Consider the following 54796-nt stretch of genomic DNA (forward strand, 5'->3'; position numbering starts at 1 on the left):
GGTGGGTTTGCGTCCGTTCGGGGCGCGGGCTGTCAGGATGAACCGTTCAAAAAACGCCCATTCCTCGTCCGACATCAAGTCTCGTGCCAAGCTGGTCTCCATCGCAGATACCAGATTGAATCATGCCTGCAGCCCCATGTGAATCCCTTTTGTCAACACGACCTAGGCTCTCGAATGACAAGCGGCAGCCCGCTTTGGCGGTTGACGAAAGCTATATATGCTAGAAACTTCTGAGCCACGCCACCAAAAATGGAGATATTCCAAGGTTCATCTTCAAGCGAGCTCACCAACGAATATCAGCATCGCTTGTACCATGGTCCGAATGGCGCCTCCTAAAACTAAACACAACAACGCACATGTCACTTGCGGGCAAATAGCGTAACACAACAACGAGGATTCCACCTAAGTCACTGCAAATAAAATGATTTTTTTGATGAAATGGTGCCCCCACACGGACTCGAACCGCGGACCTACTGATTACAAATCAGTTGCTCTACCAGCTGAGCTATAGGGGCACTCACAATCACAGGCTTCCGGATCCGGGGTCGGCGCGCGGCCAGGGAACCTGAGTGTCCGGTGGAAAATGTCTTTCCCGCCGGGCCTGCCGGGCGACTGGTACTAAAGTACAGAATGACCGTCAAGCCGGTTTGAAAAATCAAATTGCGAAACTGCGGAAACCCCTCGCCGGGATGCGCAGAACCATCCTCAGCAGGCCTCCTCGGGAAAGGTTGGAAACAGGGATTTTCCGCTTCGCCAGATGCGACAGCCCCCTCAACGCCCTCCCGGCGCAAAGCCAGCGCAAACCGCAGGTTTGACCTCCTGGCCGCTCCGCATTACTTCTGAAGGCAAGAAACCCGGAAAAACAGGTCGGATAATGCAGGTCATCATTCACTGCGGGGCACATGCCACTGAAGAAGATCTGCTGCTGAAGGCGCTGCTGAAAAATGCCGGCGCTTTGTCGGAACAGGGCACCGCAGTGCCAGGACCCGGCCGCTACCGGTCCTTGCTGAAAGACTGCCTGGCGGCGATGAAGAACGGCAGCGCCGCCAAGGACGCGCCGGAGGTTCTGTGGGACGCAATTCTGGATGACCGTCAGGCGGATCGGGTGATTCTCTCCAATCCGCATTTTTTCGGCTCGCCGCGGCATGCGCTGCAGGGCGGACGCCTGTATCCGGAGGCGGGTGAACGGCTGCAGGCGCTGCAGGCGCTGTTTCCCTATGATCAGCCGGAAATCTTCATGGCGCTGCGCAATCCGGCCACGTTCCTGCCTGCGATGCTTGCAAAATCCAGCCGGGCCATTGTGCGGAACGTTCTGAAGGACTGCGACCCGGTGCAGCTGCGCTGGTCCGGGCTGCTGGCGCAGATGCGGGATATGGTGCCAGGCATGCCGGTCACCGTCTGGTGCTACGAAGACTTGCCGCTGATCTGGAGCCAGGTGCTGCGGGATCTGGGCGGAATGGAGGTCAACGCCCGCCTCACAGGCGGGATGGACCTGCTGGCCACCTTAATGCAGCCTGCGGGCATGGAGCGGTTGCGCGCCTATCTTGCAGAAAACCCGGATCTTACGGAAATCCAGAGACGCCGTGTCTATGCCGCCTTTCTGGACAAGTTCGCGCTGGAGGACGCGCTGGAGGAGGAGCTGGACCTTCCCGGCTGGACCAGCGCGCTGGTGGAGGAGATGAGCGAGCGCTACGAGGAAGACCTCTATGCTGTCCAGCGGATGCCCGGCGTCACCCTGATTGCGCCTTGATTGCAGGCCGGTCCCGCGCCGCGGCTGAGCAGCACCCGCGACGCGGGGCCGGCTTGCAAAGCGACGCGAAAACCCCGCTTATCGCAGCGGCTGGCCGTTGCGTCCGAAGGTCAGATGTTCAGTGCTCAGGTCATCATAGGTAACCTCAACCGCGATTTGCTGGATAGAGCCAAGCGGATAGTTGCGGTAAGGCATCCCGTCTTCGTCCTTGATCATGTTCGGAAAGCCTTCCTCCAGGTGGCAGTCCGGCAGCGGCCAGATTTCCGGCGGGTTGCCGTTCACCCCCAGCTTGACCTGCGCCAGCCCGCAGCGCCAGGACCACAGGTGGGTGACATAAAGCAGATCCTGGCCGTCGAATTCGCGCACATGGATCCAGTTGGCCTGGGTCGCTGCCAGGATCGGCTTCACTTCGAGCGCGGTGGTAAAGCGGCCGGTGGCCTGTTGCGGCTCGGCGGCCAATCCCGGTTGCGCGGATGCAGGTTGCGCCACCGCAGTTTGTGCCGGAACGGCGGCGGCTGCGCTGTCCTGCGCACCGGCTTGCACACCAGGCTGCGCTGATGCCGCAAGAATGGCCAGGATCACGTCAATCATCATTGTCTCTCCCCGGTCTGCGCCCTGAACGGCACACAACCGCTTGTAATCGCCCGCAGGCCGGTTGCACGGCGCCTTGCAGGCTTGTAGCTAAACTATCAGGCAGTCCTATCCGCCCGGAAGAGACGGAAAACGGGGAAAACCATGGCAAATGCCCCCTTCAATGTGATGATCGCCGGCCAAGCCGGCCGGCTGCAGTATGAGGCGCTGCTGTTCGCGGCCTCGCTGCGCCATTGTTCGCCCGGGTTTTCCGGACGGTTGTTTGTGGCGGTGCCGCAACCAGGGCCGCTGTGGGAGAAGGACCCCGCCATCAGCAACCAGGACGTTCTGCAAGCGCTGGCGGATTTGGGCGCCGAGATCCTGCCGTTCGAGAACAAGGTGTTTGGCGCGGCCTACCCTTACGGCAACAAGATCGAAGCATTGCAGGCGATGCCAAAGGGCGAGCCGTTTGTGTTCTTTGACACCGACACGCTGATCACCGGCGAACTGGCGGATGTGCCGTTTGATTTCAGCCGCCCTTCGGCGTCGCTGCGGGTCGAGGGCACCTGGCCCAAGCCGACGCTGTACGGGCCCGGCTACAGCGGCATCTGGCAATCGCTCTACAGCCGCTTCGGCCTCGACTTTTTGTCCAGTCTCGACCTTAGCCAGCCCGATGAATACTGGAAACGCTACCTCTATTTCAACGCTGGCTTCTTTTACGGCGCCTGCCCGCGCGCCTTTGGCAAACGATTCCTGGTCTATGCGCAATCTGTCCGCAACGACCCGCCGCTTGAGCTGACCGGCCAGACGCTGGAGCCCTGGCTGGACCAGATCGTGCTGCCGCTGGTGATCCACTCCTTTGGCGGCGGCCGTGATGCGCTGCCCGGCGGTTATCTGGACGGGCAGACCAGCTGCCATTACCGGCTGTTTCCGCTGCTTTATGCGCGCGAAGGCGACCGGGTGGTGGAGCTGTTGCATCAGATTGCAGCGCCGAACCGGATCAAGAAGGTGCTGAAGGGGTACGAGCCGATCAAGCGGATGGTTTATCAGGGGCGCGGGGAAAAGGTACGGGCGCTGTTTGACCGAGCAAACCTGCCGCGCCGCGAACAGGCGATCCGCAACCGGATAAAATCCGAAGGCTTCTGGATGCGCTGACCCCTGCCTTTAGGTTCTGGAAACGCTGGGCTCCCGCCCGCTCACGGGCCTCCTGCGGAGGCTTTTCGCAGTTGGGTCCGGCGCCGCGCTGCGCGCGGCGCACGCCATGCGCAGCATGGCGCCATGCCCAACGGGAGCAGGCACCGCAAGGTGGCTGGCGACGGACGGGAGCCTTTTGCTGCGGCATTCCCGCAATTGCCTTCCCAGCGCAGCCATGCTGATGTGTGCCCGGAATAACAGAGCTTTCAGGGAGACCCATTCATGACCGACGCTCCGACATACGGTTTTGACACCTTGCAGATCCATGCCGGCGCCAAGCCGGACCCGGCCACCGGCGCGCGGCAGACGCCGATCTACCAGAGCACCGCCTATGTGTTCCGCGATGCCGAACACGCCGCCGCGCTGTTCAATCTGCAGGAAGTCGGTTTCATCTATTCGCGCCTGACCAACCCCACTGTCGCGGTGCTGCAGGAACGTCTGGCAACGCTAGAAGGCGGCGTCGGTGCGGTCTGCTGTTCGTCGGGCCACGCGGCGCAGATCATGGCGCTGTTCCCGCTGATGGCACCGGGCTGCAACGTGGTCGCCTCCACCCGGCTTTATGGCGGCACCATCACCCAGTTCAGCCAGACCATCAAGCGTTTCGGCTGGTCCGCCAAATTTGTCGACACCGACGATCTGGACGCCGTGAACGCGGCGATCGACGAAAACACCCGTGCGGTATTCTGCGAATCCATCGCCAACCCCGGCGGCTATGTGACCGACATCCGCGCCCTGGCGGATATCACCGATGGCGCAGGAATCCCGCTGATTGTCGACAACACCTCTGCCACGCCTTACCTGTGCAAGCCGATTGACCAGGGTGCGACGCTGGTTGTGCATTCCACCACCAAATACCTCACTGGCAACGGCACCGTGACCGGCGGCTGTGTGGTCGACAGCGGCAATTTCGACTGGTCCGCCAACGATAAATTCCCGTCGCTGTCAGCACCGGAAGACGCGTATCACGGCCTCAAATTCCACGAGACTTTCGGCCCGCTTGCCTTCACCTTCCACAGCATTGCCATCGGCCTGCGCGATCTGGGCATGACGATGAACCCGCAAGGGGCGCATTACACGCTGATGGGGGTTGAGACCCTTTCCCTGCGGATGCAGAAACACTGCGAGAACGCCGAGAAAATCGCCGCCTGGCTCGAGAACGACAGCCGCGTTGACTATGTGACCTATGCGGGCCTGCCGTCCTCGCCCTATTATGAGCGCGCCCAGGCTTGCTATCCCAAGGGCACTGGTGGTTTGTTCACCTTTGCCGTCAAAGGCGGTTACGAGGCCTGCATCAAACTGGTGGATTCGCTGGAGATCTTCAGCCATGTGGCCAACCTCGGCGACACCCGTTCGCTGATCATCCACTCGGCCTCCACCACCCACCGGCAGCTGTCGCCGGAGCAGCAGGAAGCGGCGGGCGCTGGTCCGAATGTCGTGCGTGTTTCCATCGGGATCGAGGATGCAGACGACCTGATCCGCGATCTGGATCAGGCACTGGCCAAAGCCTCCGGCTGAGACGTCAGCAGCCAGCAAACAGAAAGGCCGGGCACCCTGCCCGGCCTTTCCTGTGTCCGCGGCTTACTCGCCGCCGGGCACGGCCATGTCGAAGACAACCGAGACGTTATGGCTGAAAGTCAGCTCCCCGGCCTCAATCGGCATCGCGTCGCTGCGGGCCATTTCCATTGCCATCATCGGACGCCCGCCACCGCCGCCGTGTTCATTGATCGAGCGCACCGGCCCCAGTTCCATGCCGGCAGCTTCGGCCAGTTGCTGCGCCTTCCGGATGGCATCCTTGACGGCCTCCCCGCGGATTTGATCGGTGACCGCCGCGGGGTCCTCCACACCAAAGCTCAGCCCCTGAAACTGATTGGCACCTGCCGTCAGCACCGCGTCCAGCACCGGACCCAGCCGGTCCAGATCACGCACCCGCACCATCAGCGTGTTCGACGCCTGAAAGCCGGTGATCTCACGCCGTCCGCCGCTGTCATAAGACCGGTCCTGCGACCAAACCGGGTGCATGGATATCTGACGGGTCTGCATGTCCTCGGCGGCAATGCCGCCATCCTTGAGGCGTCCGATCACTGCGCCCATCGCCTCGGATACGGCCGCCATTGCCATCGCCGCTTCTTCGGCTTCTTCGGTGACCCCAAGCGTGATTGTCGCCAGTTCCGGCGCCACCTGCAGTGTGCTTTCGCCGTTCACGGTGATTTGGCGCAGCGCAGCGGCCTCGCTTGCCGCCAGGGCGCCGGCGCTCATCGACAGCATCAGCGCGGCTGCCAGAATTTTCTTTGCCTTCATACTGAAAAGCTCCTTTTGCAATGCCTTCTAGATGGGGATGGCAAACTGCCGCCTGCAAGTCCTGGCAGACGTCTTTTCCTTTAACTCGGCAGGTTCCTGCTTTAAGGTCCGCGGCAAAACACCGGGCGCGTCAGGCGGCCCCGGGCAGTATGGATTTTGATGGTTTGACCCAAGGCATGAAACCGGCGTTTGCGCTTTCGCTTTCCTCAGATGGCATCGAACTGATCTACCGCGCGGACGATGGCTGGCGCAGTGTGGCCAGCACCCCGTTTGACACCGATGATCTGCCTGCCGCATTGGCCGCAATGCACGCCGATGCGCTGCAGCTGGCGCCCGGCGGCATCTTCTGCAAGCTGATCCTGCCCAATGACCAGATCCGCTATTTGACCGCCGAGACCGGTGATCTGCCCGTTGAGGCGCGGATTGAAGCGGCCCGGCAGGCGCTGGAAGGCGCCACGCCTTATCCTGTGGATGAGCTGGCCTTTGACATCTCCATCGACGGCAGCCGGACCCATGTTGCGGCGGTGGCGCTGGAAACCCTGGACGAAGCCGAGACCTTTGCGGTCGAGCACGGGTTCGGCCCGGTCAGCTTTGTCGCGGCGCCGGAAGACAGCGGTTTTCAGGGTGAACCGTTCTTTGGCACCACACGGGCAATCCGCGGCACCGAGGTTGAGCCGGACGATACGGTTGTCAAGGTGATCGGACCTGCAGATCTGCCGGCCCTCTTGACCGAAGACAGCGCAATACCGGCAGCGATTGCCGCTATCACGGACCCCTTGGCAGAGCCAGCAGAACCGGCGGCTCTTGTTGAAGCGGAAAAGATGGCTGCAGCCGCCAAACAACCACCTGAACGGGACGGCGCGCCGCTGGCGGCCCCCAAGGACACTCCGGTGCCCCCGCCTGCCAAGGCAGCCGGGGCCGAGGAACCTGCAAGCCTGCCACCGCTTGTTTCGCCGCCTTCTGACGCTTCTGTCGCGCCGTTATCAGATGTTTCAGGCCTTCTCAGCCAAGAGGACAAGGCAGCCCCTGTTAAAAGTGCATCCGCGCCGTCCGCACAAGCCTCCGCTGCGCTGGCCGCCGGGCGCCAAGTGCCAAAAGCTCCGGCTGCCGTGAAGCCGGTCGGCGCAGCAATTCCGGTCCAGAAACCTGACACCGCGGACACTCCGGCGGCCCATTTGCCAATACCGCCAGCTCCGTTGCCAACTGGTGCGGCTTCTCCTCTGCCAATTCCGCCGGCACCGGCAGCATTGCGGGACAACGCCCCGGCAGCCGCCGCGCCCGCGGCGTCACAGTCCCCGCCCCCCGAAAAGGCCGCCAAGGGCAAGCCGCGCTACCTTGGGGTGATCCTGACAGCCGTTCTGCTGCTGTTCATGGCAACAGTTGCGGTCTGGGCTGTGTTTGGCGAAGGCAGATTTTTTGCCGCAGCCCCGGATGAGGATCCCGGCCTGGCACCCGCCCCTGCGGTCAGCTCCGAAGACGGGCAGCCGGATGAAGGCGCCCCCCAGCCGGCGGCGCCCGCCGCGGCAGGCAGCCCCGGTTCAGAAACCGCCCCGGCCGCCATCGCACCGCAGGTAAGCGTATTGGCAGACCAGCCCGATCCAGGGCTGCAGGAGGCCGGCGCAGCGCCAGCAGAGAGCGAAGCGCAGGAAAACACCGCACTGGCTGAGGCCGGCGGCACAGGCGCGCTCCCTTCGGTCGAGGATGAAGCCGCCGCCGATGGTGTGAAACTGCCCGAAGAGGGCACGGACACCGCCTTTTTGGACCCTTCCGCCCTGCAGCCCGGCGGTGCAGCGGAACCCAAACCGGCCCCGGCGCCTGCTGAGGCTCTGACTGCAGAGCCGCTGGATGACTTGGCGCAGGCCGCGCGCTATGCCGCAACCGGGGTCTGGCCGGTTGCCCCCAGCCTGGGAGGCATCCCCGCCGCGCCCCGCCTGGACGAGCTTTATACAGCATCCGTTGACCGCACTGAAATTGCCGCCGACGCGGTGGCGCTGCCACAGCCGGACACCTTTGCCGGGGATGATGAATCCGGCGCCGTTGCCTCCCCCGCCGCGGCAGGGTCTGCGTTTGATCTGGACGCGCGCGGGCTGGTCAAGGCCACCCCCGAAGGCACGATTAACCCCGATGGCATCACCGTCTACCTTGGCCGCCCGAAAAAGGTGCCGCCGCCCGCTCCGGATCGCAGCGACCCCGCCGCCGAAGCGCTGGCTGAGGAAGTGGCCCGCAATCAGGTGCTGTCGCGCAAACGCCCCAAGGCACGGCCTGCGGATCTGGAAGAACAGGTGGAACGGGCGCAACTTGGCGGTCTCAGCCGGACAGAACTGGCCAGCAGGCGCCCGCGCCAGCGCCCTGCCAGCCTGAAGCCCGCCGGGGAAGAGCAGCTGCCGGTCACCGCCCAAGCCATCGCTGCCTCGGTGGTTCCGCGCGCCCGGCCCGCCAATTTCGCCAATTTGGTTGACCGCGCCCGGCGCAATCCGCAGAACCAAGTGCAGACCGCCGCTGCCGTGCCTGCCGCTGCAGCCGCGGCGGCACCGCGCATCCCGACAGCCGCATCGGTTGCCCGCCGCGCCACCGTCAGCAACGCCATCAACCTGCGCAAGCTGAATCTGATCGGAGTTTACGGCACCGCCTCGGACCGCCGCGCATTGGTCCGTCTGCCCTCGGGCCGCTACAAGAAGGTGCAGGTCGGCGACCGTATCGACGGCGGCAGGGTAATTGCCATTGGTGAAAGCAAATTGCAGTACCAGAAAGGCGGCCGCAACCGTACCTTGGAAATGCCCAAGGGATAGGATCAGTCCCTTCCCTTCCCGCGCTCAATTCATAAAACTGCAGCTCCGGCGAATGGGCCTGTTGCAGGCCGTCTTGCCCCCGCACGCAAAAAGGCCGGACCTGCATGGCAGGCCCGGCCTTTTCCGTTTCTCAGGTCCTGTTACTCTGCGGCCTGGATCTCGCCGCTTTCGATCTGCTCGCGCTCGATCGATTCAAACAGCGCCTTGAAGTTGCCCTCGCCAAAGCCGTCATCGCCCTTGCGCTGGATGAATTCAAAGAAGATCGGCCCGATCACGGTTTTTGAGAAGATCTGCAGCAGAATCCGGGTCTCGCCGCCGTCCACAACCCCTTCTCCGTCGATCAGGATGCCGTGTTTCTTCATCCGGTCCAGCGGTTCATCATGTCCGTGAACCCGCTCTTTGGACATTTCATAGTAGGCGTCATTCGGGCCAGGCATGAACTTCAGGCCCTTTTCCGCAATTGCATCGGTGCTGGCGTAGATGTCATCCGAGCCGACCGCGATATGCTGGATGCCTTCGCCGTTGTATTTTTTCAGATAAGAAACGATCTGACCTGTTTCACCCCGGTCTTCGTTGATCGGGATCCGGATCCGGCCGCAGGGCGAAGTCAGCGCGCGGCTGAGAAGGCCAGTGAACTTGCCTTGGATGTCAAAGAAACGGATCTCCTTGAAGTTGAACAGCTCCTCGTAGAACTTGAACCACTTGTCCATATTGCCCTTGTAGACGTTGTGGGTCAGGTGATCGAGGTAGAAGAACCCATCGCCGCGCGGCTTGGACTGTTTCAGCCAGGTGAATTCCGCGTTGTAGGGCGAGGTGTCGTGATACTGATCGATGAAGTAAATCAGCGAGCCGCCAATCCCCTTGATTGCAGGCACATCCATCACTTTGCCCGGCCCCTCATAAGCCTCGGCGCCTTTGGACACCGCGTGTTCGAAGGCCTTTTTAGCATCCGCAACCCGCCAGCCCATCGCCGGGGCGCAGGGGCCGTGCTGTTCCACGAATTTCGCAGCAAAGCTTTCGGGGTCGGCGTTCAGGATATAGGTAACGTCGCCCTGCTGCCACAGTTCCACCAGCGGCTGGTCTTTGCGATGGCCGGTCAGCTCATACCCCATGCGGGTGAACAGCGCCCGCAGCTCGTCCGGGTCCGGGCTGGCAAATTCAACAAATTCAAAACCATCGGTGCCAGCCGGGTTTTCCGGGGTGATTTCGGATTTCGGGGCGTTATGCGGGAAAGGACCCATTGCGTGTCTCCTTCGGATCATGCGGAAAGCCAGGTGAATTCTTGCATCAAGAATACCGCATATCCGGCGCAGGTTTTCCGCGTTGTTTCGCATCAGAAACTTGAAATGCGCGCGCTATGTGCGTCATGGTGATCAAAAATGGAAAAAACACGCATGCTGGACCCAACCGACACCAAACTGCTTGCAGCCCTTCAGAAAAATGCGCATCTCACCGCGCAGGAACTGGGCGAGATGCTCAACCTTTCCCCCAGTCAGGCCGGCCGGCGGCGCCAGCGGCTGGAGGCAGAGGGCTACATCCAAGGCTATTCGGCCCGGCTCGACCCCGCCAGGCTGGGTCTGTCGGTGCAGGGGTTCGTGCAGGTGCATCTGGGCAGCCACGGCCCCGAACAATCCAAAGGGTTCGCCCGTCTGGTGGCCAGCCAGCCGGAGATCACCTCCGCCTGGACGATGACCGGAGAGGCCGATTACCTGCTGCGCGTCTATTGCGCCGACCTGGAAGCGCTGAATACCCTCATCCACGGCATCCTGCTGCCCCACCCCGCCGTTTCCAGAGTCCAGAGCCAGATCGTCATGGCACAATTAAAACGCGATGCACCGCTGCCGACTTAACCATCCGGGAAGGAATTGGCGGTAAAGATGCACTAACGATTTCTGTAACCGAAAGTGGAACGTGCCGTGTCTATTGTTGACCGCCGAATTGAAACGCGTCCGACCAGCGGCGAGGCGCCGTTTGGCCTCAATGAGGTGTTCTTTTCCAGAACCAACGACCGCGGCATAATCCAAGCCGGCAACTATGTGTTCCGCCGGGTCGGCGCCTACCCCTGGGAAGAACTGATCGGTGCCCCGCATAAGGTGATCCGCCACCAGGACATGCCCAAGGGGGTGTTTTCGCTGTTCTGGGACACCATCCAGCGCGGCGAATTCATGGGCGCCTACGTCAAGAACAAGTCCAAGGACGGGCTGTACTATTGGGTATTTGCCGTGGTGGTGCCCTGCCAGGACGGTTACCTTTCCGCCCGCATCAAGCCGAGCAGCGCATTGTTTACCGAGGTGCGCAATCTTTATGCGAAGATGCTCAAGCGGGAGACCGAAGAGGGCGTCACCCCTGAGGACAGCGCGCTGTATCTGCTCGATTGGCTGAACAGCCAGGGCTATGAGAACTACCACGAGTTTGCCGCCCACGCGCTGAGCCAGGAGCTGATCTCCCGCGATAAGGGCCTGAACCAGCCTCCCCACGCCCGGATCCAAGAGCTGACGGGCATGCTGCGCCACGCTGAAACCCTGGTGGAAGAGACCGAAGGGCTGATCACCGATTTCGACGCGATGCACACGATCCCGCATAACCTGCGGGTGCTGGCGTCGCGGATTGAACCTTCGGGCGGCCCGGTCACAGTGCTGTCGCAGAACTACGGCTCCATGTCACGCGAGATGTCGGATTGGTTCGGCGCTCATGTGATGGGCGAGAACAGCAATTTCGCCAAAATCAAGGCTTCGGTGAACAGCAGCCTGTTTGTCGAAGGCATGGCGCGCATCTTGATCGAATGCGACAACCAGCTGCAAAAGGAACGCCGCGATCTGGGCGAGGCCGACATGGAAACCGAACGCGGCATCCTGGCCGATCTGGTCAAGGACCAGGTCAAACGGTCGCAAAACGGTATGAAAGAAGTCGACGAAGAAGCCGCGCGCATCACCAGCGCCTGCCAAATCATGCACCGGCACTTCCTTGGTCTCAGTTCCACGCGGGTGCTGCTTAAGATCGAAAGCGCACGACTGACCGATTCCGGCGAAACACTGGCTGATATCATCGATCAGCTGGGCGGTTTCCAGGAACGGATTTCGCGGCGGCTTGACCGGATCGGAAAGCTGAGCGAAGAGATCCGCCTGCTCGAACAATAGCCGGCCCGAAAAGCAACAAGCCCGAACAAAAAACCGTCAATGACTGCTGCCGGCAGGCACCGTATTGCCGTAACAGGCCGCCGCGGCCGGCAAAGCCATTGCCAAGGCCCCGGCAGGCTTGCGATACCTAAGAGATGGAAGAGTTTTTTTACCAAGCAACCATTTATCTGGGCGCCGCAGTCATTGCGGTGCCTCTGGCTGCGCGCCTTGGGCTTGGCTCGGTTCTAGGATACCTGGCGGCGGGCATTGCCATCGGCCCGATCTTTGGCCTGACCGGCACCGAAACCGAGGATTTACGCCACTTCGCCGAGTTCGGCGTGGTGATGATGCTGTTTCTGATCGGGCTGGAGCTGGAACCGCGCGCGCTTTGGGCGATGCGGGATAAGCTGATCGGCTTGGGCGGCATGCAGGTTACGGCCTCGACGGTTGTTCTGATGGGTGCTGCCATGGCCGCGGGTGAACCCTGGCATGTCAGCCTGGCGGTCGGGCTTGCGCTGTCGCTGTCTTCCACCGCGATTGTCCTGCAGACACTGTCGGAAAAGGGGCTGATGCGCACCGGCGGCGGCCGTTCTGCCTTTTCTGTGCTGCTGACCCAGGATATCGCGGTGATCCCGATCCTCGCCTTCCTGCCGCTGCTGGGCAGCTATGCGATCCCCCAGTTTGCCTCCGATGGCTCCATCAGCCGTGACAGCGCAGGCGGCCATGGCGGCGGCCACGGGTCACTGTCGCTGGTGGACGGGCTGCCCGGCTGGGCGGTGGCGCTGGTCACCCTGGCCGCCATCGCCTTCATCATCCTGGCGGGCATTTACCTGACGCGGCCGCTGTTCCGGTTTATCCACGCCTCCAACCTGCGGGAGATGTACACCGCGCTGGCGCTGATGATTGTCGTCGGCATTTCCTTCCTGATGACGCTGGTCGGCCTGTCCCCCGCGCTTGGCGCCTTTCTGGCCGGGGTGGTGCTGGCCAACTCCGAATTCCGGCACGAGATGGAAAGCGACCTTAACCCCTTCAAGGGGCTATTGTTGGGGCTGTTTTTCATCACCGTCGGCGCGGGTATCAACTACCGCCAGTTTCTGGCCGATCCGGGCGATCTGATCGGTTTGGCCCTGCTGGTGATCTTTGCCAAGGGCGTGGTGCTGTTTGCCGTCGGCCGCGCCTTTGGCCTGCGCCGCCGCCGCTTGTGGCTGTTCACCCTCAGCCTGGCTCAGGCCGGGGAGTTCGGCTTTGTCCTGCTGGCTTTCTCCACCCAGCTCAACGTGATTCCAGCCGCGCTTTCAGAAAAGCTGTTGCTGGTGATTGCTTTGTCGATGCTGATCACCCCGCTGCTGTTCATCGCCTATGATCTGTTGTCCAAGCGGATGGGCGAACCCTTGCAGGAACACGTGCCGGATGAGATCGATGAGGAAGGTCCGGTTATCATCGCGGGCATTGGCCGTTTCGGCCAGATCGTCAACCGGCTGGTGCAGGCTAGCGGTTTTAAGACTGTGGTGCTGGACCATGATATGGAAGCGGTGCAGTTGATGCGCCGTTTCGGAGTTAAAAGCTTCCTTGGCGATCCCACCCGGCCGGAACTGCTGAAAGCTGCCGGCATCGCCAAGGCCAAGGTCTTTGTGGTGGCGCTGGACGACCCGGAAGGCGTGGTCAAGATGGTCACCTATGTGCGCCGGGCCTATCCGGATCTGCACATCATCGCCCGTGCCAAGGACCGCAACCATGTCTATGAGCTGTACAAGGCCGGCGCCGATGACATTGTGCGCGAGATGTTCGACAGCTCAGTGCGTGCAGGCCGCTATGTGCTGGAGAACGTCGGCCTCAGCGAATATGAGGCGGCACAGGCGGCGCAGACCTTTTATGCGCATGACCGTGCCAACCTCCGTGACCTTGCCCAGCACTGGATCCCCGGCGTGCCTGCCAGCCAGAACCCGGCCTATATAGACCGCGCGCGGGAGCTGGAGAAAGCCATCGAAAGCGCGATTTTCGAGATGGCCGAACGCAAGCGCAAGAAATCCGCAAAAGCCGCAGAATGACAAAAGCCCCGGCGCAAGCCGGCGCTTTGTTCCTGATCCTTCTTCCTGCCGGCCGCCGGTTCAGCCGTCAGAGACGCCCGCTTCAGCAAAGGTCGCCATGCCGCTGTGGCAGGCGACGGCGCCCTTCAGCACTTGGATCGCCAGCGCCGCACCGGAAGCCTCGCCCAGACGCAGGCCCAGCGACAACAGCGGCTGTTTGCCCAGCTTCGCCAGCAGCGCCGGATGCGCCCCTTCGGCGCTTTGATGGCCTGCCACGGCATGGTCCAGCGCGCCATCTGCAGTTTGCAGCAGGCAGGCCGCCGCAGCGCAGCAGATAAAGCCGTCCAGAATCACCGGGATATGCAGCACACGGGCCGCAGCAATGGCGCCCGCCATGGCAGCAATTTCGCGTCCGCCCAGGCAGGCCAGCGCATCCAGCCCGTCATTGATCCTGCCCCGATGAAGCGCAACGCCTTCGGCCACCACGCGGGTTTTAGTCGCCAGCCCGGCCTCATCCACACCGGTGCCGCGCCCGGTCCAATCCGCCGCCTCGCCGCCGAACAGCACACAGGCCAGGGCAGCGGCGGGGGTGGTATTGCCGATGCCCATTTCGCCGACCACCAGCAGATCAGCGCTTGGGTCCACTGCATCCCAGCCGGTTTTCAGCGCAGCCAGCAGGTCATTCTGGTTCATCGCCGGTCCTTGGGTGAAATCGCCCGTCGGTCGCTCCAGCTCCAGCGCATGCACATCCATGCGGGCGCCTGCCAGCCTGGCCAGCTGGTTGATGGCCGCGCCACCGTGTTCGAAGTTGATCACCATCTGCGCGGTGACTTCCGGCGGAAAGGCCGAGACACCCTGCGCCGTCACGCCATGGTTGCCAGCAAAGACGATCACCTGCGGTGCGGTGATTTCCGGCCTATCGCTGCCGCGCCATCCCCCGTACCAGATGGCCAGATCCTCCAGCCGGCCCAAAGCGCCCGGAGGTTTGGTCAGCTGGGTATTGCGCGCGGCCGCACCATCAAGCGCAGCCTGGTCCTGTGCGGGTGCGCTGGCCAGTGCGGCGCGAAAATCATCAAGGGAGGAAAGCTGTGGCAGCATGTGAAAGCCTCGTTGCATCTGGGCGGGGGACGCGGATAAAGCGGTTGGCAATCTGTTTAACCGCTGACGGCACTGCCGCAAGCCCCGCAATAGGCCCGTAAATGCGAAAAAACGACATCCAGGCAAAAGACATCCTGCTGGCGCTGGTGCTGCTGACCCGGCTGCCTCTGCCGCATCTGCCGTCCGAGACGTTCCAGCGGCAGGCCAAGGCGGCCTGGGCGTTTCCCTTGGCGGGGCTGGCGGTTGCCCTGCCCGCAGCACTGCTGGCGGCTCTGGCGCTGGCCGCGGGGCTGCCTGCCGAGGTAGCCGCGGGGCTGGCACTCGCCGTTCAGGTGCTGCTGACCGGAGCCATGCACGAGGACGGGCTGGCTGATACCGCCGATGGCCTTTGGGGCGGCTTTACCCGGCAACGTCGGCTGGAGATCATGAAGGACAGCCGCATTGGCGCCTACGGCGTGATTGCCCTGATCCTCGGGTTCGGCCTGCGCTGGAGCGCCTTAGCCGCGCTGATTGCCGCCGCAGGTGCCTGGCCCCTGCTGGCTTTGGCAATGCTGAGCCGGGCGGTAATGCCCGCGCTGATGGCGGCGCTGCCCAATGCACGGGCCGCCGGGCTGTCGCAAACCGTGGGCCGCCCCCGCACTCTGCCTTGCCTGCTGGCGGCCCTGCTCGCGGTTATCCTGTCCTTGCCTCTGATTGGAGCGGCATCCATTGGAGCTGCGCTGGCAATGGGCGCTGCCGCTCTGGGCCTGGGGGCGCTGGCCAAGGCCAAGATCGGCGGCCAGACCGGGGATATTCTGGGAGCATCTCAGCAAATTGCCGAGATTTCCGGCCTGCTCACGCTTCTCGCACTCTGCAGCTGAGCCGGACCAGCGCATGAAAAGGGCCGCACCCTAGGGGGCACGGCCTTTCAATTACTGTTTACAGCAGATGCTTACGCGGCAACGCGGGAGGTCAGAACCTCATCTACTTGCTTGGCGGCGGCGATTTCATCGTTGCCGGAGACAGCAGCCACTTCGCGGGTCAGACGCTCCAATGCAGCTTCATAAAGCTGGCGTTCGGAGTAGCTCTGCTCACGCTGGTCATCGGTGCGGTGCAGGTCGCGCACCACTTCGGCAATAGAAATCAGGTCGCCGGAGTTGATCTTCTGCTCATACTCCTGCGCGCGGCGCGACCACATGGCGCGCTTCACCTTCGCCTTGCCCTTCAGCGTTTTCATTGCCTGGGCAATAACGTCCGGCGAGCTCAGCGAGCGCATGCCCACTTCGGTTGCCTTGTTGGTCGGCACCCGCAGGGTCATCTTGTCTTTCTCAAAGGTGATCACGAAAAGCTCCAGCGCAAAGCCGGCCACTTCCTGCTCCTCGATCGAGATGATCTGGCCCACGCCATGCGCCGGGTAGACTACATACTCATTGGGGCGGAATTCGAGCTTCTTCGATTTGGTCATACAGGTTGTTCCTTACTCATTGCCGGGCGGCTCCGGCATTTTAGCGAACAAAATACCCAGCCCCGGTCAGTTCGTTTTGACCAGCCCCCAGGACATTTTATTCGCAGAAATACCGCCCAATCTGCGCACCACTGCTGGCGTGCGCCGGGGGCGGACTCCGATTGTTTATGTCTTTTGTGCTTTAAGCATACCACAAAAAAGGACCGCCCGAAAGGCGGCCTGCTGATCAGGGTCCGTTAAAACCCCACGCAATGCGGCGGTTTCCCGCAAGTTTGCGGCATCACCCCTATCAGGCAGAGAATCAGCCGCCTTCGCCGGGCGCCTCGGAGAAATACTTCTCCATCTTACCCTCTTCGCCGTCCCGCTCCTCATAGCCCGGCATCGGGTCTTTCTTGGAAACGATCACCGGCCACAGTTCAGAATACTTGCGGTTGAACTCAACCCATTTGTCCATGTCCGGTTCGGTATCCGGGCGGATCGCATCGGCCGGGCATTCCGGTTCGCAGACGCCGCAGTCGATGCATTCGTCGGGGTGGATCACCAGGGTGTTCTCGCCCTCGTAAAAGCAATCCACCGGGCATACCTCGACGCAGTCGGTGTATTTGCAGGCGATGCAGTTTTCCGTCACGACATAGGTCATAGTACCGAGTCCCGTTTTGCGTTTGCGCCTAGCTAATCCAGACCGGCGACGGCTTCAAGCCGTCAAAGGGTATCCTGCTTGCGAGTAAGATCAAGCGCTCTGCGGGCTTTTTTGTCCGGGCGGCCTTTTCCTTCGAACCTGGGATTGGCCGGAACTTTTTCCTGCTTTTCCGTCATATCGAAGTACAGCGCCTGCGCCTCAGGCGCCGGGCCGCGGCGTTCACCGATGGCCTCCACCCGCACCACGCGGATCACTTTGGCTTGAGCGAAGGTCAGAACATCACCCGGGGTGACGTTCTGAGCCGGTTTCAGCACTTTCTGACCATTGACGCGCACATGACCCGCACCGACCTGTTTGGCGGCCAGGCTGCGGGTTTTGAAAAACCGCGCATGCCATAGCCACTTGTCGATGCGGATCTTGGGCGCGCCCTCGGTCATGGCAGGATCAGTCGCCCTGTTTCAGCCCCATCAGCGCAGCGGCAAAGGGGTTGTCCGGGTCGATCTGCTTTTCCTTCTTCGCGGGACGCGCGGAATAAGTTTTGGCGCCCTGATCCTGACGCGGTCCGCCCTTGCGGCCCGGCTTGCCGCGCGGGCCGCCGTCACGATCGCCGCCTTTGGCACCGCGCGGTTTGCCCTTGCCGGCAGGTTTGCCGTCGCCTTGCGGACGCCGATTCTGCTGGCGCTGACCGCCTTGGCGTCCGCCCCGGTTGCCGCCCCAGGTGAAAGTGAAGAACACTTCCATTTCCGGTTCGGCAACGGCAGCTGCATCAGCAGCCACTTCGGGCTTGACTTCTGCAGTGTCTTCTGCAGGCGCAGCGTCTTGTGCAGGTGCAGCCTCGGCCTCAGCGGCGGGAGTTTCAGCAACGGCGTCCCCATCAGGGGAGACCGCATCCGCAGCTTCAGCAGATGCTTCAGCAGCCGGCTCTTCCGTTGCAGGCGCGGCTTCAGCAGCGGCCTCAGCAGGCTTGGCGTCAGCTTCAGCAGGCTTGGCTTCGGCTTCCGCCGCAACCGGCTTCACCTTCTGGCGCTCGCTTTTCTCGGCCTTATAGCCCAGTCCCTGCATCAGATCGGCGAACTGCTCCAGCGTCATGCCGGTGATCGACAGCATGTCCGCCTTGGCTTCAAAACCGCCGCGGCTGTCTTCACCGCGCAGCATGTCGGCCAGACGCTCCAGCATGTCGATGCGGATCATCCGCTCGCCCGCCGCGCGGTAGCCGGACATGGTGTCATAACCTTCGGGCGCGTCCTTGGCGGACGGCACCGTGACCAGCCCCGGAGGCGGAGATTCGGGGAAATCCTGCAGACCGTTTGCCAGCGACCACAGCACCAGCCGCAGACGGGTCGGCGCGGGCTTCAGCAAGAGCGGCATAAAGATGGTGAACTGGCCGAAACGGATGCCATGCTTGCGCAGCGCGCCGCGGGCGTCCTGATCCAGGTCCTTCACCTCTTGCGCGATGCTTGCACGCGGCAGCACGCCGAGGTTCTCGACCATGCGGAAGGCAAAGCCGCGGGCCAGGCCGGTCAGCTCTTCGTCCTTTTGCAAGGCCAGCAGCGGCTCAAACAGCGCGTTGATCTTGCGGGTGATGAAATGCAGCAGACGGCGCTCGACCTTCTGGGCCACATCCGGCCCGGCGGACTCGTCCACAAACACCTCGATCTGCGGGGTCAGCGCGTCGGCGCCGGCAACCAGCTTGCCCACCGCATGTTCGCCCCACATCAGGCCGCCCTGTTCGGTATAATCGATCTCGGTATCGGGCGCGTTATAGAACCGGTCCGCACGCAGATGGAATTGCGGCGCCAAAGCCTGCAGCGAGGCCGCCTTCAAGGCCTTGGCCTCGGCACCCTGCGCGCTTTTGTCCGGGCTGAACCGGAACCCCTCGAGACGGCCGACGAATTCGCCTTCAACCGTCACTTCACCCTTGTCATTCACTTCGGCCAAAAGGGCCTCCTTCTGCTTGAGCCGGCGCAGCAGCACAGACGTGCGCCGGTCCACAAATCTTTGCGTCAAGCGCTCGTGCAGAGCATCCGACAACCTGTCTTCTACAGCGCGCGTCTCCCCGCGCCAATGGCTTTCGTCACGCAGCCAGCCATTCCTTTGCGCGACATAAGTCCACGTGCGGATAAATGCCAATCTTTTCGACAATGTGTCGATGTTGCCGTCGGTGCGGTCAATTCGCTTGATCTGGCGCGCCAGCCAATCGTCCGGCACCACGCCGCCGCCGTGCAGATGCTCGAATATCACCCCCAAAAGCGAAGCATGCTCGGCGTGGCTGATACCGCGGAAATCGGGAATCCGGCAGACATCCCACAACAGCCGCACCGATTGCGCGTTGGTGGTGCGCGAGATGACAGCAGATTCGCGCGTCAGCATTTTCAGCGCGCCCAGATCATCCGCCTCGCGCGCCTTGATCAGATTTTCACCCGAAGGGCTGGCCTCAAGCGAATGGATCAGCGCCTCAACCGTGCCGAACTGCAGATCGGCTGACCGCCAGTTAAGCTTTTTCAGCGGCGTGAACTGGTGGTTCATGATGGCCGAGGCGGTGCCCTCATCCAACGGGCGGGCGTCGCCGGTGACGCCGAAAGTGCCATGGCTCATGCCGCGTCCGGCGCGGCCGGCGATCTGCGCCAGTTCATTCGGGGCCAGCTCGCGCATCCGGCGGCCGTCGAATTTGCGGGTCGAGGAAAACGCCACATGATCGATATCAAGGTTCAGCCCCATGCCGATGGCATCGGTGGCCACCAGATAGTCGACCTCGCCGTTCTGATAGAGCGCCACCTGGGCGTTGCGGGTGCGGGGGGACAGCGCCCCCATCACCACCGCTGCACCACCCTTTTGGCGGCGGATCAGCTCGGCAATTGCATAGACATTATCAACCGAAAACCCGACGATTGCGGTCCGCGGCGGCATCCGGCTTATCTTTTTCGAACCTGCATAGACCAGATCGGACATCCGCTCGCGGTGATAAAACTCCACCCCCGGCACTAGCGCCGAAATCGGCCCGCGCATGGTGTCGGCACCCAGGAACAGTGTCTCATGGGTGCCGCGCGCGCGCAGCAGACGGTTGGTGAAGACATGGCCGCGTTCCGGGTCGGCGCAAAGCTGGATTTCGTCGATCGCCAGGAAGTCGCAGCCCATGCCCTCGGGCATCGCCTCCACCGTGCAAATCCAGTATTGCGCGCGCGGCGGCACGATCCGCTCTTCGCCGGTGACCAGCGCCACCACCGATGGCCCGCGGGCCGCTACCACCTTGTCATAGACCTCGCGCGCCAAAAGGCGCAGCGGGAATCCCATCACCCCGGTGCGGTAGCCCAGCATCCGTTCGATGGCATAATGGGTTTTCCCGGTATTGGTCGGGCCCAGAACGGCCACGATCCGCGATGCGCTTGCCATTGCTTCAGCCCCCGCCCCGATGGGGCTTACAGTTCCCGGCCCTTGACCAAGGGCGCCAATCGTTCAAGGGCGCTGCTTACTTCCTCGTGGTGCGGATGTATAGCCTTGGCCCGCTGGTAGGCCTGATAGGCGCGCTCGGGGTTGCGGAATTGTTCGAACAGCGCGCCCAGCGCGTATATAGCATTGTAATCACTGGGGTTGAGCGCCAGCGCCCGCTCCAGATCCGCAACCGACGGCCCGTAGAGCCCCATCGCGAAATAGGCGCGTGCGCGCTCATACCAGCCGCGGGGGAAGTCCGGCGCATGATCGGTCAGCGCGGTCAGATGCTCAGCTGCCTGCTGCAAATCGCCACGCTCCAGCGCATCGGTGCCGCGCCGCAGCAGCAGATCCATCGCAGGCGAGCCGCTCTTGGCCCAAAGCGCCTGCAGCTCGCGGTCGATGGCCGCTGCCTCGGACTGCTCCGACGAGGCCAGGTTCTGCAGCAGCGCGTCGGCGGAAAGCTGCTGTGCCGCGCCGGCACCAGGCAGGGAAAACGTGACCGTGACTGCCGTTGCCGCCACGATAGCTTTGAGCTTTGGGAGATTTGCCAGCATGATGCCCCCAGTGTAATCCAGCGCGCGGCAATTTCCAGTATTGGATGCAAATGCTTCACAGGTTTGTGCTATGAAGCGCGCAAAACAGATTGAGGACTGAAATGAGCGATACTCTTACACAGGCGGCAGAGGCCCTGAACGGCAAACTGGACGCGGGCGAATTTGACGCCTCCGCGAAATTCGAAATCGAAGGGCTGGGCTCCATCGTGCTCGACGGCTCTGGTGCACGCGTCGGCGACGAAGACACCGATGTCACCATGAAAGCGGATGCCGACACGTTCCAGTCGATCCTGGAGGGCGATTTGAACCCGACCGCTGCCTTCATGTCCGGCAAGCTGACCATCGATGGTGACATGGGCACCGCGATGAAGCTGGCCTCGGCCCTGTCCTGATGGACGGCGCCCCGGTGGACCTGCAGCCCGCGCCCCTGTTTGCGGATATCGCGCGGGGGCCTGCGGGCGGATCGGCCCATTGGGTGCAAACCTCAGACGGCCTGCGCATCCGCGCGGGCCACTGGCGCCCCGAGGGCAAGGCAAAAGGCACTGTCCTGCTGTTTCCCGGCCGCACCGAGTACATCGAAAAATATGGTCTGGCCGCGGCGGAATTTGCGGATTGCAGCTTTGCCACCCTCACCGTCGACTGGCGCGGCCAGGGGCTGGCGGACCGGACGCTGGCAGACCGCCGCCTGGGCCATGTCGAAGACTTCAGCGATTTCCAGAAGGACGTGCAGGCGCTGATCCGCCTCGGCGAACAGCTGGAACTGCCGAAACCCTGGTTTCTGGTCGGCCATTCCATGGGCGGCGCCATCGGATTGCGTGCCCTGATGCAGGGGCTGGACGTCAAGGCCTGCTGCTTTACCGGCCCGATGTGGGGCATCCAGATCCCGCCGCTGCTGCGCCCTCTGGCCAACTTTCTAAGCGGTGTTGCGCCGTTCTTGCGTCTGGACAAATTGCTGCTGCCGACCACGGCGCTGGAACAATATGTGCAGATCACGCCGTTTGAGGGCAACACCCTGACCACCGATCCGGATATGTACCGGATGATGCATGCCCAGCTGGCCGCACAGCCTGATCTGGCGCTTGGCGGCCCCACCATCCAATGGCTGCGCGTCAGCCTGCAGGACTGCGCCTGGCTGGCACAGCAGCCGTCGCCCGCCCTGCCCTGCATCACCTTCCTTGGCTCGGACGAGCAGATCGTCAACACCGATGCCATCCACGACCGGATGGCGCGCTGGCCCGGCGGCGAGCTGGACCTGATCAAGGGCGCGCAGCACGAGGTGATGATGGAAACCCCGGAAATCCGCGCGCATGTGTTCTCCAGCATGTGCCGCCTGTTTCAGCAATACGGCGGCTGATCGCCAGGCGGTGCCCCGAGTGAGCGCGGCGCCTTTACCCGCTCCTTGCCAGCTTTTGTTAAACTCCCGGTGATCTGCAGATGATCGGCACCCGCCTGCTTGTGATCCCGGCAGCCGCCTCTTAGATGTTGGGTCAAAGCATTTCTCATAACAGGAGCCCCCATGTTCCAGCTTCCCTTCCCCGTTCGCGACGCAAACGCCTCTGCCGGTTCCGGCAGCCTTGGCAATCTGCCGGAATGGGACCTCAGCGATCTTTACGCGTCTGAGGACGCCCCTGAACTGGCCCGCGATCTGGACTGGCTGGCGCAGGAATGCGCCGCATTTGCCGCCGATTACGAGGGCAAGCTGGCGGATCTGGATGCGGACGGCCTGCTGAAATGCGTCGAGCGCAACGAGAAGATCAACAACATCGCCGGGCGCATCATGTCATTCGCGGGCCTGCGCTATTACCAGCTGACCACCGACGCGGACCGCGCCGCCTTTCTGTCGGATTGCCAGGAGAAGGTGACCGTGGCCACCACCCCGCTGGTGTTCTTCACGCTGGAGCTGAACCGGATTGAAGACAGCGTGATGGACGCGCATCTGGCCGCCAATGCCGATCTTGCCCGCTACGACAGCGTGTTCCGCCGCATCCGCGCCATGAAACCCTACCAGCTGTCGGACGAACTGGAACGGTTCATGCATGACCTTGGCATCGTCGGCGACGCCTGGGAAAAATTGTTTGATGAGACCATCGCCGGTTTGCAATTCACCGTCGATGGCGAAGAGCTGACCATTGAGGGCACCCTGAACCTTCTGACCGATCCCGACCGCAGCAAACGCGAAGCGGCGGCGCGGGAGCTGGCCGCTGTCTTTGCCGAAAACATCAAGACCTTTGCCCGCGTCCACAACACCCAGGCCAAGGAAAAGGAAATCATCGACCGCTGGCGCGGCATGCCCAGCGCCCAGACCGGCCGCCATCTGTCCAATGATGTGGAGCCTGAGGTCGTCGAGGCGCTGCGCGCAGCCGTGGTAGCCGCCTACCCCAAGCTGAGCCACCGCTATTACGAGCTGAAGCGCAAATGGCTGGGCCTGGACGTGATGCAGGTCTGGGACCGTAACGCGCCGCTGCCGCTGGAAGACCCCCGCACCATCAGCTGGGAGCAGGCCGAAAAAACCGTGATGGAGGCCTATAACGCCTTCGACCCCCGCATGGGCGAGATCGCCGCGCCGTTCTTCTCGGATGGCTGGATCGACGCAGGCGTCAAACCCGGCAAGGCGCCGGGCGCCTTTGCCCACCCGACCGTCACCAATGTTCACCCCTATGTGATGCTCAACTATCTGGGCAAACCGCGCGACGTGATGACGCTGGCGCATGAGCTGGGACACGGCGTGCACCAGGTGCTGGCGGCAGAACAGGGCGAGATGCTCTCCTCCACCCCGCTGACGCTGGCCGAAACCGCAAGCGTGTTCGGCGAGATGCTCACCTTCCGCAAGATGCTGGACGGCGCCGAGACCAAAGAGCAGCGCAAGGTGCTGCTGGCCGGCAAGGTCGAAGACATGATCAACACGGTTGTGCGCCAGATCGCCTTTTACGACTTTGAATGCAAACTGCATGCTGCCCGCAGCGAAGGCGAGCTGACCCCGGATGACATCAACGCCATCTGGATGTCGGTGCAGGCCGAAAGCCTGGGCGAAGCGTTCGAGTACATGGAAGGGTATGAGACCTTCTGGGCCTATATCCCCCACTTTGTGCACTCGCCCTTCTACGTCTACGCCTACGCCTTTGGCGACGGGCTGGTGAACGCGCTCTATTCGGTCTACGCCGAGGGAGGCGAGGGTTTCGAGGACAAGTATTTCGAGATGCTGAAAGCAGGCGGTTCCAAGCACCACAAGGAGCTGCTGGCGCCCTTCGGCCTCGACGCCTCCGACCCCAAGTTCTGGGACAAGGGCCTGTCGATGATCTCCGGCTTCATTGATGAACTGGAAGCGATGGAGGGCTGATGCGCCTCTGCTTGCGTCCTGTGGCCCGCAGCGAATTTGATCTGGTCTCCCATATTCAGGTGGAGCCGGATCAGATCCGCTATAGCGGCACTGTGGCGCAAGCGTTTGAAGAAAACGAGGACGGCGTGGATTTTCACGCCATCCTTGACGGCTCCCAAGTGGTCGGGTTCTTCAAGATCGACCGGCTGTATCACGAAACCTACAGCTTTGCCGGGCCGGACGAGCTGGGCCTGCGTGCCTTCATGATCGACCGGGATGAGCAGCGCAAAGGCTATGCCACAGCTGCCGTTGCCGCACTGAAGCCCTATCTGGCCGCGCAGTATCCGGCGCGGCGCGCGCTGATTCTGACCGTCAACATGCAGAATTTCGGCGCCATCCGCTGCTACCGCAAGGGCGGTTTTGAAGACACTGGCGGCATCCACCCCCACGGCATTGCCGGCCCGCAGCACATCCTGCGGATGGGGCTTGGATAGATCCTACGGTAATCCCCCCAATTTTAATGCGGTCCAGCCGCCCTACTTCAACTGGCTGTCTTTCGAGCCGCGCCGGTTGAAGCCCCCGCGCGCCTGCTGGGCGCCGTCGCGCTCCTGCTGGCAGTCGATGCAAAGCTTCACGCCAGGAATGGCCACGCGGCGTTTTTCGGGGATCGGCTCCTCGCATTCGGCGCAATGGGTCAGGCTTTCGCCCACCGGGCGCCTCACCGCTTTCAGCCGCGCCAGTTCATCATTGATCGACGCTTCGATCTGTTCATTCACCGCGCCGTCCTGCGCCCAGCCGCCCGCCATAGACCGTCCTCCTGTGCCAGAGGAAGTGAATGTAGGGCCGCACAGGCGCTCTGCCTAGGGCTGCCTGGGAGAGATTCCCGAGTAAATCTGTCAACTATTTGATTTCATTACATTTTCCGTTGACCAGAAACCTGAGTGCGGCTACACAGGATGCAGAAATTGCACGCAAGCCAGAATCACCAGGCCGCAAGCAGCCAGCACTCCAGCCATCCCTCGGGACAGCCAGACCGCAAGCACCGCCAGCAACCAGAGTGATTTCAGCCAGCCACGCGGATGACCATCAGCCAGCGTTTCTGCCAGCCCCCATTCAGCCGCGCACCCAGCATTTTGCCAGGCCCGTGCCAGACAGGTTTTGCAGCCAGCCTTCGCCAGCATTTCAGGTCAGTCTTTTTGACCCGATGTTTCGCGCGCGAAACATTCCGGCAGGGCCGCTGCCGTAAAGCCAGCATCGATTCCGGCTGACAAAAAAAGGCGGTGCCAAGCACCGCCTTTACAGTCTGCTGCCGGGCCTGGGGATCATGCGCCGGTCAGCATACCCTTTTCGCTCGCCAGATCGCGCATCTTCTTTTGCAGCTTTTCAAACGCCCGCACCTCGATCTGGCGGATCCGCTCGCGGCTGACATTGTATTGCGTGCTCAGCTCCTCCAGCGTCACCGCCTGGTCCATCAGGCGGCGCTGAGTCAGGATATCCTTTTCGCGGTCGTTAAGCACGTCCAGCGCCGCAGCCAGCAGCTCCCGGCGCGCTTCCAGCTCATCGCGGGCCTCGTAATCGCCGGCCTGGTCGGCATCTTCATCCTCCAGCCAGTCCTGCCACTGCATGGTGCCCTCGCCCTCGGAGCCGACCGTGGCGTTGAGAGATGCATCACCGCCCGACATGCGGCGGTTCATCGAGATCACCTCGTCCTCGGTCACGCCGAGGTCAGTGGCGATCCGCTTGACGTTCTCGGGGCGCAGGTCGCCATCTTCCAGCGCGCCGATGCGGGCCTTGGCCTTGCGCAGGTTGAAGAACAGTTTTTTCTGCGCCGAGGTTGTTCCCAGTTTGACCATCGACCAGGACCGCAGGACATATTCCTGGATCGACGCACGGATCCACCACATCGCATAGGTCGCCAGCCGGAAGCCCTTTTCAGGATCGAACTTTTTGACCGCCTGCATCAGGCCGACGTTCGCCTCGGAAATCACTTCGGCTTGCGGCAGGCCATAGCCGCGGTAACCCATGGCAATCTTGGCCGCGAGCCGCAGATGGGAGGTCACCATCTTGTGCGCCGAGGCCGCATCCTGTTCCTCGACCCAGCGCTTAGCCAGCATGTATTCCTCTTCCGGCTCCAGCAGTGGAAACTTGCGGATTTCCTGGAGATACCGGTTCAGACCGCCTTCGGGCGTCGGGGCAGGCAGGTTTGCATAATTCGCCATATAAAGTGTCCCTCCCAAAATGTATAAGGACTTAACATTAGCGCATATGTGTTAGCGCCAAATCCTTTTCAAGGACCGCTTAAGGAATTCTTGTATGCTAGCCCGGCGGAACACGTCTGTGAATTGCATCACAGGCCGGAACACGCTTATTTGCTGGCAATTTACTGGCGCAACCTATTGGCGCAATGCTGCCAGCAATTCCGCCATATCCTGCGGCAGCGGCGCCTCAAACCTGAGCGGCGCACCCGTCACCGGGTGGTTGAATCCCAGGACAGCAGCGTGAAGCGCCTGGCGCGGGAAGGCCTGCACAGCCGCCTGCGCGGCTTCGTTCAGGGCCTTGGCTGCCAGTTTGCGGCGCCCGCCATAGGTGGGATCCCCCACCAGGCCGTGGCCGGCATGGGCCATATGCACCCGGATCTGATGAGTGCGGCCGGTTTCCAGCCAACATTCAACCAGCGCCGCGCAGGCCGGGTTGCCGAACCCCTCGCAGATGCGGGCGCGGGTTACCGCATGGCGGCCGCCCTGAAACAGCACCGCCTGGCGTTGCCGGTCTGTTTTGTGGCGGGCCAGCTGGGTGGTGAGCTTGAGGATATTGCCGGGTTCAAATCTGGCGCCCTTGACGCCGCGCAGCCGCGGGTCGTTGCCGTCCGGCACGCCGTAGCAGATGGCCTGATAATAGCGCTCCACCGTATGTTTTTCGAATTGCACCGCCAGCCCCTGATGGGCTGCATCGGATTTGGCCACCACCAGCAAGCCGCTGGTTTCCTTGTCGATGCGGTGCACGATGCCTGGGCGTTTGACGCCGCCCACGCCTGACAGGTTGCCGCCAAAATGGTGCAGCAGCGCGTTGACCAGAGTGCCGGAGGGCGAGCCCGGCGCCGGATGCACCACCATGCCTGCGGGCTTGTTGATGACGATCAGATCGTCATCTTCGAAAATGACTTCCAGCGGGATGTCTTCGGGGCCGATGTGGCTGTCTTCGGCCTCTTCCACGGTGATCACGATTTGCGCGCCGGCCTCGACCCTGGCCTTGGCGTCCTGCACCACGGCGCCGTCCACTGTCAGCGCGCCCTCCTCAATCAGCCGGGCCAGGCGGGTGCGCGACAGCGAGGCCTCCTCTGGCACATCGCGCGAAACCGCTTTATCAAGCCGCTTAGGCGGGTTTTCCGCGATGACAAACTCAATCCGGCGGCTGCCCATGACTGATCCTTCCGAGACCGAAATCCAAACGGAGCCGCCGCAGATCCGGTTCCTGCGGCGGCTTGTGACCACGCTGACCGTGGTGATGATTGGCGGGCTTGTAGTGATAATCTCGCTGCTTGTCATCCGCTTGCAGGCGGGCGATGCGCCGCTGCCCGCAGAAATCGCCCTGCCCGACGGGATTAAGGCCGAAGCAGTGACACTGGGGCGCGATTGGATTGCGGTGGTCAGCCAAGACAACCGCATCCTGATTTTCGACCGCGAATCCGGCGCGCTCCGCCAGGAGGTGCGGATCAAGGATTGACCCCGCGGGATCAGGACCTGAGCAGCACCTTATTTGAATCGATCGCCGCGGCGATCTGGGCGTATTGCGCCTGCCGCTCCTGCGCGGATTCGGCGCTGCGCAGCAGGACTGTGCCTGCGTCTTCGAAAATGCGGGCAGCCTCCCGGTTCACTGCGGCTTGAGCGGACGGCCTGACAGGCGTCAGCGGCCTGGTGGTGCGTTCAGCCGGGTTTGCGGAGCTGGTGACGCTGACCCGGCTCCGGCCCGGGTCGCTGTTCTGACGGGCCAGCCGCTTCAGCCGGACCGAGGTATCCTGCAGCACGTCGCGCACCTCGTCGTAATCGGTCCCTTGCGGGATGCCGTCTGCGGCTGCTTCCAGCCGTTCAGAGAGACAATCGACCTGCAGCGCCGAATCACCGGTGGCGCGGCAAAAGGCCTTGGCTGCGGACAGGGTGCCCAGCAGCTCGGTCAAAAAGGCAGCCGAACCGAATTCTCCGGCGGGAACCACGACTGTATAGGTCAGGGGCCCAGCGCCCTGTGCCAGTGCGGGTGCTGCGGCCAGACCCAGGCAGGAAACCCCTGCGGTCAAGCTCTTGACGGCTGTCTTAAACATATCGTTACCCTCGCATATCCCCGAAGAACCGCTCATAGCGGAACCGCAGCTGCGCGGCATCTTGCCGGAACATCACCGCTGCGGCGCCGCGATGTTGCTTGGCGCCCGGGCCTTCATTAACCTTAAGATGTTCCAAAGCATAAGGTTGTTTTATCATGTACACCAGTATCTTGCGGGCAGCGGCATTGATTATCCCCCTGTCTTTCACCGGACAGCCCGTATTTGCCCAGTCCGCGGACGCCGCGTTGAACGAAGCCAAGCGGCGTGTGGCCTGCGGTGCCGGTGTTCCGGTATCCGCCACCTATCTGGCAAACGGCACGCTGCAGGTGACCTGCCAGGCACCGGGCGCCGAGGCTGTGGCCCAGGCCGCCGCAAGCGGCCTGCCGGAAACCGGCCTGTCCGCCGGAGCCGCCGCCGGAGCGGTTGCAGGCGTGCTGTTCCTGGTTCTGATCGCCGATGATGATAATGGCACATCGACCACAACAACAACCACGACCACCAGCACAACCGATTGAGGCCAGGTTCTGCTTGCCTGGGGCTGCTGGAGCACTTGTTTTGCGTGCTCCGGCAGAACGGCATGCACCGGCTGGCACAACTCCGCTGCTTTAGCCGGCCCCGCTTGCGGCAGACCCTAGGAGCGCGCCGAATTGCGCGGCCTCAGGTTAATCACCAGAAAAATATCACAACCGCGGTCCCGGCTGTTGGCGCCCAACGGGAGGCGTCAGCGAGTCGGCTGTTCAGCGGCCGGTGCAACTTGGATTGACCGGAATCCGCAATAGAATTGAGACAGCAAAAATCATGTCCGGCAGAAGCGCCAGACCGGTGCCACAGCTGAGATTGCCCACAATGTTTGATTGAGTGGTACCACCTCCCCGGCTCGAACGGGGGACCTCCTGATCCACAATCAGGCGCTCTAACCAACTGAGCTAAGGCGGCACTGTGGGGTCATTTATAGCACGTCCCGGAGGCGCGCAAGAAGTTTTTTTGCCTTTCCGCTGCAGAAATCCGCCGCATCAGACTGCCCGGCGCAACGGCCCGGACCTGACCATGCCGCTGGTTGGAAGTTATCCACAACCGCTTGCAATCATGCACAATTTCCCGCTTCGCTCAGAGCGCTCCGCGCTCTGGTTCCTGGAAAGACAGCCGCCAGGTCTGCTCCACCAGGTCCTGGCCATAGCTGTGCACCGGATGGCTGTCCGTCAGCTGCCAGCCGAAGGCCCGGTAAAGCGCGCAGGCGGTCTGGTGGCTTTCATGGGTTTCCAGCATCATGCCCCGGTACCCCGCTGCACGGGCAAACTCCATGCACTCGCGCAGCAGCCGTTTGCCCAGCCCCTTGCCGCGCGCCGCAGGCGTCAGCAGGAACAACCGCAGCTGCGCTGTGGCGGCATCCTTTTTCATGCAAAACACCGTGCCCAGCCGCTCGCCGCCGCTTTCCGCCATCCAGCCGCGTTCACAGGCGGGATCGTGGCCCGCGCAGAAACTGTGCAGGATATCGGCGACCAGCGGACCGAAGGTTTCATCAAACCCCGCCTCACGGGCGTAAAGATCCTGGTGGCGGGCCGCCAGCCATTGCATGTCGGTTGGAGCGAATCGGCGCAGGGTCACATCCATCATGCAAGCAGCATAGCGCAAAGCCGGCTTGCGTTTCAGCCTGCCCCGGGCTAGCACCGGCTGCAATCCGCTGACCGGCATTGGAGTGTGCAATGAGTATCAACACCGAACGTGACATTGAGGCAAACATGCAAATCGGTCCGACCGATCAGGGTATGGTGCGGATTTTCATTGATACCGGCAGCGTTGAAATCCCGATGGACTTTGACCCGGAAGAAGCCGAGGAGATCGCCGAAGAGATCCGCGCCGCAGCGCAGGCCGCGCGCAGCGTCAAGTAACGCAGCCGTTCCGGCACTCCGCACCCGCCTCTCTGCACTGAACGCAATGGCCTGACAAGACAGCGCCGCAGGCGCGCTGCCGGGCCCAAGGCGGCCAAGGGCGCGCGGCGCAGCCGGGGCACCTGCAGGCGCGGGAGCCTCTCCGCCCGCGGTCAGGCTTCCGGCTCGTCGTCCCCTGCCCCGCCCAGCAGCTGCCCGTCCCGGCCCGGACGCGGGTCGCGCAGGGCCTGCAGCCGGCGGGCGGAATCCACCGCGAACTTCTGGATCAGTTTCCTGCGACGCGCCGGCGGCAACTTGTCTTCCGGCGCCATCCGGATGATCTCGGCATCATACGGGTCCGCAATGATCAGCCCGGTGCCATCCGGCAGCAACTCGGCTGGAAACGCCATATCCACCGCCCAGAAATAGCGATCACACCATTCCAGATAACCCTCCCACTTGCTGTCGGACTGGAAATCGGCCCGGCTGGACTTGCATTCGACAACCCATAGCTCCCCTTTGGGACCCAGCGCCATCACATCGACGCGCAAGCCGCGGGCCGGCACAAATTCCTCCAGTGGTGCAAAGCCCAGCGAGCGCAGATAGCGCGACACCCCGCGGGCGAGTTTCTGTCCGGGCTGCAAGTCGGTCATCATGGGACCGAATGTGAACAATTAGGGAACAAATTGCAATCCTGCGGTTTTGACCGGAATTGACGTGCCTGTGCTGCGTTCCCCTTGTAACCGCGGGCCGGGCAGGCTACTTACGGGTTTGGCGGGTTCTGCCCTTCTCGTGACAGGCAGCATTCCAGTGGCCTTAAGCAATTCCACGGGAGCTGGCTCTGTTCGGACCCTGGTCCGTTTACCTGGCGCCCACCTGTACATACAGGTCCCCGGGAATCAACGCCGCACGGTTGATTGGTGGTCCCGCCGCATTTTTCCTTACCGCCAATGAAAAACCGCGCCTTCCGGATGGAACGCGCGGCGGAATGCTCTGTCTGACTGAGGGTCAGTGGCGGCTGCGCAGCTGGCGCTTACGCTGGGAAGGTTCGTCAGCCGGAACCCGCACCGGCTGGAATTCATTGACCACCGGTGTGCCGCGGCGGGGGCCGCCGTCCTTTTCGGCCATGGCCATCACCGCCCAGGCAAACTGCACGCCGGCAAAGACGATGCCATGCATGAACCACAACAGGAATACCGCCAGCAGTCCGGCATCAGAACTGACAACCAGCCCCCAAAGGTTCATCACGTTGAACCACAGCAGAATCGCTACAAATGCGGCAGCAATGCCGAAGCCGATCACAACGTTGCGGATATACATCTTCACCAGTTCAGGCATCTGAGTCCTCCAGATATGCAACAGGAGGTTATCAGTCTTAACAGCGCCGTCCAGCGCCTCCGAAAGGAATGGGCGGAATTTGTCGCACCCTTTTCGGCCCGGGGAGCCCCAAAGAAAAAGGCGCGCCCTGCGGCGCGCCGTCTTTCAATCGATACTGAAACTTACCGCCTCAGAACGCTTCCGGCCTGGCTTCACGCGCCATGTGATCCAGCACGGCGTTGACGAACTTCGGTTCCTTGCCTTCGGGAAAGAAGGCGCGGGCGATGTCGACAAACTCGTTGATCACAACCTTGGGCGGGGTGTCGGATTGCGTCAGTTCCGAACCCGCGGCGCGGAACAGCGCGCGCAGGGTCGGGTCGATCCGGGCAATCGGCCATTTCGCGACCAGGGCGCGATCGGTCATCTGGTCGATCCGGGCCTGATGGTTCACAGCCTCGCGCACCAGTTTGCGGAAGATCTTATTATCCCCTTCCGCCATCTCATCGCCCTCATAGACAGCGCCAAAGCGGTGATCCTCGAATTCGACAATCACCTTGTCAAAGGTGAGACTGCTGTGTTCCATCTGGAACAGCGCCTGCACAGCATAAAGCCGTGCTGCCGATCTCATCTGATTCTTGCCACTGCCCTTGGGGCGGCTGTCCTGGGTGCTCATGCGCTGGTGGATCCGTTGTCTGTACCGGCGACCTGGTACGCCCCGGTGGGCGCCTTGAAACCGATGCCTTTGGTCTGGGCGCCCCACTTACGCGTGAGTGCAATCAGATGCAAGGCCGCAGCGGCCGCACCGCCGCCTTTGTTCTGGCCGGCGGTATCGGCGCGCACCTCGGCCTGCTTGCGGTTCTCCACGGTCAGGATGCCGTTGCCGATGCACAGGCCCTGCAGGCCCATCAGCTGGATCGCGCGGCTGCTGTCGTTGCAGACGGTTTCATAGTGGGTGGTCTCGCCGCGGATCACACAGCCCAGCGCCACGTAGCCGTCGAAATTCGAGGTGCGGTCGGCGATGGCGATTGCGGTCGGCACTTCCAGCGCGCCGGGCACTTCGACGATCTCGAAAGTTCCGCCTGCGGCTTCGATCTCGGCCGCGGCACCGGTCACCAGATTGTCGGCGATATCCTTGTAGTAAGGCGCCACAACAATCAGCATCTTTACCGGCTTGTCGAACTCGGCACGCGGCAGGGTGTAGTGGGTTTCATGTCCAGCCATATCAATCGTCCTTCAGAATGGGGCGGCTGCCGGTGATGGACAGCCCATAGGCATCCAGCCCGACATATTTGGTCGAGGGCGAGTCGGTCAGCAGCACCAGTTCGTTCAATCCCAGGCTAGACAGGATCTGCGCGCCGATGCCGGTCTGCTTGATGGTCACTGTCCGCGCGCCGTCTTCCTCATTGGCATAAAGCGCATTGCGGGGCTGGCGGAACAAGGTCACCACACCACGGCCTTCTTCGGCGATGATCTCCATCGCGCGGGGCAGCTGGCGGGCCGATTTCGGGCCAAGGCCCAGGATATCCGTTGCCTCATGCAGCGCATGGGTGCGCACCAGCACCGGCTCCGGCGTGGTGATGTCGCCCTTGATCATCACCACATGCTCGATGCCGTGGGTCTGATCGGTGAACAGCCGCATCTCCCACTCGCCGCCGATTTCCGAAGTCACGGTCTCGCGCGAGGTTTCCGCCACCAGGTTGTCGTTGCGGGCGCGGTAGGTGATCAGGTCGGAAATGGTGCCGATCTTCAACCCGTGTTTCTGCGCGTAGCCCACCAGATCGGGCAGACGCGCCATGGTGCCGTCTTCCTTCATGATCTCGCAGATCACCGAAGACGGGTAATGGCCGGCCAGCCGGGCCACATCGCAACCGGCCTCCGTGTGGCCCGCACGGACCAGCACCCCGCCCCGGCGCGCACGCAGCGGAAAGACATGGCCGGGGGTGGCGATGTCGGCGGCGGTGTTGTCCGGATTGATGGCAGTGGCCACGGTCAGCGCCCGGTCGGCAGCGGAAATACCGGTAGACACGCCTTCGCGCGCCTCGATCGAGACGGTAAAGGCAGTCTCATGGCGCGACGAGTTGTGCAGCGCCATCATCGGCAGGCCCAGCTCCTCGATCCGCTCGGCCGGCAGGGTCAGGCAGATCAGCCCGCGGCCGTGGGTAGCCATGAAGTTGATCGCCGCCGCATCCGCAGCTTGCGCCGGGATCACCAAGTCGCCTTCGTTCTCGCGGTCCTCGTGGTCGACCAGGATGAACATGCGGCCTTGGCGGGCCTCTTCGATGATGTCTTCAATCGGGCTGATGGCATCGCGCAATTGCGCCTCAACCGGCCCCGGTGTTTCAAAGCTCATGTAGCAGCCTTTCGATGCGCAAAGGCAGCACGCCTGGCGCTGCGGGTTCTTTCCCTGCCAGATAGCCCAGAGATGCGGCAAATGCCAGTCCCGCAAACGGCACAGAGGGGTCTGGACGCGGCCTGTGCATCTGTGCACAAATGATTTTGGATCCAATTTACGGATCCAGGGAGTCATCGGGGAGGAAGAGGCAGATGCGCGCATCCCGCATTATCCAGGCTGTTGAGGCTCATGCCGAGGGAGAGCCCGGCCGGGTGATCACCGGCGGCATGCCGCTGCTACGCGGCAATTCGGTGTTTGAAAAGATGCAGGACATGGCGGCCAATCATGATGATATCCGCCTGCAAATGCTGCGTGAGCCGCGTGGCAATCCTGGACTGTGCGGCAATGCCATCGTGCCGCCCTGCCATCCGGAGGCCGATGCGGGTTTCATCATCTTCGAGCAGACCGAGTACCCGCCGATGTCCGGCTCCAACACCATCTGCGTGGTGACGGTGCTGCTGGAGACCGGCATCGTGCCGATGGCGGAGCCGGTGACGGAGCTGGTGCTGGAGGCCCCGGCCGGTCTGATCCGGGTACGGGCCGACTGCTGCGACGGCAAGGTGACGCGGGTGGAATTCAAAAATGTGCCGGCCTTTGCGGTGCATCTGGATACGCCGGTGGAGGTTGCGGGGCTTGGCACCGTCACTGTGGATGTGGCCTGGGGCGGGATGTTCTTTGTGCTGGCTGAGGCGGAAACGCTGGGGGTTCCCCTCGACGCAGACAACGGCGCAGAGATCGTACGGGTGTCCGAGGCGATCCGCCATGCCACTGCCGAGCAGCTGCCCGTAGCGCATCCTGAAAACCCGGGAATCACCGGCCCGACGATCACCAACCTGTGGGGCGCACCGGTGGCGCAGGGCACCCACGGCCGCGGGGCGATCACCATCTCGACAGGTCCGTTCGACCCGGAGCACCCGCAGGATGCCAGCGGCATTCTCGACCGCTCCCCCTGCGGCACCGGTACCTGCGCCAAGATGGCGGTGCTGCATGCGCGCGGTCAGCTGGGGATCGGACAGGACTATGTGAACGCAGGGCCCCTGGGCACCACTTTCACCGGGCGCATCACGGCAGAGACGCAGATCGGACCATACAAGGCCATCGTCCCCGCCCTGTCCGGCCAGGGCTGGATCTACGGGCTGTCCAGCTACACGCTGGATCCCAGCGACCCGTTCCCCAAGGGCTATACCGTTGGCGACATGTGGTGACGCGCGCCGCACCAGCGGCGCGCCCGGCCCAACCCTTTTGACGGCATCTGTGATGCAGGCCAAAGGAGCGGGAGCGCTTGGATAACCGGGGCATGAGGGGCGCGGCCCCTCGGCCTCTGGCCTCACCCCGGAGTATTTTAAAAAGATGAAAGTGGCTGCGCAGTTTTAACCGGCCTCCTGCAGACGCGCGACGTAGCGGGCCAGGGTGTCGATTTCCAGGTTGATGCGATCTCCGAGCTTCACATCGCCCCAGGTGGTGACCTCCTTGGTATGCGGAATGAAGTTGATGCCGAAATCGCAACCGTCCACACCGTTCACAGTCAGCGAGGTGCCGTTCAGCGCCACCGACCCCTTGGGCGCAATGAAGCGGGCCAGATCCTTGGGCGCGCGCAGAGTGATGCGGGTGCTGTCGCCCTCGTCCTTCAGTTCCACAACCTCCGCGACGCCGTCCACATGGCCGGACACGATATGGCCGCCCAGCTCGTCGCCCACCTTCAGGGCGCGCTCCAGGTTAACCCGCTTGCCCGTGGTCCAGCTGTCCAGATTGGTTTTGGACACAGTTTCGGCCGAGATTTGCACATCGTACCAGTCCTCACCCAGCGCAATCACTGTCAGGCAAACCCCGTCAGAAGCGATGGAAGCGCCAATGTCGATGGTTGCCGTGTCGTAAGAGGTGCGGATGCGGGCGCGCAGATCGCCCTGCTGTTCCAGTTCGGCGATGGTGCCTACGTCCGTGATAATGCCAGTAAACATGGGTCCGCTCCCCGCAGGTGATATGTCAATGCTGCCGCAGAGGTAGCCAAGCCGCGCGCGCTCTACAAGCCCCGGCTTGCCTTACCCTGCCGCCCGGCCATAGTTTCGCCCCAGTCAATTGTTAATCAATCCTTGAGACTGCCACCGTATTTCTGACACCGGGATGTCACGCCACCTTATGAAACACCGCAACTTTCTGTTCCTGCAGGGCCCCCACGGGCCGTTTTTCGCCGCCCTTGGCCGGATGCTGCGGGCAGCGGGCTGTGATGTGGCCCGGGTGGGGTTCAATGCGGGTGATCAGGCCTTCTGGCGCAGCAAAGACAGCTATATTCCCTTCACAGGCAGCCAACGGGACTGGCCTGAGGTGCTGGCCGGACTGCTGGAAAGCCGCGGCATCACCGACATTGTGCTGTATGGCGACACCCGCCCCATTCACGCCCGTGCTGTTGAGGCCGCGCATCAGCGCGGCATCAGCGTGCATGTCTTTGAGGAAGGTTATTTGCGCCCCTATTGGGTGACCTACGAGCGTGGCGGTGCCAATGGCCATTCGCGGCTGATGCAGATGACGGTTCCGGAAATGCAGGAGGCGCTGGCACTGTCCGACATAGAGGCACCGCTGCCGCCGGCCCATTGGGGCGATATGCGTCAGCATGTGTTTTATGGCGCGCTGTACCATTGGTTCGTGATGTTCCAGAACGGCAAGTACCGCAATTTCCGCCCGCACCGGTCATTGACGGTGACCAAGGAATTCCGGCTGTATCTCAAGCGGTTGCTTCTGATGCCTGCCCAGGCGCTGGAGCGGCGGCTGGCGGAAAGGCGCATCCGAAACGGCGGGTTTCCCTATCATCTGGCGCTCTTGCAGCTCGAGCATGACAGCTCTTTCCAGATGCACTCGCCATTCTCCAGCATGGGCGAGTTTCTGGAGGAGGTGATCCGCGGCTTTGCCGACGGCGCCCCGCGCCACCACCATCTGGTGATCAAGGCGCATCCGCTGGAGGACGGCCGCGCCCAGGTGCGCCGCACCCTGCGCCGGCTGGCGCGCGAGCACGGCATCGAAGACCGGGTGCATTATGTGCGCGGCGGTAAGCTGGCACAGCTGCTGAACGAAGCGCGCACGGCTGTGACCGTCAACTCCACCGCCGGTCAGCAGGTGCTGTGGCGCGGCATTCCGTTGCGGGTGTTCGGGCGGGCTGTTTATGGCAAGCCTGAGTTTGTGTCCGAGCAGCCCATGGCCGAGTTTTTTGCCGCCGCCAGCCGCCCTGACAGCCGCGCCTACAAGGATTACCGGCGGTTCCTGCTGGAAACCTCGCAAGTGCCCGGCGGCTACTACTCCCGCGAGGGGCGCCGCCAGTTGCTGCGCCAGGTGGCCGACATGATGCTGGCGGACGAAGATCCTTATGACGCGCTGCGCTTGGGAACAGCGGCACCGCGGCAACAGTTGCGTCTGGTGACCTGACGCAGCTGCGCCCAAAGACTGGATTTTTCCCTGCTGGCAGGTTAGGTTGCCCCTAAAACTTGAGGCAAACAATAATTGGTCGAGGAGACCGAGCAGTGAAATCCGTTCCCCTTCGCTGGGCGCGTCCAGTGGCGATGCTGGCAGCATTGGCCCTTGCGGCCTCTTGCGGGCTGCCCAAGGTCGGCCCCAACAAGCGCCAGATCTTTGCCGGTTCCGTGCAGCGGGAAGGCGATGCCTTCATCGTCTCCGTCAACGACCGCGTCGCCCGTGCCACCGCCGTTGTGCCCGCCCTTGGCTTTTCCTCCGGCTTCACCTCCGCAGGCCGGCTGACCTCGGACACCATCCGTCCTGGCGACGTGCTGGGCCTGACGGTCTGGGAAAACGTGGATGACGGGCTGCTGGCCGCCGAGGCCACCAACTCCACCGTGCTGGAAGAAGTGCAGGTCGACAGCGCCGGCTATATTTTTGTGCCCTACGCAGGCCGCCTGCGCGCCTCCGGCAATACGCCGGACCAGCTGCGCGAGACCATCACAAAAAAGCTTGAAGACCAGACCCCCGACCCGCAGGTGCAGGTGCGCCGTCTGGCCGGTGACGGCGCCACTGTCAGCCTGACGGGCGCCGTGGGCGGCCAGGGTGTCTATCCGATTGAACGCCCGACCCGGACCCTGTCGTCCATGCTGGCCCAGGCCGGCGGCGTGACGATCCAGCCGGAAATTGCCCAGGTCACCGTGATCCGCGGCCAGGAAAAGGGCAAGATCTGGTTCCAGGACCTGTTCGACCATCCGGAGCTGGATGTGGCCCTGCGCGGCGGCGACCGTATTCTGGTGGAAGAAGACACCCGCTCCTTCACCGCCCTGGGTGCGACTTCGGCCCAGGCGCGGGTGCCATTTGAAAGCCAGGACCTGTCAGCGCTGGAAGCGATTGCCCAGGTGGGCGGGTTGATTTCCACCGCATCCGATCCGACTGGCGTCTTTGTGCTGCGCAACGAGCCTGCCGAGATTGCCAACCAGGTGCTGGGCCGCGATGATCTGATCGGCGCGCAGCGTTTGGTCTATGTGCTGAACCTGACCCAGCCGAACGGGCTGTTTGTTGCCCGCGACTTCGTCATCCGAGATGATGATACGCTGTATGTCACCGAGGCGCCGTATACCCAGTGGACCAAAACGATCTCGCTGCTTGTGACCCCGGTCGGGTCCCTGTCCAGCGTCTCCACCGCGCTTGACGGCTGACACAGCATGCGCCTGAACACGGGCCAAACCAAAGCCGGGAGCCCAGCCTCCCGGCTTTTTGTTTATAACGGCGGCTTTCTAACCCAGCGACGGGTGCGGCGGATCCTGCAGCTGTCCGGCTATGATATCCGGCTGGGCCTGCCGCAGAGCAATGATCTGGTGGGCATCTGGGGAGCTTCGCCCACGGCGCACCGGGGTCTTGCCGTCGCAGAACGGCATGGCTGCGGATTGTTGCGGGTTGAGGATGCGTTTCTGCGCTCGGTTCACCCTGGCCGCGCAGGCGAACCGCCCATGGGGCTGCTGCTGGACCGGTCTGGAGTGCATTTTGATGCCGCCGTGCCTTCGGATCTGGAAAAGCTGCTAGCCAGCCACCCGCTGGATGACGCACATCTGATGCGCCGGGCACGGGATGCGGTTGCCCGCCTCAAGGAAGCGCATCTCAGCAAATACAATGCCTTTGATCCTGCGGCTAGGGTGCCGGAGCCCGGCTATGTCCTGGTGGCGGATCAGGCAAGGGAGGACGCCTCTGTCACCGCATCCGGCGCGGACCGGGCGCGGTTCCTGGAAATGCTGGCCTTTGCCCAGGAAGAACACCCCGGCGCCCGGGTGCTGATCAAGACCCACCCTGAAACCCTGCGGGGCTACCGCGCGGGCTACTACGACGCCAAGGACGCACAAGGCCGGGTGGAGCTGTTCACCGGCAGCACCTCGCCCTGGGCGCTGCTGGAGGGGGCAGTTGGGGTGTATACCGTGTCCTCGCAATTCGGCTTCGAAGCGATCCTTGCAGGCCACAAGCCGCGGATCTTCGGACAGCCGTTTTACGCAGGATGGGGGCTGACCCTAGACGAGGCCCCGCCAGCCCGGCGCCAGCGGCGGCTGACCCGGGCGCAACTGTTTGCGGCGGCGATGATTCTCTATCCCAAGTGGTACGATCCGTTCCGGGATGAATTGTGCAGGCTGGAGACAGTACTTGATAACTTGGAGGCAAGGGCGCGGGCCTGGCGGGACGACCATCGCGGCTGGGCAGCCTCGGGCATGCGGATGTGGAAGCGCAAGCCGCTGCAGAAGTTCTTTGGCGCCGAAACGCGGGTGCTGTTCACCGAAGACCCGGCCAAGGCGCAGGCAAGCGGGCGGATGCGGATGGTCTGGGCCGGCAAGGCGAATGCGGCGCATGATGGCGCTGTGCGGATCGAGGACGGCTTTCTGCGGTCCCGCGGGCTAGGGGCGGAACTGGTGCCGCCCGTGTCGCTGGTGACCGACCGCCAGGGGATCTACTACGACCCGCGCCAGCCGTCGGATCTGGACACGCTGATTGCCCGCCGGGTGGAAATGACCCAGGCAGAGGAGCTGCGGGCCGAGCATCTGGTGCGGTCTCTGGTCCAGGACGGCGTGTCGAAATACAATCTCGGCGGCACCGCCCCTGCCCTTCCCGAGGGCCGCCGGATCCTGGTTCCGGGCCAGGTGGAGGATGACGCCTCGATCCATTGCGGGGCTGGAGCGGTGAGAACCAATCAGGATCTGCTGCGGGCCGCACGGAAGGCCAATCCTGAGGCCGTGATTATCTATAAGCCGCATCCGGATGTGGAGGCGGGCCTGCGCAAAGGCCGGGTTGCAGCAGAGGGGCTGGCGGATGCGGTTGCCTCCCACGCAGACCCCATGGCCCTGCTGGCTAACGTGCAGGAGGTCTGGACGATGACCTCTCTTCTGGGGTTCGAAGCCCTGTTGCGCGGGGTGCCGGTAACCACACTAGGAACACCGTTTTACGCAGGCTGGGGCCTGACTGCCGATCTGGCTCCGGTCCCGCCGTGGCGGCAGGCCCGCGTCACGCTCCTGGGCCTCGCCCATGCGGCGCTGATCGACTACCCGCGCTACTTCGACCCGGTGACCGCCCAGCCCTGCCCGGTGGAAGTGGCAGTGATGCGCCTGCGCGAAGGGCACTTGCCGCACCCGGGGGCCGGCAACCGTCTGCTCTCCAAATTGCAAGGGCTGTTCGCCACCTACGCCCATCTCTGGCGCTGAACGGCCCCCAAACGGAACCGCGGAACTCCCGCGCCTGCAGGTGCCCTGGCTCTGCCAGCGCGCCTTGGCAGCCTTGGGCGTGGCCTGAAACAGGCTCCTGCGACGGGCGGGAGAGCCGGTTCTGCAAGGAAAAGGTTAATCAGCGCAGCGCGCGGGTCCAGCGGTGCAGGATGTCCTTGCCGAGGGGGCGGGTTTCAACCAGCTCAAACCGCGGCGCTTCCTCCAGCCGGCCGATGCCGAGCGCACCGATCGACGGCAACCCCTCGGCACCAATCCCCAGACCAGCAGTGAAGCCGATCAGTTCATCCACCAGATCAAAAGCCAGCAGCGAGGCTGCCAGCGCGCTGCCGCCTTCACAGAACACCCGCGTCAGACCTGCCTGCCCCAGCTGCTGCAGCACATCCGCCGCGTCCAGCTGCACCCCGTGCGACGCACAGGGGATCAGATTGGCACCCAGCCCTTCCCAGGCCTGAATGCGTTCATGATCGGCGCCGTGGCCATGGCAGAGCCAAACTGGCACGTCCTTGGCGGTGCGGGCCATCTGCCCCATCAGCGGCAAGTCCAGGTGGCGCGAGATCACCACCCGCACAGGCTGGTGCTCCACTCCCAGATCGCGCACGGTCAGCGAGGGATCATCAGCACGCGCAGTCCCGCCGCCGACCATCACCGCATCATGGCGCGCGCGCATCGCGTGCACGGCGCGCCGGGCGTCCGGTCCAGTGATCCATTTGCTTTGGCCCGATCCAGTCGCGATGCGCCCGTCGAAACTGGCGGCCAGCTTCAGAGTTACCAGCGGGCGGCCCTGCTCAGTCTTCAGAAAGAACCCGGCATGATCCCGAGCCGCCTGCGCCCCCCATATTCCGGTGACCACCTCGATGCCCGCATCGCGCAGCATCTGAAACCCGTGCCCTGACACACGCGGGTCGCTGTCCTCGATCGCGGCAACAACCCGCGCCACACCGGCATCAATCAACGCCTGTGCGCAAGGCGGCGTTTCGCCGTGATGGGCGCAAGGTTCCAGCGTCACATAAGCCGTGGCGCCGCGTGCGGCCCCGCCAGCCTGCGCCAGTGCCTCGGTTTCTGCATGGGGGCGGCCGCCCGGCCTGGTCCAGCCGCGGCCGACAACGCGGCCGCCCTGCACGATAACGCAGCCCACCGCCGGGTTCGGCCAGCAATTGCCCTGCCCGCGCCGTCCCAGGGACAGCGCCAGCGCCATGAAACGGTGATCAGCGTCCATTATTCTTCCGGTGCAACTGGCGGGCGCAGCTCGTGAACAAAATCCTCGAAATCATCCGCCGCCTGGAAGTTTTTGTAAACGCTGGCAAAGCGCACATAAGCCACGGTGTCGATCCGGGCCAGCGCCTCCATCACGATTTCGCCGATTTTCTTCGAGCCGATATCAGTCTCGCCCATGCTTTCCAGCCGCCGCACGATGCCCGAGATCATCTGATCAATGCGCTCCGGTTCAATCGGGCGTTTCTGCATGGAGATGCGGATCGAGCGTTCCAGCTTGTCGCGGTCGAAATCTTCGCGCTTGCCGCTGGTCTTAATCACCACCAGATCGCGCAGCTGCACCCGTTCGTAGGTGGTGAAACGGCCGCCGCAAGCCGGGCAGAACCGGCGCCGCCGGATCGAAACATGATCTTCGGCAGGGCGTGAATCCTTGACCTGAGTGTCGATATTTCCGCAAAATGGGCAGCGCATCCGCCTGCTCCCTCAATCCTGTCAGCCTATTGTTTGTGCCGGTGTTTGCCCGGTTATCCACAACTATAGGCTACCCTCCAGAATTTGGGTAGAGGTGATTTATAGCCGCTAGATAAAGAGGGTCAAGCCAGATGCGCAGCCACATGCCGCTGGTGCGGACGATCGCGGTGTTCAAACAGGTAGATGCCCTGCCAGGTGCCCAGCACCGGGGCGCCGCGGCTGACAGGGACCGACAGGCTTACCGGCATCATCGCCGCTTTGATATGGGCGGGCATGTCGTCCGGCCCCTCATAGATGTGCCGCAAATAGGCCATTGCGGGATCGGAGGACGGCGGCACCAGGCGCGCAAAGAAGGCCCGAAGATCGGTCTGCACCTCGGGGTCGGCATTTTCCTGGATCAGCAAGGAACAGGACGTATGGCGGACAAACAGGGTCAGCAGCCCATCCTGCAGGCCGGACCCTGTGACCCAGGCCTGCACGTCGCGGGTGAACTCATAAAGCCTCTGGCCGCGCGTCGGAATGGTGAATTCATGCTGCATATAGCTTTTGTGGCGGAACCCAGCCAGGCTGGCAACCGCTGTGCCCCATGAAAGCGGACGCTAAGGCAACCAGCGGTCCCGCCCGGGCAGCCGGTCATAACAATAGGTTTGCGCAGCCGTCACATGCAGATTGTCACCTGCCTCGCGCACATTCAGCGACAGGCTGGAGGACCGGTCAGGAACACCAGGCGGCAGGCCAAAGGCAAATTGCACCGCCTTGCGCCCCGGCCGGTTGACCGAAGGCCCGACCCCGCGCCAGACATAGATGCGCTGATTCACCGGCGCCCGCAGCTGGCGGATCGCAAAATCACCGATGCCGCACCAGTAATCCTGTGCGCCGGTCCCGACCCGGGCCACCACTTCCCAGACACCTTCGGACACTGGCAGCACCTCATGGCGGTTGATTGCCCGCCAGGCGGACGCGGGCATTGGGACAGCCAGAGCCAAGGCCAGCATCCCTGTCAGCCACAGTCTTTTGCGCGTCATCTCAACCTCCCTCTTCTCCGGCCCGGACTGGCAGCGGATCATTCTGATTTCACGGCCGCCCGAACGGTATGAAGCAATATCCGAATGCCTCCTGAACACGCATTGTATCACCAGATTGCAGGCTGTTGACAGACCCGTATCCGCCAGCCGGCGCCGCTGCCGCCAAATTTGCGTCCAGCGTGAACTGAACTGCCGAGCGGCGCCCGGTCGTTTCGCTGGGGCCCAGCCCGCGGGTGATATGCAGATTGCTGTTCCAGGGCACCCGCAGCACGCGCTGCGCGTAATCCGCCGCCCCGCACCAGAAGAGATACCCGTTGCCGGTGTTCGGAATGACTTCGAATACGCCTTCGGATACCGGATTGACCCGGATACTGTGGCGGCTGGTATTGGCAGCTGAACTGTCCGGAAGGGCCATCATCAAAGACGTTGCAAAAAGTGCGGCGGCGGCAAGTTTCATGTCATTTCCCTTTCGTTCAGCGGGGTGCATGCCCGGTCAGGCAGCTCTCCTCCAAGGGTAGGGAAAACTGAAACACAAGCCAGTCACACTGCCGTGCAAGGGCTGGCAAGCGCCGGCTGGTCACTCCGGCCGGCCTCATTCGGCGCCGCTGCCAGCAGCGTAAAGCCGGTATTTTCAGAACCTTGGCCTAGGTCCAGCGGGACCGGTTGACGATCCCCTTTCCGAACAAACAGCCCGCCCTCCGTGACGGCACCGGCGGGCTTCCCCGGCTTGCTGTTCACGCAGTAAGACACATCTTTGTGGAACAATGTGACCGCACCCTCAAAAGGCTGCTGCTTCCACGCAATAGCCATATCCCTGCTGCACCGACATGCTTTCCCCCGGACGAAAACCCAGCGACAGCCAGCCAGTCTTGGGTTCGACACCGCTCCGCTTCGGGTAAAGCGTGAACTGAACCGAAGACCGGCGCCCGGTGGTGACGCTGACATCCCGCCCCCGCACCACGTAAAACCGGTCCATCCAGCCTGCATCCAGCACGCGGCGGGCGTATTCGGCAGCAGCGCACCAGTAATCCCAGGTGCCGCCGGACCCGCGCGGCACCACTTCATAGATCGTGTCATTGACCGGCAGCACCCGCACGCCGCGGGTGGTGGTAAAAGCATCCGCAGCTGCGGGAATGGCGGAAAGGCAAGTCAGGCCTGCTGCGCAAAGGAGGTTTTTCATTCGGAAATATCCCTGTGTTCGCTTCAACATAGGGATTTTCCGCAGCGGCTCCAACAGGCCGGTGCCGCCTTTGCCGCAACCTCTCGCAGATGTGTGAACGCCCGGCTTAGACGCGGGCCGGAAACGGAATGATCTCTGCACTGTCGCGCTGATGGCGCAGCACCCCTTCCAGAATGGCCAGCGCTGCTGCATTCGGGACGGTGCCAGTGTCCGGGTGGAACTTTTCGCGTGCCTGCCGGCGCAGCATATCCTTGGTCTCGACCCCGTCCATTTGCTTAAGCGCATCCCCCTGATCCGCCAAAGCTTCGACCATGAACTGGTTGGCAGTCACCAGATCATTCAGCGACTGAAGCTTTGCAGTCAGCTCCAGCAGAGCCGTGTTCATATCGGTATGTGCAGACATCTTCTTCCCCCCGGAAGGCCAATGGGCAACTGCATTGATTTTAAGGGCCGATGCCGTGCCGGACAATGACAGGGTTAGCAAATGGTTAACGCCTGAGGTCCAGCTCCGGCAGCACCAGATACCCGCTGTAGCGCACCAGCAGGCCGATGCGCGGCAGGCTGGCAGAGATGTCAAACCCCAGATGCCCCTCCGGCGTTTCAAATTCGCTGGAGGCGCTTTGCGGGCAAAGGGTTTGGGGCAGCGGCAGTCCGAACAGCCGGGCCCTCTCCACCGAGACCACCATTGCCCCTTGCTGAACCGAGACGGCCAGGTCCAGTTCGACCAAGCCGAAGCGTTCCACCGCGCGGCCTGTTTGCGGATTGTAGCGCAGGTGCGAGCGGGTCAGGAATTTCCCGAAACTGCGCCGCCATATATGGCCGTTGCCCTGCGGCGTGACGTCCAGCCGGAACCGGGTTTCGCCCATTGGCGGCGGAAAGCCTGCAAGTCCCGCCAGCAGCCGCGCCCAGCGGTTGCCGCCCTCAACCTTGACCCTGCCGTGGCTGCGCTCCGGCGGCTGTGCATGGAACCGCAGCAGGGCCGGCGGCACCTCCAGGTTTTGCGCCGCGATGATGTCGCCAAAGGCATCCCTCATGGCTCAAAGCCACCGTCGGCAAACCGGGCGCGGACCTTCGGGCTTGGGATCATGCAAGTATCAAAGCGGCCGAACAGTCTGTACCGGTTGCGGGCGACGCTGAAGTATAGCGCATCCTTCAGCCGCCCCGGCAGGAACCGGCAGACTGACAGGGCCGGCCAGGGCCAGGGCAGCGCCCGCATCGCCGCAGCAAAGGCATCCAGCCGCTGATAGGTGCAGCCATTGACGATCACCAGATTGGTCTCGAACGTATCCGCCGGGAGGCCGTGTTCGCGGTAAAGCTGCTGGCCTAGCGGCGACTGTGCAGTGGCAAAGGAGAACCGCCCGGCCCGGTCATGGCGCAGCATGAAGTGGAAAAAGCCAGAGCACAGCACGCATTCGCCGTCGAAAACGATGAGGCTCTCTCTTTCTTCGCAGTTAGACAAGGTACAGATCCTTGCATCACATATTGAGAATATCTATTTAGCGACCGTTTGAACCGCGCTTACCAAATGCAGGCAACAATTCATCCGCTATGCTGTCTTCAATTATTTGCAGAACAAGAGGTGCCAGTTCAGGGGCAACGAAATCAGCTTCCAAATGGTACCTACGGAGAAATACTTGATAGTTGCCTTCAAACCATAGCCCCATCTTCAGCGCGTAGGTTTTAGTCTGTTCATCCGCCGAAATGTGCTGCCTTAAACGTTCAGCTATACCGTTCGTCCTTTTGCTTCCCACATAGAGAATGCTGGAATGGCCGCCATTACGTTTAGCCATGAACATTGGATTCGCTCGCGCAGGTCGCACTGCATCGTACCGGGCCAAAGTAGCTATCGGATCATCCCCGCAATCTTTGACCACATAGATCCAGTTTCGGCCTGCTAAATGCCCAAACTCAGGGGCCGCTCCACCCATGTTTCCAGCTATTGGTGGCAGTTCTTCCGCGATCCGAGCTGCACGCGCAAGAGGAATGGCCGCGCTATAGGCGCGGCCAATAGTACCTGCATTTGGCCAGACCACTTACTGATCCAGGAAGCTGCGCAGCTTACGGCTGCGGCTGGGGTGCTTCAGTTTCCTGAGCGCCTTTGCCTCGATCTGGCGGATCCGTTCGCGGGTCACGCTGAACTGCTGGCCAACCTCTTCCAAAGTGTGGTCGGTGTTCATGCCGATGCCGAACCGCATCCGCAGAACCCGTTCCTCGCGCGGGGTGAGCGACGCCAGAACCCGGGTGGTGGTTTCCTTGAGGTTTTCCTGAATGGCGCTGTCCAAGGGCAGCACCGCATTCTTGTCCTCGATGAAATCACCAAGCTGGCTGTCTTCCTCGTCCCCGATCGGGGTTTCAAGGCTGATCGGCTCCTTGGCGATCTTCATCACCTTGCGGACCTTCTCCAGCGGCATCTGCAGCTTTTCGGCCAGCTCTTCCGGAGTCGGCTCGCGGCCGATCTCGTGCAGCATCTGGCGGCCGGTGCGGACCAGCTTGTTGATGGTCTCGATCATGTGGACCGGGATCCGGATGGTGCGGGCCTGATCCGCGATCGAGCGGGTGATGGCCTGACGGATCCACCAGGTTGCATAGGTCGAGAACTTGTAGCCGCGGCGGTATTCGAACTTGTCCACCGCCTTCATCAGACCGATGTTGCCCTCCTGGATCAGATCCAGGAATTGCAGCCCGCGGTTGGTGTATTTCTTGGCGATCGAGATCACCAGGCGCAGGTTCGCCTCAACCATTTCCTTCTTGGCCTGACGGGCTTCTTTCTCGCCCTTCTGGACCTGCTGCACAATGCGGCGGAATTCCGAGATGTCCAGACCGACATACTGGCCGACCTGGGCCATGTCGGCGCGCAGTTCTTCGACCTTATCGGTAGAGCGTTCGATGAACATCTGCCAGCCGCGGCCGGGCTTGCCACCCATGTCAGCAAGCCAGTTCGGGTCCAGCTCGCGGCCACGATAGGCATCAATGAATTCGCGGCGGTTGATGCGGGCCTGGTCGGCCAGCTTGACCATCGAGCTGTCGATCTGCATCACCCGGCGGTTGATGCCATACAGCTGGTCAATCAGCGCCTCGATCCGGTTGTTGTGCAGGTGCAGCCCGTTCACCAGTTCAACGATTTCCGAGCGCAGCGCCTGATAGGTCGCCTCGTCCTGACTGCTGAAGGAGCCGTCCTCGTTCAGGGTTGCCGAGATCCGGCTGTCCTGCATTTCGGACAGCTGCGCAAAGTCGGTCGAGATCCGCTCAAGCGTGACCAGCACCCGGTCCTTAAGCGCGGCCTCCATCGCAGCCAGCGACATGTTGGCCTGTTCATCTTCGTCGTCGTCGTCATCGCTGGCAATCGGGTTGCCGTCGGCGTCCAATTCCGGACCTTCTTCCTTGGCCGGCTTGGCCGCCGCTGCCACGGCGGACGTGTCGACAACCGGGGTCTCGTCCTCGCCGTCCTCATCCAGCTGGTTGCCAAAGGTGGTCTCCAGGTCGATGACGTCGCGCAGGAGGATGTCCTCGGACAAAAGTTCGTCGTGCCAGATGGTGATCGCCTGGAAGGTCAGCGGGCTTTCGCACAGGCCCAGAATCATCGTGTTGCGGCCGGCTTCGATCCGCTTGGCGATGGCAATCTCGCCTTCACGGCTCAGAAGCTCAACCGAGCCCATCTCGCGCAGATACATGCGCACCGGGTCATCAGTGCGGTCCAGCTTTTCAGCCTGGGCGCCGGCCAGCGCAACCTCGCGCGGGCCTTCGGTGGTCACAAGGTCGGTGGTGCCCTTGTTCTCTTCTTCCTCGGCCTCTTCGTCCTCGATGATGTTGATGCCCATTTCGCTGAGCATCGACATCACGTCTTCGATCTGTTCCGAGCTGACCTGATCCGGCGGCAGAACCTGATTGAGCTGATCGTAGGTGATGTAGCCTTTCTCGCGGGCTTCCGCGATCATCTTCTTGACCTGAGTCTGGCTCATGTCGAGTGAGATTTCGGCATCCTGATCGTCAGGTTTGCGGTCGTCGGTGTCTTTGGCGGCCATTCATTGCTCCTACTCAGGGGCTGCGGGGCGATTCGGGTCGCGCGAATCATTAGCGCGATTCTCTGATTCGTCACCCCGTTTACCCAATTTTCCTGTGCTCTTCCTTAGCAAAACGCAGAATCAGGCAATCTGTGTCATTTACCGGAAAAGCCGATCCGGTCCAAAAGGGCGCCAAATGCGTCGCGCTCATCCCGGTTGAGCCGCGCGCCGTTCTCGCCCACATCATACTGCGCCTGGTCCTCATTCTCGCTGCGCACTGCCTTATTCTTAGCCTCGGCTGCCTGCCGCAGCCGCCAGGTCAGCGCCTCATCAGCAAGCCCGCCCAGATCCTCTTCGGCTTCCGCCAATTCCGCGTCCAGCCCGCGCCGCGCCTCAAGCTTTGCAAGCTCCTCGGCCAGGGTCATGCTGGCCAGTTCGGTGTCGCCGGGTTTGCGCAGGCAGGGGGTGATAGCGACATGGCGAAGCGCAAAGAGGTTTTCAAGGGCATGCGGCCCCAAAGACCAGTCTATTTCCTCACGCAGACGCTCCGGTGCATTGATGCCGTGGCGCAGCACCATGTCGCGCAGCACCGCCAGATCCGGGTCGGCGCATTGCAGGCGTTCCAGGCTGGTCTCGAATTCCGGGATCACGTCGGGGGTGGTGATGGCGGTGGCCAGGATCACCGCCTCGCGCATGGCGGCAAAGTATTCATCCTCGGCGCCTGCCACCAGCGAGGCACGGGTGGTCGCCCGCGGCTGCGGAATCGGGCCAAAGCCCTTGCCGGGTTTCCAGGGTGGACGGCTGCCATCGCGGAACCCGCCGCCGCGGGAACCGCGCTGCTGGAAACCGCCCTCGCCGCCGCCGCTGCGGTTACTGCGGAACAGCTGCCAGCGCATTTCCTTGACGTCTTCGCCGTAATGCTTGCGGATCGACGGGTCGCGGATCAGCTTTATCTTTTCCCGCAAGGATTTATCCAGAGACGCCTTGCGCTCAGGGCTGTCGAACACCTTGCCCTCGGTCTCGCGCTGCCACAGCAGCTTGACCATCGGTATTGCCTGATCCAGCACCGCCTGCACCGCCTCAGGGCCCTGGCTGCGGATCATGTCATCGGGATCCTTGCCTTCCGGCATGATGGCAAAGCGCAGGGATTTTCCAGCCTCCAGCAAGGGCAGCGCAAGGTCAATCAGCCGCATCGCAGCGCGGATGCCCGCCTTGTCGCCGTCCAGCGCGATGATCGGCTCATCCGACATCCGCCACAGCATCTGCAGCTGGTTTTCGGTGATCGCAGTGCCCAGCGGCGCGACCGAGGACTGAAAACCGCCTTCGGCCAGCGCAATCACATCCATATAACCTTCGGCAACGACCAACGAAGATCCCCGCCCCGACGCCGCCCGCGCAGGCCCGTGGTTATACAGGCTGCGGCCCTTGTCGAACAGCTCGGTCTCGGGTGAGTTCAGGTATTTGGCGTTGTCGTTCGGGTCCATCGCCCGGCCGCCAAAGGCAACCGCCCGGCCACGCGCATCGCGGATCGGGAACATGATCCGGTTGCGGAAGGTGTCATAAGGCTTGCCGCCCTTGGTCGAGGGTTTGGCCAGCCCTGCCCCGATGATCAGGTCTTCGGGCACGTTCTTGCCGCGCAGGCCGTCCCACAGGTTCTGCCAGCCGTCGGGGGCAAAGCCGATCTCCCAGCGGTCCAGCGCCGGCGGGGTCAGGCCGCGTCGCTGCAGATAGGCACGGGCGTCATGGGCGACGCTGGTTTTCAGCTGCAGGCGAAAGAACTGCACCGCCTGCTCCATGACGTCTGCCAGCAGCGCCCGGCGATCCTGTTTCTCCTGCGCGCGCGGGTCACGCTTGGGCATCTCCATGCCCGCTTCCTGCGCCAGGATTTCCACCGCCTCCATGAAACCGACATTTTCGGTCTCCTGAACAAACTTCAGCGCGTCGCCCTTGGCGTGGCAACCGAAGCAGTAATAGAACCCCTTGCGGTCCTCGACATGAAAAGAGGCGGTTTTTTCGTGATGGAACGGGCACGGGCTCCAAAAATCACCTTTGCCCGGCTGCGACTTGCGCTGATCCCACATGACCTTGCGCCCGACAACATCAGAGATACTGATACGGGTGCGCAATTCATCCAGAAAGCCGGGCGGCAGGGACATATCAGTTCGACTTCAGCTGTTTCTGCATGGCCTGGATCTGATCCCAGTTCTGCAGGCACTGCTCTTCGAACAGCGCGCCGAGGTCGGCGTCCTTCAGGTCGCGCCGCTTCATTGCGTAGACGTGGCTCGTCAACTGCGGGATCGCATTGGAATAGGTCTTAGGCCAGTCCGGCTCGCTGTCCAGAATCGCCTGCTCCACCTCCTCCTGCTTCACCCGGTCCAGCCGCGCCTGCTGCACTGCGGCCATGACCTGGCCCTGGTAGTTGCAGCTTCGTTCTTTGGTTTCAGAAGCATAGGCCGGAGCCGCCAGTAAGGCGGCTGCAAGGGCAATGCGGATCATAGATACGCTCCGGGAATCAGTTGGTGATCCCCAGAGATTACCCCCGCGCCGCGACAGCTTCCATCGCTGTTTTCAAATCATGCACAAGCGTTTTCGCCATCGAGCGGAACACCATGATCTGAAACGCCTGCGGGCCGGTGCGGGTCACAGACGCCATCATGTGCTTCAGCTCGGCCCGTGCAGTATGGCCGCGTTTAAAGACCTGATTGCGCAAGTCGACCGGCACCAGACGCGCCAGTACATCTTCTGCCCCCTCGCCCTCCAGCTTCACCACCGCCCAGGCGTCGCTCTGATCGGTCAGGGCCGCGTGTTTGGCCAGCTTGGCATCCGGTTCCGGCCCCATCAGCAGCGCCATGTCCCGGCCGAACCAGACCGCGCGGCTGCCCGCCTTGCCGGTCGCCCGGTTCGCGGCCGGGAAAGCCATGCCATGGGCGTCTTCGAGCGCCTTGCTCAGCTTTTCTTGCTGGCCCTTGAAGGAGGCAACGATCCACATCGCACCAGGATGCTCCTCAGTCAGGCTCATGCCGCCGATGGTTGCGGGAACCAGCCCTTCACAGGGGCTTTTTGCAATCAGTTCAGCCACGGGCACGCCCTCCTTCCGGGTCAAAGAACACTGGCGACACAACCTCGCACAGGGTATCAACGCCGCGCATATGATCGACCAAGCGCACGGTTTCGCCGATCCGGTCGGGGCCTTCCTTCAGGAAAGCCAGGCCAATCGGATGCCCCAGCGTTGGCGAATAGCCGGCCGAGGTCACATAGCCCTGGTCATAAATCCGCTCGACCGGATCGCCCGGCGTGAACAGATGCGCACCTGCGGTGATCTCCTTAGCAGCACCCACAGGTTTCAGGCCCACCAGACGCATCCGATCCTCGGCCATCAGCCCCTCGCGGGTGGACATGGGCTTGCCCAGGAAATCCTTTTTCCTGGACATCATCCCCTGCAGGCCAAGGTCAAAGGCGGTCACGGTGCCGTTGATCTCCGCGTGCGTAATCAGGCCCTTTTCAATCCGCAGCACGTTCAACGCTTCCATACCATAGGCACCGCCGCCCATGGCTTCGGCCCGCTTCAGCAGCTCGCGGTACAGGCTCTCGCCATAGCGCGCAGGCACGGCCACCTCATAGGCGTGTTCGCCGGAGAAAGAGATACGGAACAGCCGCCCCTTGACGCCCAGCACAGTCGCCTCGCCGCAACCCATGAAGGGCCAGGTCCCGCCGTTCACATCCTCGTCCAGCAGGTTGTTCAACAGTTCCTGAGATTTCGGTCCGGCTACGGCAAACTGCGCCCATTGCTCGGTCACCGAGGTGAACCGCACGTCCCAATCCGGGTAAAGCACCTGGGAGACAAACTCCATATGCGCCATCACCTGCCCCGCCGCAGCAGTTGTGGTGGTCATCACATAGTGGTTTTCACCCAGCCGCGCGGTGGTGCCGTCATCCATGACAAAGCCATCTTCGCGCAGCATCAGCCCATAGCGCACCTTGCCCGCCTTCAGCGTACTGAAGGTGTTGGTGTAGAGATGATCCAGAAACTTGCCCGCATCCGCACCCTGGACGTCGATCTTACCCAGGGTGGAGACATCGCAGATGCCCACCGCATTGCGCACCAAGGTCACCTCGCGGTCGCAGGACTGGCGCCAGCTGGTCTCCCCTGGCTTCGGGTAATAGGCGGCACGGTACCACAGGCCCACCTCCAGCTGATGCGCCCCTCGCGTCTCGCTCTCGGCGTGCGAGGTCAGGTAACGCTGCGGCTTGAAACCCTCATTCGTGGCCCCAGCCCCGATGGCGCCGATCGCCACAGGCACAAACGGTGGGCGGAACGTGGTGGTGCCGGTCTCAGGAATAGTCCGCCCCGTCGCATCGGCCAGCACCGCTAGCGCTGCAACGTTGGAGTTCTTGCCCTGATCCGTCGCCATCCCTTGGGTGGTATAGCGTTTCATATGCTCGACCGAGCGGAAGTTCTCAACCGCCGCCTGTTTCACATCCTTAACGGTCACGTCGTTCTGAAAGTCGAGCCAGGCGCGGCCCTTGCCCGGCACTGCCCAGAGCGCGGCGATGCGGTAGGGATCATCCTCCGCATCCGTCAAATCACCGGCAGTGGATTTCAGGCCCAGCGCTTCCAGCACCTTAGCCGCAGCATCCGCGCCTTCGCGCAGCGCACCTGCGGTGGAAAATGTGCCGTTGCAGGCCCCCGCCGCGACCATGCCCGGTACGGCACCCTCTGCGGGAACAAAGGCCAGCACATCGCGTTTCCACACCGGGCGGCTGTTCAAATGGCAGGTCAGATGCACCGAAGGGTTCCAGCCGCCGGACATCGCCAGACAGTCGGTCTGGATTTTCTCCTCGCCCTTGACCGAGCGCACAGTGATGCTTTCAACCCGCTGCCGTCCGGCGGAACCGCAAACCTGCGCGCCCTTGATCACCTGATACGGCCCGCTATCCGGTGCCTCATGGCGGCTGTCGATCACCGCCGCAATATGCACGCCTGCCTCTGCCAAATCGCGCGCAGTGCGGTGTGCCTGATCGTTGTTGGCAAATACGGTGACCCGTTCGCCCGGCGCCACACCCCAGCGGTTCAGATAGGCACGCACGGCGCCAGCCATCATGATGCCAGGGCGGTCATTGTTGCGAAACGCCACCGGGCGCTCAATCGCACCCGCCGCCAGCACCGCGTGTTTGGCCGCAATCCGCCAGAAGCATTCGCGCGGCAGGTGGCTGCCTTTCAGCGAGTGCCGTCGCGGCAGATGATGCGAGACCCGCTCCAGCGCGCCATAGGTGCCCTGGTCATAGGCGCCGGTGACAGCAGTACGCGTCATCAGCCGCACATTGTCCATCGCGTCCAGCTCGGCCAGCGCTTCGGCGGCCCAGTCATGGCCCGGCTTGCCGCCGATCTCCTCACGCTCGGCCAGAAGGCGCCCGCCCATGCGGCTGTCTTCCTCGCACAGGATCACATCCGCCCCGGCCCGGCCAGCCCTCAGCGCCGCCATCAGCCCAGCCGGGCCAGAGCCGATCACCAGCACATCGCAAAAGGCAAAGGCTTTCTCATACCGGTCCTGATCCGCCTCCCCGGACAGCGCGCCAAGGCCCGCCGCATTGCGGATCATCGGCTCATAGAGCTTTTCCCAGAACGCCGCCGGCCACATGAAAGTCTTGTAATAGAAACCAGCAGTAAAGAACGGTGCCGCCAGATCGTTCACCGCCATCACATCGCGTTCGACCGAGGGCCAGCAGTTCTGGCTGCGGGCCTCCAGCCCTTCGAACAGCTCCTGCTGGGTGGCACGCACATTGGGATCCTGCTCACCGCCGGTGCCGGTGGTCACCAGCGCATTCGGCTCCTCGCTGCCCGCAGTCAGCACCCCGCGCGGACGGTGGTATTTGAACGACCGTCCCACCAGATGCACATCATTGGCCAGCAGCGCCGCGGCCAGCGTGTCCCCTTCCAGCCCCATCATATGACGGCCATTGAAGGAGAAGGTGATCGGCTTCGCGCCCTGGTTCAGCCCCTTGCCTGGAAGTCTCATGCCTTACCTCCCAGCCCGGCCTCGGACGCCAATTGCACCGCCAGAACCTCATGGGTCGCTGTATTGCGGGTGACCTTCAGCCAGGAATTG

At 62.7% G+C, this 54796-nt stretch carries 55 protein-coding genes, 2 tRNA genes and 1 pseudogene (1 of these 58 cut by a window edge); 19 read left to right on the top strand and 39 right to left on the bottom strand.

Going from position 1 to position 54796, the window contains the following annotated elements; genetic code table 11:
* Positions 1-102: pseudogene (locus A2I95_RS09115) on the bottom strand (IS5/IS1182 family transposase); the annotation flags it as partial.
* A 337-nt stretch (positions 103-439) separates the two neighbouring features.
* Positions 440-515 (bottom strand) — tRNA-Thr (locus tag A2I95_RS09120).
* Between the two features lie 359 nt (positions 516-874).
* On the opposite strand from A2I95_RS09120, the gene A2I95_RS09125 reads away from it, so the two are divergent.
* Complete coding sequence (locus A2I95_RS09125; protein WP_291729462.1) at positions 875-1750, top strand: hypothetical protein; 876 nt, start codon at positions 875-877, stop codon at positions 1748-1750.
* A gap of 78 nt (positions 1751-1828) precedes the next feature.
* Here A2I95_RS09125 and A2I95_RS09130 read toward each other — a convergent pair whose 3' ends face one another.
* Entirely contained in the window at positions 1829-2344 is a 516-nt protein-coding gene (locus A2I95_RS09130; protein WP_291729463.1) for a hypothetical protein, read from the bottom strand.
* Between the two features lie 141 nt (positions 2345-2485).
* Here A2I95_RS09130 and A2I95_RS09135 point away from each other — a divergent pair, with 141 nt between their 5' ends.
* Positions 2486-3475 (top strand): hypothetical protein, encoded by a 990-nt coding sequence (locus A2I95_RS09135; RefSeq protein ID WP_291729464.1) that lies wholly within the window; start codon positions 2486-2488, stop codon positions 3473-3475.
* 261 nt (positions 3476-3736) lie between these two features.
* Positions 3737-5029, top strand: coding sequence for an O-acetylhomoserine aminocarboxypropyltransferase/cysteine synthase family protein (locus A2I95_RS09140; RefSeq protein WP_291729465.1), 1293 nt, complete (start codon positions 3737-3739; stop codon positions 5027-5029).
* 63 nt (positions 5030-5092) lie between these two features.
* Here A2I95_RS09140 and A2I95_RS09145 read toward each other — a convergent pair whose 3' ends face one another.
* A complete protein-coding gene (locus A2I95_RS09145; RefSeq protein ID WP_291729466.1) occupies positions 5093-5812 on the bottom strand; it encodes an SIMPL domain-containing protein in 720 nt (239 codons plus the stop codon).
* Positions 5813-5961: 149 nt separating this feature from the next.
* On the opposite strand from A2I95_RS09145, the gene A2I95_RS09150 reads away from it, so the two are divergent.
* The gene (locus A2I95_RS09150; protein WP_291729467.1) at positions 5962-8601 is read left to right on the top strand and encodes a hypothetical protein; all 2640 of its coding nucleotides are present in this window, start codon (positions 5962-5964) and stop codon (positions 8599-8601) included.
* Between the two features lie 140 nt (positions 8602-8741).
* On the opposite strand, the gene hppD is transcribed toward A2I95_RS09150, so the two are convergent.
* Positions 8742-9842, bottom strand: coding sequence for a 4-hydroxyphenylpyruvate dioxygenase (gene hppD, locus A2I95_RS09155; RefSeq protein ID WP_291729468.1), 1101 nt, complete (start codon positions 9840-9842; stop codon positions 8742-8744).
* Positions 9843-9995: 153 nt separating this feature from the next.
* Between hppD and A2I95_RS09160 the strand changes: the two genes are divergently transcribed.
* From A2I95_RS09160 to A2I95_RS09170, 3 genes are all read left to right on the top strand, one after another.
* Complete coding sequence (locus tag A2I95_RS09160) at positions 9996-10451, top strand: Lrp/AsnC family transcriptional regulator (protein WP_027259655.1); 456 nt, start codon at positions 9996-9998, stop codon at positions 10449-10451.
* 66 nt (positions 10452-10517) lie between these two features.
* Positions 10518-11738: a PAS domain-containing protein gene (locus tag A2I95_RS09165; RefSeq protein WP_291729469.1), complete on the top strand. Its 1221-nt coding sequence runs from the start codon at positions 10518-10520 to the stop codon at positions 11736-11738.
* A gap of 134 nt (positions 11739-11872) precedes the next feature.
* Positions 11873-13765 (top strand): cation:proton antiporter, encoded by a 1893-nt coding sequence (locus A2I95_RS09170; RefSeq protein WP_291729470.1) that lies wholly within the window; start codon positions 11873-11875, stop codon positions 13763-13765.
* Between the two features lie 60 nt (positions 13766-13825).
* On the opposite strand, the gene cobT is transcribed toward A2I95_RS09170, so the two are convergent.
* Entirely contained in the window at positions 13826-14842 is a 1017-nt protein-coding gene (gene cobT / locus A2I95_RS09175; RefSeq protein WP_291729471.1) for a nicotinate-nucleotide--dimethylbenzimidazole phosphoribosyltransferase, read from the bottom strand.
* A gap of 101 nt (positions 14843-14943) precedes the next feature.
* Here cobT and cobS point away from each other — a divergent pair, with 101 nt between their 5' ends.
* Positions 14944-15702, top strand: coding sequence for an adenosylcobinamide-GDP ribazoletransferase (cobS, locus tag A2I95_RS09180; protein ID WP_291729472.1), 759 nt, complete (start codon positions 14944-14946; stop codon positions 15700-15702).
* Between the two features lie 71 nt (positions 15703-15773).
* On the opposite strand, the gene A2I95_RS09185 is transcribed toward cobS, so the two are convergent.
* The 5 genes from A2I95_RS09185 to A2I95_RS09205 form a co-directional block, all read right to left on the bottom strand.
* Entirely contained in the window at positions 15774-16286 is a 513-nt protein-coding gene (locus A2I95_RS09185; protein WP_024090807.1) for a CarD family transcriptional regulator, read from the bottom strand.
* A gap of 301 nt (positions 16287-16587) precedes the next feature.
* Positions 16588-16926 carry a ferredoxin FdxA gene (gene fdxA, locus A2I95_RS09190; protein WP_024090808.1) on the bottom strand — a complete coding sequence of 113 codons (339 nt, stop codon included), beginning with the start codon at positions 16924-16926 and terminating at the stop codon, positions 16588-16590.
* 62 nt (positions 16927-16988) lie between these two features.
* Positions 16989-17363 (bottom strand): RNA-binding S4 domain-containing protein, encoded by a 375-nt coding sequence (locus A2I95_RS09195; protein ID WP_291729473.1) that lies wholly within the window; start codon positions 17361-17363, stop codon positions 16989-16991.
* A gap of 7 nt (positions 17364-17370) precedes the next feature.
* The gene (locus A2I95_RS09200) at positions 17371-20316 is read right to left on the bottom strand and encodes a helicase-related protein (protein ID WP_291729474.1); all 2946 of its coding nucleotides are present in this window, start codon (positions 20314-20316) and stop codon (positions 17371-17373) included.
* Positions 20317-20342: 26 nt separating this feature from the next.
* Complete coding sequence (locus tag A2I95_RS09205) at positions 20343-20909, bottom strand: tetratricopeptide repeat protein (RefSeq protein ID WP_291729475.1); 567 nt, start codon at positions 20907-20909, stop codon at positions 20343-20345.
* A gap of 101 nt (positions 20910-21010) precedes the next feature.
* On the opposite strand from A2I95_RS09205, the gene A2I95_RS09210 reads away from it, so the two are divergent.
* From A2I95_RS09210 to A2I95_RS09225, 4 genes are all read left to right on the top strand, one after another.
* A complete protein-coding gene (locus A2I95_RS09210) occupies positions 21011-21301 on the top strand; it encodes an SCP2 sterol-binding domain-containing protein (protein ID WP_291729476.1) in 291 nt (96 codons plus the stop codon).
* Positions 21301-22263: an alpha/beta fold hydrolase gene (locus tag A2I95_RS09215; RefSeq protein ID WP_291729477.1), complete on the top strand. Its 963-nt coding sequence runs from the start codon at positions 21301-21303 to the stop codon at positions 22261-22263. Before A2I95_RS09210 ends, A2I95_RS09215 begins: the two co-directional genes overlap by 1 nt.
* A 162-nt stretch (positions 22264-22425) precedes the next feature.
* A complete protein-coding gene (locus A2I95_RS09220; RefSeq protein WP_291729478.1) occupies positions 22426-24246 on the top strand; it encodes a M3 family oligoendopeptidase in 1821 nt (606 codons plus the stop codon).
* Positions 24246-24719, top strand: a complete 474-nt coding sequence (locus A2I95_RS09225; protein ID WP_291729479.1) for a GNAT family N-acetyltransferase — start codon at positions 24246-24248, stop codon at positions 24717-24719. Before A2I95_RS09220 ends, A2I95_RS09225 begins: the two co-directional genes overlap by 1 nt.
* A gap of 42 nt (positions 24720-24761) precedes the next feature.
* On the opposite strand, the gene A2I95_RS09230 is transcribed toward A2I95_RS09225, so the two are convergent.
* The 3 genes from A2I95_RS09230 to A2I95_RS09240 all read right to left on the bottom strand — a co-directional run bounded on the left by A2I95_RS09230 (position 24762) and on the right by A2I95_RS09240 (position 27644).
* Positions 24762-25031, bottom strand: coding sequence for a DksA/TraR family C4-type zinc finger protein (locus tag A2I95_RS09230; protein ID WP_291729480.1), 270 nt, complete (start codon positions 25029-25031; stop codon positions 24762-24764).
* A gap of 516 nt (positions 25032-25547) precedes the next feature.
* Positions 25548-26444 carry an RNA polymerase sigma factor RpoH gene (gene rpoH / locus A2I95_RS09235; protein ID WP_291729481.1) on the bottom strand — a complete coding sequence of 299 codons (897 nt, stop codon included), beginning with the start codon at positions 26442-26444 and terminating at the stop codon, positions 25548-25550.
* Between the two features lie 174 nt (positions 26445-26618).
* Positions 26619-27644, bottom strand: a complete 1026-nt coding sequence (locus tag A2I95_RS09240) for an RluA family pseudouridine synthase (protein ID WP_291729482.1) — start codon at positions 27642-27644, stop codon at positions 26619-26621.
* Here A2I95_RS09240 and A2I95_RS09245 point away from each other — a divergent pair.
* Complete coding sequence (locus tag A2I95_RS09245; protein ID WP_291729483.1) at positions 27643-27948, top strand: DUF6476 family protein; 306 nt, start codon at positions 27643-27645, stop codon at positions 27946-27948. The two genes, A2I95_RS09240 and A2I95_RS09245, sit on opposite strands and share 2 nt — an antisense overlap.
* 10 nt (positions 27949-27958) lie before the next feature.
* Here A2I95_RS09245 and A2I95_RS09250 read toward each other — a convergent pair whose 3' ends face one another.
* Positions 27959-28540, bottom strand: coding sequence for a hypothetical protein (locus A2I95_RS09250; protein ID WP_291729484.1), 582 nt, complete (start codon positions 28538-28540; stop codon positions 27959-27961).
* A gap of 155 nt (positions 28541-28695) precedes the next feature.
* Here A2I95_RS09250 and A2I95_RS09255 point away from each other — a divergent pair, with 155 nt between their 5' ends.
* Positions 28696-29055 carry a hypothetical protein gene (locus tag A2I95_RS09255; RefSeq protein WP_291729485.1) on the top strand — a complete coding sequence of 120 codons (360 nt, stop codon included), beginning with the start codon at positions 28696-28698 and terminating at the stop codon, positions 29053-29055.
* A 344-nt stretch (positions 29056-29399) separates the two neighbouring features.
* Here A2I95_RS09255 and A2I95_RS09260 read toward each other — a convergent pair.
* A tRNA-His gene (locus tag A2I95_RS09260) sits at positions 29400-29476 on the bottom strand.
* A gap of 171 nt (positions 29477-29647) precedes the next feature.
* The gene (locus tag A2I95_RS09265; protein WP_367151208.1) at positions 29648-30154 is read right to left on the bottom strand and encodes an N-acetyltransferase family protein; all 507 of its coding nucleotides are present in this window, start codon (positions 30152-30154) and stop codon (positions 29648-29650) included.
* An 89-nt stretch (positions 30155-30243) separates the two neighbouring features.
* Here A2I95_RS09265 and A2I95_RS09270 point away from each other — a divergent pair, with 89 nt between their 5' ends.
* Positions 30244-30429, top strand: a complete 186-nt coding sequence (locus A2I95_RS09270; protein WP_044008416.1) for a DUF6324 family protein — start codon at positions 30244-30246, stop codon at positions 30427-30429.
* A 152-nt stretch (positions 30430-30581) separates the two neighbouring features.
* Here A2I95_RS09270 and A2I95_RS09275 read toward each other — a convergent pair whose 3' ends face one another.
* The 5 genes from A2I95_RS09275 to ribB form a co-directional block, all read right to left on the bottom strand.
* A complete protein-coding gene (locus A2I95_RS09275; protein WP_291729487.1) occupies positions 30582-31064 on the bottom strand; it encodes an MmcB family DNA repair protein in 483 nt (160 codons plus the stop codon).
* A gap of 352 nt (positions 31065-31416) precedes the next feature.
* Positions 31417-31746 (bottom strand): hypothetical protein, encoded by a 330-nt coding sequence (locus A2I95_RS09280; RefSeq protein ID WP_291729488.1) that lies wholly within the window; start codon positions 31744-31746, stop codon positions 31417-31419.
* Positions 31747-31915: 169 nt separating this feature from the next.
* A complete protein-coding gene (nusB, locus tag A2I95_RS09285; protein WP_291729489.1) occupies positions 31916-32398 on the bottom strand; it encodes a transcription antitermination factor NusB in 483 nt (160 codons plus the stop codon).
* A complete protein-coding gene (locus A2I95_RS09290) occupies positions 32395-32946 on the bottom strand; it encodes a 6,7-dimethyl-8-ribityllumazine synthase (RefSeq protein ID WP_291729490.1) in 552 nt (183 codons plus the stop codon). Before A2I95_RS09290 ends, nusB begins: the two co-directional genes overlap by 4 nt.
* Before the next feature lies 1 nt (position 32947).
* Positions 32948-34075 (bottom strand): 3,4-dihydroxy-2-butanone-4-phosphate synthase, encoded by a 1128-nt coding sequence (gene ribB, locus A2I95_RS09295; RefSeq protein WP_291729491.1) that lies wholly within the window; start codon positions 34073-34075, stop codon positions 32948-32950.
* 194 nt (positions 34076-34269) lie between these two features.
* On the opposite strand from ribB, the gene A2I95_RS09300 reads away from it, so the two are divergent.
* Positions 34270-35322, top strand: coding sequence for a proline racemase family protein (locus A2I95_RS09300; protein ID WP_291729492.1), 1053 nt, complete (start codon positions 34270-34272; stop codon positions 35320-35322).
* Positions 35323-35487: 165 nt separating this feature from the next.
* Here the strand turns inward: A2I95_RS09300 and A2I95_RS09305 are convergent, their stop codons facing one another.
* Positions 35488-36075, bottom strand: a complete 588-nt coding sequence (locus A2I95_RS09305; RefSeq protein WP_291729493.1) for a riboflavin synthase — start codon at positions 36073-36075, stop codon at positions 35488-35490.
* A 163-nt stretch (positions 36076-36238) separates the two neighbouring features.
* On the opposite strand from A2I95_RS09305, the gene A2I95_RS09310 reads away from it, so the two are divergent.
* The 3 genes from A2I95_RS09310 (at position 36239) to A2I95_RS09320 (ending at position 40779) form a co-directional block, all read left to right on the top strand.
* A complete protein-coding gene (locus tag A2I95_RS09310; RefSeq protein WP_291729494.1) occupies positions 36239-37531 on the top strand; it encodes a capsular biosynthesis protein in 1293 nt (430 codons plus the stop codon).
* Positions 37532-37626: 95 nt separating this feature from the next.
* Positions 37627-38760, top strand: coding sequence for a polysaccharide biosynthesis/export family protein (locus A2I95_RS09315; protein WP_291729495.1), 1134 nt, complete (start codon positions 37627-37629; stop codon positions 38758-38760).
* Positions 38761-38766: 6 nt separating this feature from the next.
* Positions 38767-40779, top strand: a complete 2013-nt coding sequence (locus A2I95_RS09320) for a capsular polysaccharide biosynthesis protein (protein ID WP_291729496.1) — start codon at positions 38767-38769, stop codon at positions 40777-40779.
* Between the two features lie 139 nt (positions 40780-40918).
* Here the strand turns inward: A2I95_RS09320 and ribD are convergent, their stop codons facing one another.
* The 16 genes from ribD to A2I95_RS09400 all read right to left on the bottom strand — a co-directional run.
* The gene (ribD, locus tag A2I95_RS09325; RefSeq protein ID WP_291729497.1) at positions 40919-42016 is read right to left on the bottom strand and encodes a bifunctional diaminohydroxyphosphoribosylaminopyrimidine deaminase/5-amino-6-(5-phosphoribosylamino)uracil reductase RibD; all 1098 of its coding nucleotides are present in this window, start codon (positions 42014-42016) and stop codon (positions 40919-40921) included.
* Complete coding sequence (nrdR, locus tag A2I95_RS09330) at positions 42016-42483, bottom strand: transcriptional regulator NrdR (RefSeq protein WP_027259687.1); 468 nt, start codon at positions 42481-42483, stop codon at positions 42016-42018. Before nrdR ends, ribD begins: the two co-directional genes overlap by 1 nt.
* 122 nt (positions 42484-42605) lie before the next feature.
* Complete coding sequence (locus A2I95_RS09335) at positions 42606-43022, bottom strand: secondary thiamine-phosphate synthase enzyme YjbQ (RefSeq protein WP_291729498.1); 417 nt, start codon at positions 43020-43022, stop codon at positions 42606-42608.
* Positions 43023-43082: 60 nt separating this feature from the next.
* Positions 43083-43508, bottom strand: a complete 426-nt coding sequence (locus tag A2I95_RS09340) for a hypothetical protein (RefSeq protein ID WP_291729499.1) — start codon at positions 43506-43508, stop codon at positions 43083-43085.
* A 49-nt stretch (positions 43509-43557) separates the two neighbouring features.
* Positions 43558-43965, bottom strand: coding sequence for a hypothetical protein (locus tag A2I95_RS09345; protein WP_291729500.1), 408 nt, complete (start codon positions 43963-43965; stop codon positions 43558-43560).
* Positions 43966-44286: 321 nt separating this feature from the next.
* A complete protein-coding gene (locus A2I95_RS09350; protein WP_291729501.1) occupies positions 44287-44688 on the bottom strand; it encodes a hypothetical protein in 402 nt (133 codons plus the stop codon).
* A gap of 106 nt (positions 44689-44794) precedes the next feature.
* Positions 44795-45091 carry a hypothetical protein gene (locus A2I95_RS09355; protein ID WP_291729502.1) on the bottom strand — a complete coding sequence of 99 codons (297 nt, stop codon included), beginning with the start codon at positions 45089-45091 and terminating at the stop codon, positions 44795-44797.
* An 85-nt stretch (positions 45092-45176) separates the two neighbouring features.
* Positions 45177-45722: a DUF4166 domain-containing protein gene (locus A2I95_RS09360; protein WP_291729503.1), complete on the bottom strand. Its 546-nt coding sequence runs from the start codon at positions 45720-45722 to the stop codon at positions 45177-45179.
* Positions 45719-46147 (bottom strand): thiol-disulfide oxidoreductase DCC family protein, encoded by a 429-nt coding sequence (locus A2I95_RS09365; protein ID WP_291729504.1) that lies wholly within the window; start codon positions 46145-46147, stop codon positions 45719-45721. Before A2I95_RS09365 ends, A2I95_RS09360 begins: the two co-directional genes overlap by 4 nt.
* A gap of 37 nt (positions 46148-46184) precedes the next feature.
* Positions 46185-46721 (bottom strand): hypothetical protein, encoded by a 537-nt coding sequence (locus tag A2I95_RS09370; protein ID WP_291729505.1) that lies wholly within the window; start codon positions 46719-46721, stop codon positions 46185-46187.
* Positions 46722-48710: an RNA polymerase sigma factor RpoD gene (gene rpoD, locus A2I95_RS09375; protein ID WP_291729506.1), complete on the bottom strand. Its 1989-nt coding sequence runs from the start codon at positions 48708-48710 to the stop codon at positions 46722-46724. It lies immediately after the preceding gene.
* Between the two features lie 134 nt (positions 48711-48844).
* Positions 48845-50845, bottom strand: a complete 2001-nt coding sequence (gene dnaG / locus A2I95_RS09380; protein ID WP_291729507.1) for a DNA primase — start codon at positions 50843-50845, stop codon at positions 48845-48847.
* Position 50846: 1 nt separating this feature from the next.
* On the bottom strand, positions 50847-51185 hold the full coding sequence (locus tag A2I95_RS09385; RefSeq protein ID WP_291729508.1) for a hypothetical protein: 339 nt from the start codon (positions 51183-51185) through the stop codon (positions 50847-50849).
* Between the two features lie 37 nt (positions 51186-51222).
* Positions 51223-51768 carry a sarcosine oxidase subunit gamma gene (locus tag A2I95_RS09390; RefSeq protein ID WP_291729509.1) on the bottom strand — a complete coding sequence of 182 codons (546 nt, stop codon included), beginning with the start codon at positions 51766-51768 and terminating at the stop codon, positions 51223-51225.
* Positions 51761-54706: a sarcosine oxidase subunit alpha family protein gene (locus tag A2I95_RS09395; RefSeq protein WP_291729510.1), complete on the bottom strand. Its 2946-nt coding sequence runs from the start codon at positions 54704-54706 to the stop codon at positions 51761-51763. Before A2I95_RS09395 ends, A2I95_RS09390 begins: the two co-directional genes overlap by 8 nt.
* A protein-coding gene (locus A2I95_RS09400) for a sarcosine oxidase subunit delta (RefSeq protein ID WP_291729511.1) crosses the window boundary here: on the bottom strand, positions 54703-54796 show its 3' end. Its footprint extends 176 nt past the window's final position; only the last 94 of its 270 coding nucleotides appear in the window; its start codon lies beyond the right edge, outside the window; the stop codon is at positions 54703-54705. The genes A2I95_RS09395 and A2I95_RS09400 overlap by 4 nt, the downstream gene beginning before the upstream one ends.

It is taken from the genome of Leisingera sp. F5 (assembly GCF_001593695.1).

What these genes read in the sequence shown, in the direction of transcription:
- A2I95_RS09125 (WP_291729462.1), top strand. Translation starts at nt 875, where the DNA reads ATGCAGGTCATCATTCACTGCGGGGCACATGCCACTGAAGAAGATCTG.
- A2I95_RS09130 (WP_291729463.1), bottom strand. Translation starts at nt 2,344, where the DNA reads ATGATGATTGACGTGATCCTGGCCATTCTTGCGGCATCAGCGCAGCCT.
- A2I95_RS09135 (WP_291729464.1), top strand. Translation starts at nt 2,486, where the DNA reads ATGGCAAATGCCCCCTTCAATGTGATGATCGCCGGCCAAGCCGGCCGG.
- A2I95_RS09140 (WP_291729465.1), top strand. Translation starts at nt 3,737, where the DNA reads ATGACCGACGCTCCGACATACGGTTTTGACACCTTGCAGATCCATGCC.
- A2I95_RS09145 (WP_291729466.1), bottom strand. Translation starts at nt 5,812, where the DNA reads ATGAAGGCAAAGAAAATTCTGGCAGCCGCGCTGATGCTGTCGATGAGC.
- A2I95_RS09150 (WP_291729467.1), top strand. Translation starts at nt 5,962, where the DNA reads ATGGATTTTGATGGTTTGACCCAAGGCATGAAACCGGCGTTTGCGCTT.
- hppD (WP_291729468.1), bottom strand. Translation starts at nt 9,842, where the DNA reads ATGGGTCCTTTCCCGCATAACGCCCCGAAATCCGAAATCACCCCGGAA.
- A2I95_RS09160 (WP_027259655.1), top strand. Translation starts at nt 9,996, where the DNA reads ATGCTGGACCCAACCGACACCAAACTGCTTGCAGCCCTTCAGAAAAAT.
- A2I95_RS09170 (WP_291729470.1), top strand. Translation starts at nt 11,873, where the DNA reads ATGGAAGAGTTTTTTTACCAAGCAACCATTTATCTGGGCGCCGCAGTC.
- cobT (WP_291729471.1), bottom strand. Translation starts at nt 14,842, where the DNA reads ATGCTGCCACAGCTTTCCTCCCTTGATGATTTTCGCGCCGCACTGGCC.
- cobS (WP_291729472.1), top strand. Translation starts at nt 14,944, where the DNA reads ATGCGAAAAAACGACATCCAGGCAAAAGACATCCTGCTGGCGCTGGTG.
- A2I95_RS09185 (WP_024090807.1), bottom strand. Translation starts at nt 16,286, where the DNA reads ATGACCAAATCGAAGAAGCTCGAATTCCGCCCCAATGAGTATGTAGTC.
- fdxA (WP_024090808.1), bottom strand. Translation starts at nt 16,926, where the DNA reads ATGACCTATGTCGTGACGGAAAACTGCATCGCCTGCAAATACACCGAC.
- A2I95_RS09195 (WP_291729473.1), bottom strand. Translation starts at nt 17,363, where the DNA reads ATGACCGAGGGCGCGCCCAAGATCCGCATCGACAAGTGGCTATGGCAT.
- A2I95_RS09200 (WP_291729474.1), bottom strand. Translation starts at nt 20,316, where the DNA reads ATGGCAAGCGCATCGCGGATCGTGGCCGTTCTGGGCCCGACCAATACC.
- A2I95_RS09205 (WP_291729475.1), bottom strand. Translation starts at nt 20,909, where the DNA reads ATGCTGGCAAATCTCCCAAAGCTCAAAGCTATCGTGGCGGCAACGGCA.
- A2I95_RS09210 (WP_291729476.1), top strand. Translation starts at nt 21,011, where the DNA reads ATGAGCGATACTCTTACACAGGCGGCAGAGGCCCTGAACGGCAAACTG.
- A2I95_RS09215 (WP_291729477.1), top strand. Translation starts at nt 21,301, where the DNA reads ATGGACGGCGCCCCGGTGGACCTGCAGCCCGCGCCCCTGTTTGCGGAT.
- A2I95_RS09220 (WP_291729478.1), top strand. Translation starts at nt 22,426, where the DNA reads ATGTTCCAGCTTCCCTTCCCCGTTCGCGACGCAAACGCCTCTGCCGGT.
- A2I95_RS09225 (WP_291729479.1), top strand. Translation starts at nt 24,246, where the DNA reads ATGCGCCTCTGCTTGCGTCCTGTGGCCCGCAGCGAATTTGATCTGGTC.
- A2I95_RS09230 (WP_291729480.1), bottom strand. Translation starts at nt 25,031, where the DNA reads ATGGCGGGCGGCTGGGCGCAGGACGGCGCGGTGAATGAACAGATCGAA.
- rpoH (WP_291729481.1), bottom strand. Translation starts at nt 26,444, where the DNA reads ATGGCGAATTATGCAAACCTGCCTGCCCCGACGCCCGAAGGCGGTCTG.
- A2I95_RS09245 (WP_291729483.1), top strand. Translation starts at nt 27,643, where the DNA reads ATGACTGATCCTTCCGAGACCGAAATCCAAACGGAGCCGCCGCAGATC.
- A2I95_RS09240 (WP_291729482.1), bottom strand. Translation starts at nt 27,644, where the DNA reads ATGGGCAGCCGCCGGATTGAGTTTGTCATCGCGGAAAACCCGCCTAAG.
- A2I95_RS09250 (WP_291729484.1), bottom strand. Translation starts at nt 28,540, where the DNA reads ATGTTTAAGACAGCCGTCAAGAGCTTGACCGCAGGGGTTTCCTGCCTG.
- A2I95_RS09255 (WP_291729485.1), top strand. Translation starts at nt 28,696, where the DNA reads ATGTACACCAGTATCTTGCGGGCAGCGGCATTGATTATCCCCCTGTCT.
- A2I95_RS09265 (WP_367151208.1), bottom strand. Translation starts at nt 30,154, where the DNA reads ATGATGGATGTGACCCTGCGCCGATTCGCTCCAACCGACATGCAATGG.
- A2I95_RS09270 (WP_044008416.1), top strand. Translation starts at nt 30,244, where the DNA reads ATGAGTATCAACACCGAACGTGACATTGAGGCAAACATGCAAATCGGT.
- A2I95_RS09275 (WP_291729487.1), bottom strand. Translation starts at nt 31,064, where the DNA reads ATGATGACCGACTTGCAGCCCGGACAGAAACTCGCCCGCGGGGTGTCG.
- A2I95_RS09280 (WP_291729488.1), bottom strand. Translation starts at nt 31,746, where the DNA reads ATGCCTGAACTGGTGAAGATGTATATCCGCAACGTTGTGATCGGCTTC.
- nusB (WP_291729489.1), bottom strand. Translation starts at nt 32,398, where the DNA reads ATGAGCACCCAGGACAGCCGCCCCAAGGGCAGTGGCAAGAATCAGATG.
- A2I95_RS09290 (WP_291729490.1), bottom strand. Translation starts at nt 32,946, where the DNA reads ATGGCTGGACATGAAACCCACTACACCCTGCCGCGTGCCGAGTTCGAC.
- ribB (WP_291729491.1), bottom strand. Translation starts at nt 34,075, where the DNA reads ATGAGCTTTGAAACACCGGGGCCGGTTGAGGCGCAATTGCGCGATGCC.
- A2I95_RS09300 (WP_291729492.1), top strand. Translation starts at nt 34,270, where the DNA reads ATGCGCGCATCCCGCATTATCCAGGCTGTTGAGGCTCATGCCGAGGGA.
- A2I95_RS09305 (WP_291729493.1), bottom strand. Translation starts at nt 36,075, where the DNA reads ATGTTTACTGGCATTATCACGGACGTAGGCACCATCGCCGAACTGGAA.
- A2I95_RS09310 (WP_291729494.1), top strand. Translation starts at nt 36,239, where the DNA reads ATGTCACGCCACCTTATGAAACACCGCAACTTTCTGTTCCTGCAGGGC.
- A2I95_RS09320 (WP_291729496.1), top strand. Translation starts at nt 38,767, where the DNA reads ATGCGCCTGAACACGGGCCAAACCAAAGCCGGGAGCCCAGCCTCCCGG.
- ribD (WP_291729497.1), bottom strand. Translation starts at nt 42,016, where the DNA reads ATGGACGCTGATCACCGTTTCATGGCGCTGGCGCTGTCCCTGGGACGG.
- nrdR (WP_027259687.1), bottom strand. Translation starts at nt 42,483, where the DNA reads ATGCGCTGCCCATTTTGCGGAAATATCGACACTCAGGTCAAGGATTCA.
- A2I95_RS09335 (WP_291729498.1), bottom strand. Translation starts at nt 43,022, where the DNA reads ATGCAGCATGAATTCACCATTCCGACGCGCGGCCAGAGGCTTTATGAG.
- A2I95_RS09340 (WP_291729499.1), bottom strand. Translation starts at nt 43,508, where the DNA reads ATGACGCGCAAAAGACTGTGGCTGACAGGGATGCTGGCCTTGGCTCTG.
- A2I95_RS09345 (WP_291729500.1), bottom strand. Translation starts at nt 43,965, where the DNA reads ATGAAACTTGCCGCCGCCGCACTTTTTGCAACGTCTTTGATGATGGCC.
- A2I95_RS09350 (WP_291729501.1), bottom strand. Translation starts at nt 44,688, where the DNA reads ATGAAAAACCTCCTTTGCGCAGCAGGCCTGACTTGCCTTTCCGCCATT.
- A2I95_RS09355 (WP_291729502.1), bottom strand. Translation starts at nt 45,091, where the DNA reads ATGTCTGCACATACCGATATGAACACGGCTCTGCTGGAGCTGACTGCA.
- A2I95_RS09360 (WP_291729503.1), bottom strand. Translation starts at nt 45,722, where the DNA reads ATGAGGGATGCCTTTGGCGACATCATCGCGGCGCAAAACCTGGAGGTG.
- rpoD (WP_291729506.1), bottom strand. Translation starts at nt 48,710, where the DNA reads ATGGCCGCCAAAGACACCGACGACCGCAAACCTGACGATCAGGATGCC.
- dnaG (WP_291729507.1), bottom strand. Translation starts at nt 50,845, where the DNA reads ATGTCCCTGCCGCCCGGCTTTCTGGATGAATTGCGCACCCGTATCAGT.
- A2I95_RS09385 (WP_291729508.1), bottom strand. Translation starts at nt 51,185, where the DNA reads ATGATCCGCATTGCCCTTGCAGCCGCCTTACTGGCGGCTCCGGCCTAT.
- A2I95_RS09395 (WP_291729510.1), bottom strand. Translation starts at nt 54,706, where the DNA reads ATGAGACTTCCAGGCAAGGGGCTGAACCAGGGCGCGAAGCCGATCACC.